A 57671-nucleotide genomic window follows, 5' to 3' on the forward strand; every position below is an offset into this window, starting at 1 on the left:
GCACGACAGGGCCTTGGGTGAGAGACGAGTTGAGGAACTTCTATCTTCACCCAAGGCCCGCCCCTCATTCATCACCAACACCCGGCAGTCAGAGACCGCGTCACGCACTCTGAAACCGGAAGAGCCGGTATAGACAGTTGGCATAATCCAATTCTCCTTCAATCAGTAGAACGGAACGAAACCCAGGACGGTTCATCCTCATGCAATCGCTTCAAGGACTTCTGTACGCCGCCTAAAAATAGCAAACGACAAACGAACGCTACGGACCAAACTTCCACGGCACCGCCCCATCCTGTTATCGCCAACATCAAAGCAATTGGAGCACCGATGGATCCGTATACTGTAAATAGAACCTTGGCCACTGCACGCGGTGAATATAGTACTTTCGCAAGCGAAAAATCGATACCCGACCAAGGCTCAGTGAACATTTGAACCATCAACATAGGTGCAATAAGCATGACGCTCGGATAGGGCACCAGGAAAATCGCAAGAACTAACACGACTAGAGCCAAAGGTGTGGTGAATGTCAAAGAGGCTTTGCGTAAACTGCGGAGACTGTATTTGTTAACACCAGCCGTCAACAGCATGCGTCCCCCGATGTTCCCGAACTGCTTCATTGGAATCACAAATAATCGCATAATACTCACAACCAGGGCAATGATTGCGCCCGCCTCAATGCTGTGGGTTCGTGCTACAAAGGTGAGAAAAGCGAAGAAACCCATGAATACTAGTCCGTCGGCTCCGGCGAGGGCGCGATCGGCAAAGCCATGCCAGCGGTCTTTCACACGTTTTGGTAAGAGTGCACCTAGAACGCTGGTGTCAAGTGTCTGGCGGACGAGCCGCAGGCGATACAGATACACGCAGATAGCTATAGCGCTTTGGACTAAGCCAAGCGACAGCAGGGTCCAGGCGAGCGGCAACTCTAAGCCGATAATTAGTGGTATAGAGACAATCTGAAGCAGCACTGTGGCAATGCTTGCTGTGAATATCTTACGTTCAAGAGCAAATGCCTGGAGCGCGCCCGCTGCTACCTGGGAAAATGGGATCAACAGCATCCACGGAAAAACTCCAGCTAAATAGAAGAGCTGTTCATGACCGTGATGTTCGGCAAATATAAAAAGTGCACCGCATACAACGAAAACACACAAGCCTGCTAATACTGAGATCCGCAGGGCTTGACTATTCTGCGTCCTGAATTCATCGGCAGCGGACAATGGGTCTAGTTGACCTTTTAGTTTTAACTGGACAAAACTTCGAATGCTGACAATCGAGCATCCCGCAGAGGCGGCAACTATAATACCGATTATATTTCCGGCTGATCCTAAAGCGAATACTCCGTTATCCCCGTAGGCATCACGTATAAAAATAATTGCGAATAAATTCGTAATCAAAGGCGCCAACGTTGAAAACGACATCAAGCCGACTTTTTTAATAATATCTGATGGTTTGATCGGGCTGATTGAGCTAGGCATGGTTTGAGCGTCCAGCGAAATCTGAAAGCCGATTCACATTCCAGGGGCAAGTGTCAATCCTCAGCAAATTAGTAGAGAAGCGCTTGCCTGATAAATCATAATCGCATTTAGTTAAAACTGAGGTAAATAACGGAGTCTCATTCCGGACGATTTCTATATTCATGTTCCTAAAAATTCTTCTGATGGACTCAGAGATTTGATTTAGGCGGTAGAAGCTCTTGTCGAGGCTCTCTTTAATGGCCGGTTCTCCCAGCGCTGTGTAGACTGCACACGAAGAAAGTGTCCAAGATGCGGCGGCCTCCAGTCATCGACATGATTGAGATGTGCTTGAGGAATTCGAGAGCCTGAACCTCGGCTATTTCATCTGGTCGTGCGGGGATTTTGCTTAGTGCGGTTTCGACATAGTGCTTTGGTACTGCTTCGGACAAGGCTTGCAATACGTCTCCTCGTTGAATCGTATGGCCTCGCCGGATACTTCGATTTGACGGGGCCATACAATAGGCTATTTGGGTTCGTGGTGGATCACTCGGGATCTACCTCCGCGCAGCAATCCATAGCGACGTGACGGAGTGCGTCGGCGTGCTGGTTTTTGACCACTTCTAGCAGTGTTTCCATCGTTGCGCTCTTTTAATTCGGTCGACGGTTGTTGTCAATGAGCGAGTCACCTCGCTCTTAACTGTTTTTAGTGTCGGACGTCACAGTCGTCAAGCGTTCTTTTGCTTCACAGCCTCGGAAGGCCTGCACCTCGGCGGCACTTGGGTTCGCTTTGCCGCCAGTGGATCATTCCATCCCTTTTCATTAAGCAGCAAGGTAATGCGTGTGCTTTTCTGGTCGAGAAGCATTTGGAAACCGCGTTCGCGTAGCCATTCTCTTGTCGCGGCTGTGCAAGAACAAGGTGGCTAGCTGTGATCTCCAGGGAGATTAGTCTGAAGAATTGACTTTGTGGTGAGGGTTCAACGCGCGTGTCTCGCCGCGGGACGGGACCCAACCGCCGGATGGGCGCCAACTGCCGGCGCCGACCCGCGCGTTCGGCGACCGCTCACGTCTCGTCGCTGACCAAGGGGTCGGACGGCCCGAAGATCCTCTGCGCGACTCGCAGGAAGAAGTTCGTCAGCGGGCCGATCAAGAACGCATACGCAAATGTGCCGATCCACAGCAGTCCGCCCAGCAGGACGCCCGTTACAAGAACCAAAACCTCAATAACCGAGCGCACCATCCACACGGGTTTGCCGGTCACACGGGTCAGGCCGGTCATGAGCCCGTCACGCGGCCCGGGCCCGAAGTTCGGAATGATGTACAGAACCGTGGCAATCGCGTTGAGAACAATGCCGGAGATCATGAACAGGATCCGCACCCACAGCTGTTCCGGATAGCCGATCAGCCACACGAAGAAGTCCAGCCACACGCCGATCAGCACGGCGTTGGCAATTGTTCCCAGCCCGGGCTTCTGCTTGAGCGGAATCCACGCCAGCAGAACGATGAGCGACATGATCACGATGATCGTGCCGATCGACAGCGGCACGTGGTGCGAAATGCCCTGGTGCAGAACATCCCACGGTACGGGCCCCAGATTGGACATCACCATGAGTCCCGAGGACAGCCCGTAGAAGGCAAGCCCCACAAACAGGGCCGTCAGCCTCCATCCGAGGGGTGCTTGAGCTAGGAGGCGAAAATCTGCGGCACCGCCGCGCTGGCCTGAACCGCCTGATCCGCCCTGGCCTCCGCCAGGACTCACCGCCATCTGGTGGACATCGCCAGGCCGACGACCATGATTCCGAAGCCTGCCAGCAGGTTCCAGTTACCCCACACCTTCACGGGGAACTCACCACCGGACAGGTAGAACACGATCAACCACAGCATGCCCAGGATGATGATGCCGAGCATGGTCGGCAGGAACCAGCGCGGGTTTGGGCGCACGCTGGTATCCGAGCTGCCGGACTGGTACTTGGTCTGCTTGCGCGCCGATGCGCGCTTTGCCGGGTTGCCCGACTTCGCGGAATTCTTCGACTTCTTGGCGGGCGCGGACTTGCGGTTCTTCTGCTTAGCGCCCGAGGTGCCCTTGTCTTCCGCTTTCTTGTCGGCCTTCTTCTTGGCCGACTTTTCGTCAGCCTTCTTGCTGCCCGACTTTTCGTCAGAAGCCTTTTTGTCTTCCGAGGTGCCGCTCTTGTCTGCGTCGTCGGTCTTCTTCGCCTTCTTGGAGCCCTTGTCAGCTGCCTTGCCAGAGGCCTTCGCGCTGTCTTCCGATTCTGCGCTGCTCGCGTCGAGTTCAGCCGATTCGACCGCTTCTTCAGCGTCGGCTTCGGCGGGCACCTTCGATGAGGTTGCCTTGAGGTTGTCTTCGCGCTTGCTTGACGAGGCCACAGTTCTCCTTCGGTTGGCCTTGTGCAGGCCAAACAACGGCATATCGGAATTCCTCAGGGTATGTTAGTCGTTTTTGGCTCGCATAGCACAAGAACGCCGGCTTGAACCACTATGATGGCTCGAGGAAACAGCCGGATATCCCCGCTGGGATCGTTGGAAAGCTAAGAGGACACACGTGGATCAACCACTGACGCGCAAAGAACGCATCGCGCGTGAGCGGGCTGAAGCCCAGCGTGCCGAACAAGCCGAATCTGCCGGCGAAACCTACGCCGTGCACCCAGAGGGATCACAGCGGTCCAACCGCGAACCCAGCCGCGAAACAGAGGCCCCGGCAGAATCCACCTCGTACCCTGCGGCAGAAGATGACGGTGCCGCCACCTCGCCCATGCCGGCGGTGGGGGAGCGCCCCTACATCCGCCCGGCAGCTCGCGATGCCCGTCGTGCCTACGGCACCGGACCGCAGCACACCACCGCACCGAACCAGGGCCACAGCGCGCCGACCGGCTACAGCCAGCCTGCTGCTTACAGCGCACCGACCGGCTACAGCGCCCCCACCGGGCACGCTGAACCCGCACCAGCCCCACCGGCAAAACCCGCAAAGCCGGAACCTGAACCCCTCGGCTTTATTCGCGGCACCATCCGCGGCTTCGGCGAACTATGCATCACCGCCGGCCTCATCCTCATCCTGTTCGTGGTGTGGCAACTGTGGTGGACCGACATCGAAGCGAACAAAGACAACCAGCACCTGGCAGGGTCCCTTGCCGAAAAGTGGCGCGAAAATCCGCTCGACAAACTGCCCGAAGACCCTGACACCCCCGTGCCAGCCGCACTGCCGGCTGAGAACGAAGCCTTCGGCATCATGTACATCCCGCGGTTCGGCCCCAACTACTACCGCACCATTGCGGAAGGTGTGTCGCTGGAACCCGTGCTCAACCGCATGGGCATGGGCCATTACCCGTCGACTGCCAAACCCGGTGAAGTCGGCAACTTCGCCATGGCCGGCCACCGCGTGACCTACGGAAAGCCGCTCAACCTCATCGCCGAAATGCAGCCGGGCGACAGGATCTACATTCAGACGAAGGAAGGCGTGTACACCTACACCTTCCGCAACTACGACATCACCCTGCCCGACGCCACGGAAGTGCTCGCCCCCGTCCCGTCGGCCCCCGAATACAAGGGCAAGGACCGGATCATGACGCTCACGGCGTGCAACCCCATGTTCTCCGCGCGCGAACGCTACATTGCCTACGCAACGCTCACCGACTGGTCGCCGGCCGGCACGGACGTTCCCAAGGAACTTGCCGACCTTCCCGCCTTCGAGAAAGCCGGAGGGAAGTAAGCATGTATGAATTCATCTGGCGTCTGCTGCCGGGCAACTGGTTCGTCAAAACCATCATCAGCGCACTGCTGATCGCGGTCATCGTGTTTGTGCTCATGCAGTACGTGTTCCCCGTGATCGCGCCGTACATGCCGTTCAACGACGCCACAATCGAAGGCCGGGCTGCCCACGCAACAGCCCACGCAGCGGCTGACACAGTCATCCCGGGAGCAGACCTGTGATCGCTCGCATCCTCGTGATCGACAACTACGATTCTTTCGTCTACACCCTGGTCAGCTACGTGCAGGAACTCGGCGCGCAGACCGATGTCGTCCGCAATGACGACATCACCGCCGACCAGCTGGACGAACTCCTGCCGAAGTACGACGGTGTTCTCATCTCTCCGGGGCCGGGCACGCCGGCTGAAGCCGGCATCAGCGCCGACATCGCACGATGGGCCGCTCAGCACTCGCTGCCATACTTCGGGGTGTGCCTGGGTCACCAGGTGTTGGGCGAGGTGTTCGGGGCCGTGGTCGACCGTTCACCGGTTCTCATGCACGGCAAAACCTCGCAGGTCGTCCACAACGGAGAATCGGTTTTCGCCGGCTGCCCTTCACCGCTGACAGCCACCCGCTACCATTCACTGGCAATCGTGGACGACAGCCTCCCGCAGGACGTCTTCGAAGTCACCGCGCAGACAGAAGACGGCGTCATCATGGGCATCCGCCATCGCAATGCGCCGCTGCACGGCGTGCAGTTCCACCCCGAAAGTGTTCTCACACAGAGCGGCTACACGATGGTCGCGAACTTCCTTGCCGCCTGCGGTATGCGGCAGGCAATCGCCGCCGCACACGGCCGCGCCCCGGTGGCGTCAGCCGCGGCGCTCAGCAGCTGAGCGCCGCAGCGGAATCACGAATCGTCATCTGCTCCCGGCAGAAGAGGCCATCCCTCGTCATCCGTGTTGTCATCTGCCGGCGTCGGCGTCGGAGTGGGCGTCGGCTTTTCCTTCGCCACCTTGATGGTGATCGTGGCGTGCTGTTCGGTTGACGAACCGCCCTTGACCGATTGCGAGAACACCTTGCCTGCGTCGTGGTCGTTCGTTTCGACCTCTTCGGTGTTGCACTGCAGCTGGTGCTTTTCGCCGGTCAGGATTTCGCAGGCCTCATCAGCGGTCTTGCCGGTGACATCCGGAACATCAACCCGTCCCGAAGACAGCACCAGGTCAACAGCCGAACCCTTCTCGACCTTCGAATCCTTACCGGGCTTGGTCTTGAGCACCGTGCCCTTATCAACGTCAGGCGAGTTCTCCTCGGTGTTCGAACCGCCCTTCAGACCAGCCTCTTCCAGCGTCTGGCGAGCCAAAGACTCGGTCTGTCCCGAAACATCCGGAACTGTCACCTCGGCCGGCCCAACGGAAACGAACACCGTGACATCCGAACCCACCTGGACAACAGAGCCGCCTTCGGGGTCAGTCTTGACGACGTTGCCCTCCTCGACATCGTCGTCGTTGACCTCTTCGGTCAGCCCGTTGAGGTTATTGTCCGCCAGCCACTTCAGCGCCTCTTCTTCAGAAACGTCCTTCAGGTCAGCAAGCTCGATCGTGGGCGGTTCCTGCGGTTTGGACAGCTGGTACACCCACAGGCCCAGCCCGCCCAAAACAAGGACGAGGATCGTCGCAAGAATCCACAGCCAGCTGCGCTTCTTCTTGTCCTTTTCCTCTTCTTCGTCGCGGTTGGGCAGGGTCGAAAAGCCCGAGGTGTTGCTCAGCTCATCATGTGGCCCCATGGTCTGCGGGCCGGTGCCCACGCCGACGGGAGCTACCATCTGCGTTGCGGCGGTCGCCGGGGCCGGGGTGTAGATCTGGGTTGCGTTCGGGTCGCCGCCGTCAATGCTCATGGGACGACCATCGCGGGCAGCCAGGACATCCTCGCGGAACGTGAACGCATCCTGGTAGCGCTCATCACGGCTCTTGCTCAGAGCGTGCAGCACCAGACGGTCCACCGACGGCGGAATGTTCGGGTTGATCTCCGAAGGCGGACGCGGGGTTTCGCCCACGTGCTGGTACGCCACGGCCAGCTGCGAATCACCCGTGAACGGCGGCTGGCCCGTCAGCAGTTCGTACAGCAGGCAGGCCGTCGAATACAGGTCGGAGCGGGCATCGACAACCTCGCCTCGGGCCTGCTCGGGCGACAGGTACTGGGCGGTGCCGACAACAGACGAGGTCTGGGTCAGCGAACCCGTGTCCTCAAGTGCGCGCGCAATCCCGAAGTCCATGACCTTGATGTCGCCTTCAGGAGTGAGCATGACGTTGGCGGGTTTGATGTCGCGGTGGACAATCCCGTTGCGGTGGCTGTAGTCCAGGGGCGCCAGGACACCCGCAATGATGTCCAGCGATTCCTGCACCGTCAGCGGCCCGTGGGTTGAGAGAACCTCACGCAGAGTCTGCCCCTCCACGTACTCCATGACGATGAACGGCACCATGACTTCGCCGCCGCCGGACTCCACCACGGCCTCTTCGCCGGAGTCGTAGACGCTGACGATGCCGGGGTGGTTCAGCCGGGCAGCCGACTGGGCTTCGCGGTTGATGCGCTCGTGGAAGGAATTGTCACGGGCCAGGTCGCTGCGCAGCAGTTTGATTGCCACACGACGGCCGAGCCTGCGGTCAGTTCCCGCATGCACTTCGGCCATACCGCCGCGACCCAGGAGCTCCTTGATCTCATAACGGCCCAGAAGCAGACGTGAATCTGGCATCATTTACCTCCGCTGTTCGAGGCGGAGTCCCCGCCCGTCACTTTTCCGCCACCCTGGCCGGAACCACCCTGTCCCGAATTGCCCTGGTCGGAACCGTTCTGGCCGCCTTGGCCTCCCTGGTCCTTGTTCTGTCCCGGAGCATTGCCGGAGTTTCCGCGGTCCTGACCCGGCGCATCGCCCGAATTTCCGGGGCTGTCATTGGATCCGCCGCCGTTGTCAGACCCGGAACCGCCGGAACCGTCCTGCTGGTTCGAGCCGCCCTGGTCGGATCCACCCTGGTCGGAACCGCCCTGGTTCGAGTCGCTGGGGCGCTTGCGCTCCTGCGGCTGCTGTTCCTGCTGCTCAGGCTGGCTGTCCTGGTTGTCAGCGGGGTCGTTCTGAGTTGGCTCAGAACCGCGCGAAACCACCAGTGTTACTCGCGAACCGGACGGGAAGCTGTAGCCGTTCTCACCGCTCTGCACAGCTGTGACGGTGCCTTCTGGTTCGTCAGAGTATTCCAGGGTCTTTTCGGCCTTGAGGCCAATATCCCGCAGGTCAGCCTTTGCGTCGCGGTAGTCCTTGCCGACATAGTCGCTGGGGTTGATCTCGACCATTTCGGACTGTTCATCCGTGGTCTGATCGCCGAACAGCTGTTCACCGAACAGTGCCCACGCACCCCAGCCCAGCAGACCCAGAAGGGCAATCACAAGAATCGCGATCGCAGCTTTGGCGCCTGCGCCGCCCTTCTTGCGCTCTTCGGGTTCTTCGAGTTCTTCTGACGTCGGCTCTGGTCCCGCCAGGTATCCGCGCTGGATGCCCGCCGGCTGTGCGGCCGCCTGCTCCGAGGTGTGGTTCAGCACGGTAGTCGAAGCTTCGTCAGAGCCGATCACCTGTGTTGCGGCGGTCTGTCCGCCGGCATTCGGAGCCAGCTGGGGGATGGCGGCTTCCGCAGCCGCGATGTCGCCGTCCATCAGGGCACGCGCAGCCGTGGCCACAGATGCGCCGTCAGCCGGACGCTGCCCCGGCTTCTTGGCCAGCAGGCAGTCCACGAGCCTCTGCACGGGTGCCGAAACGGTTTCCGGCAGGGCGGGGTGCTTGCGGTTGACCTGCGCAATGGCGATCTCAACCTGGGTTTCGCCGATGAACGGACGGCGGCCCGCCAGCAGTTCGTACAGGATGATGCCGAGCGAATACAGGTCGGACTGGGGCACCGAGCCCTTGCCGGTGGCCTGTTCCGGAGCCAGGTACTGGGCGGTGCCCATCACCTGACCGGTGCGGGTCAGCGGAGCCTGGTCGGCCACGCGGGCAATGCCGAAGTCGGTGATCTTCACCCGGAAGTCCGGGGTGATGAGCAGGTTGCCCGGTTTGATGTCACGGTGCACCACACCGGCCTTGTGGGCGGCATCGAGCGCCTGGGCGGCCTGCGCGGTGATGTTGAGAGCATCGACTTCGCTCATAGCGCCGTCGCGTTCGATGATTGCCGACAGCGCTTCGCCGGGCACGTACTCCATAACCAAGTAGGGTGCGCCGGTTTCTTCGCCGTAGTCGTACACGCCGGCAATGCCGGGGTCGGACACCGCGCCCATTGAGCGTGCTTCGGCCCGGAACCGAGCGAGGAAGCCCTCGTCGTCCCGGTATTCGTCCTTCATGATCTTCGCTGCGACAGGGCGGCCGAGAACGTTGTCGGTTCCCTTCCACACTTCGCCCATTCCGCCGACGGCGATGCGGGTGGTGAGTTCGTAGCGTCCGCCGAGCACCGTGCCTGCTTCTGGCTTCATCAGCTGATCACCGCCTCCATGATCTTCTTTGCTATCGGTCCCGCAGTGCGCCCGCCGGATGCTGCCGATCCTGCTGCACCGCCGTTCTCTACTACTACTGCCACGGCCACCTGGGGGTCGTCAGCCGGAGCGAACGATGTGTACCAGGCGTGGGGTGCCGCGCCTTTCGCATGCTGTGCCGTACCGGTCTTCGCAGCGACCTTGACACCAGAGATCGCTCCCGCCCCGCCGGTGCCGTCGGTGACGACCTTCTGCATCATCTGGTTGAGGTAGCCTGCCGACTCTTTGCTCATGGGCTTCGAGAAGGTTTTCGGCCGCGGGGTTTCCATCACCTCGAGCGTGCGGGCGTTCTTGACCTGCTTGACGAGGTTGGGCTGCATTTCCTTGCCGTCATTCGCGATTGCCGCGGCAACCATGGCCATCTGCATGGGCGTGGTGCGGACTTCGTACTGTCCAATGGACGACTGTGCCAGCTGCGGCGGGTTGAGATCTTCCGGGAACTGCGAAGCATCGACCTTGATGGGCGATTCGAAGCTTTCGCCGAAGCCGAACTTGGAGGCCGTTTCAGCCATCGCGTCTTCGCCGATGTCCATGCCAAGCTTGGCAAAGGTTGTGTTGCACGACTTCGCCAAAGCATGTTCGAAGCTGGCCTTGCCGCCGCTGCCGCAGGCTGCGCCGCCGGCGTTGCCGATGGTTGCGCTGGTCTGCGGAAGGTCCAAGCGGGTGGGTGAATCCAGCACAGTGTCCGGTGTGTAGTCGCCGTGTTCGAGTGCGGCTGCCGCGGTGACGAGCTTGAAAACAGAGCCGGGTGGGTACTGTTTGCCGCCGATCGCCTTGTTCACGGCAGGCTGACCGTCGGCCTTGAGGAGCTTGTCATAGGCCGACTGGGCTTTCTTCGTGTCGTGCGAAGCCAAGGGGTTCGGATCCCAGCCGGGGGTCGACACCATCGCCAGGACGTGCCCGGTCTTCGGGTCAAGCGCAACAGCGGCACCGTTCTGTCCGCCAAGAGCATCCCACGCAGCTTTCTGCGCCTTGGGGTTGATGGTCAGCTCAATGGCTGCGCCCATGTTCTCCTGACCGGTCAGCCAGTTGGAGATCTGGTCGTAGAAGAAACGGTCGTCCAGGCCCGACAGCAGGCTGCCCTCGGTGCGTTCGATCCCAGTGGAGCCGCCGATAACCGAGTAGTAGCCCGTGATGCCCGCATACATTTCGGCAGGCAGGCCCTCTCCGCCGTACTGTCGCTGGTACTTGTACTGCGTATCAACGGGAACGGACTTGGCGACGGGTTCACCGTCGATGAGGATCGGACCGCGCGGCCGTGAGAGCTGTTCGAGCAGCGTGCGGTTGTTCATCGGGTTGGAGCGCAGACTGTCAGCCGCAAGGAACTGCACCGTGCTGACCGAACCGAACAGCAGGGCAAACATCACAAGCCCCACGATGAATACGTGGTTGAGAGATTTCTTCACTGCTGTTCACCTCCTGCCGGCTTCGGCGCGTAGCCGCTGGTGCTGGGGTTGTAGTCCGAAGTTGCGAAGTCGCCACTGTCAGCCTCGACATCGGCCTCGTCATCCGTGCGCACGGTGGGCGAGGTGTCTGTGACCGCCCGCAGCACGCCCGTCTGGAATTCCTCCTGTGGGCGTCTGGCGTTGTCGCTCATGCGCAGCAGCAACCCCAGAATGATCCAGTTGGCCACAAGAGAAGAACCACCGGCTGCCAAGAACGGGGTGGTCAGACCGGTCAGCGGGATGAGGCGGGTAACACCGCCGACGACGATGAACGTCTGGAAGGCCATGAGGAACGAAAGACCCAGAGCCAGCAGGGTGCCGAACTGGTCGCGCAGGCTGCCGGCGATCTTCACGCCGCGCTGGAACATGATGAGGTACAGCGTGAGGATTGCGAACAGGCCGATCATTCCGATCTCTTCGCCGAAGCTGGCGATGATGAAGTCGGAGTCCGAATAGGGGACGATCTGCGGGCGGCCCTCGCCGAATCCCTTGCCGAAAAGACCTCCGTTGGCCATGCCGAACATGCCCTGCACCAGCTGGTAGGAACCGCCGGGTTTGCGGTTGAACTCTTCCGGTGACAGCGCGTTGAGCCACGCGTCGACGCGCTGTGAGAAGTGCGCAAACAGGAAATACGCGGAGACTGCGGCTGCGGCGAACATGGACAGGCCCAAAAAGATCCACGTTTTGATGCCGGTGGCCACGTAGAGCATTGCAACGAACAGACCGAAGAACAGCAGTGCTGAACCCAGGTCGGTCTGGAAGACCATGACGGCAACCGCAATGATCCAGGCGATGATGAGCGGACCGGTATCCCGCAGCCTCGGCAGGCGCACCCCAAGGACTCGCGGACCGGCCAGGCGCAGCTGGTCGCGGTAGTTGACGAAATAGCCGGCGAAGAAGATCGCCAAGAAGATTTTGGCGATTTCACCCGGCTGGAAGCTGAACGGGCCCAAACCGATCCAGATGCGCGAACCGTTGATGGTCCGGCCCAATCCGGGCAGCAGGGGCAGCAGAAGGAAGAAAACACCGGCGAGAAACGCAATGTAGGGCCAGTTGCGCAGAATGCGGTGATCGCGCAGCACAAAGATGACCGCGGCGCACAGAATGACGCCCAGGCCCATCCAGATGAGCTGCGAATCCGCAGTCCTCGTGGTGCCCTTGGCAACCCCGATCCGGAAGATCATCGCCAGGCCCAGGCCGTTGAGCATGACTGCGATCGGCAGCAGCACGGGGTCGGCGTACTTCGCTCGGAAGCGCAGCACGATGTTCATGCCGATGCCGAAAGCGGCGATCACGCCGGTGTAGCTGTACACGTTGGCGGGGATTTCCCCGGAAGTGCCGATGCCGACAAGCGCATAGGAACCGCCGGCGACAATCACCGCGATGATGACAAGGAACAGCTCAACATTGCGGTACGTGCGCGGACCCTTGGCAGTCTCGACCTGATCGGCTTCCGTGCGGTAGTCGTCCAGGGTTGCGCGACTCACTGTCCGTCACCGCCCGGTGATTCTGAATCGCTGCTGGGGGCGGGGTCGGTTCCGTCGTTGACGCCGCCCTGGATACCGTCACCGCTGCTGTCGCGGCTGGCTTCTTTCCGCAGGTTGTCAACGATGTTGTCAACGTCTTCCTTCGAGCCGGCAGGGATCGTCTGACCCAGGCGGTCCTGCGTGAAGCTCGACAGGCTGCTGACCTCGATGTCGGTCTGTTCCTGCAGGTGAGACAAGCTGATGGGGCCCAGGTCCTGGGAAACACCCTGGTAGACGACAACGCGCCCGTTCTCTTCGGTCACGTAGTACTGGTTCTGAATGTAGCGCCACCCGAACAGGGCCGCACCAGCCAGAAGAGCAATCACGAGCACCGTGACAATCCAGCCGAAATAGCTGCGGCGGGGCACTTCTTCGTAGTCGTCGTCATCGTCGTCGCGTGCCGCGGCAGCCCGCTTGGACGCCTTCTTGTCGGCCTTGCGCTGGGCTTTGCGCTCGGCGCGGGAGGGCTTCGGTTCCTCATCTGCGGCGGAAGCCGCGGAAGCAGCGGCGACGGGAGCGGCAGGTGCGGCTGCGGCGGCAGCCGGCTCCGCCTCGTCATCTTCTCCCGAGGTGGAGGTCGGCTGGGTGGCGGGCTCTGTATCCGCGGAAGTCGGCTGGGTGACCTCTTCGGTGTCATCGGTGCCCGTGTCCTTGCCCATCGCGGCGATGTCGCCGGCGTGCATGATGTCAGTGTCAGCGGCAGGATCGTCGTTGACGACGTTCATCTGGCGGGTGGACTCAGCTGAACTGCCCAGAAGCGCGTAGTGCGGGTTGATGCGCACCGAACCGGCGTTCGAACCGGGATCTTCAGCGCGCGCGGGGTCAGCCTCAACAATGTCGCTGACGATGACGGTCACATTGTCCGCACCGCCGCCGTCCAGGGCGAGGTCCACCAGCTGGTCGCAGGCATCATCGGGGTTTTCAACGGTTTCGAGAATCTGCTTGATGTCGCGAATATCCGCAAAGCCGGTCAGCCCGTCAGAGCACAGAAGCCAACGGTCGCCCAGCTGGGCGTTGCGGATCGACATGTCGAGCTCCGGTGTCGAACCGACATCCCCGAGCACCTTCATGACGACAGAACGCTGGGGGTGGTGCTCCGCCTCGTCCTCCGTGATGCGGCCCTCGTCCACGAGCATCTGCACAAACGTGTGGTCAGACGTCATCTGGGTCAGTTCGCCGTTGCGCAGCAGGTACGCGCGCGAATCGCCGATGTGAGCCAAGCACAGACGGCTGTCCTGGCGCATAAGCGCGGTCACGGTCGTGCCCATACCGGCAAGTTCGGGGCGTTCGGCGACAGCGGCGTTGATCCGCTCGTTCGCTTCGAGAATCGCTGAGCGCAGCTCACCCAGCAGGTCGGGGCTGTGCTGCGGAGTGTCCAGGGCAGCCAGACGGCTGACCGTGATGGCCGAAGCCACGTCACCGCCAGCGTGACCGCCCATACCGTCGGCGATCAGCAGAAAGTTCGGGCCCACATAGCCGGAGTCCTGATTGTTCTGACGCACCAGACCGACATTGGAGCGGACGGCGGCGTTGAACATGATTTCGGGAAGTTCGTTCGTCATGCCTGCAGCTCCATAGTCGTGTTGCCGATTCGCACAGGTGTGAAAGCAGGCAGGGGCACAGCGCCGTGAAGCCTGCGATCGCCGACGAACGTTCCGTTGGTAGAACCGAGGTCCTCGATGTACCACAGGCCCTCATCAGCGACAACGCGCGCGTGAACACCAGAGGCGAAATCATCGTGGAGGACAACGTCATTGCCGCCGGCACGCCCCATGGTCACTGGTTGGCCGCCCAGTGGGATGACTCTGCCCTGCAGCGCGCCGGATGTGAACACCACTTGGGCGTGATGGGCAGTTGTCACCTGGTCGCCGGGCTGAACAGAGCCGCCGGATGCGGTCGGAGCGGCAGCGGGCGTGCTCTGCGGGCGGCCGCGGTTGCCCTTGGAGCGTCCGCCCTTGCGACGGCGGACTTTAGTGCGCGGACCGAAGATGTCCTGACGCAGCACACCGGCGACGAGGAAGACGAAAATCCACAGCAGCGCGAAGAATGCGAGCCGCAGCACCATGACGGTGAGCTCTGTCATCAGCTCCCTGCTTCCGATCGATGGAACACAACCGTGCTGTCGCCGGCCTGCAGAACGGTTCCATCGGTCACATTGACTTTGGAGATGCGTTTGCCGTCCAAGAGGGTGCCGTTGGTTGAGCCAAGGTCAGAGGCCTGTGCGTGCGAACCGTCGACGGTCACCTCGAAATGGCGGCGGGAAACACCCGGGTCGTCGATGACGATGTCGGCACTGGAAGACGAACGGCCGAAGATCGTCGACCCCTGGCCCAGCCGGTAGCTGCGCGAACCAACCGACACCGTGAAGTGTGCGGCCGGCTGTCGACGAGCGGGACGTGCGGGGTCCGGATGGTGTGGAGCGGGGTGCGCTTGTGCTGGGGGTGCCGGGGGTGCGGCGGCTGGGGGAGGCGTCGGGTTGGCTTCGCGGCGGCGGGACTGTTCGTAGGCTTCCGGCACGACGGGGTTGGCGCGGCTTGCCGGGTCGTAGCCGCCGCGATTGGCCGGCTGCGCGGCGGGGGAGCCATCGGGGCGCTCAGTTCCTGCGAGCACGCGGTAGACGCCGGTGTCGAGGTCTGATGCGACGGTCAGTTCCACCGTGACGGGGCCGACGAAGGTGTAGCCCTGCTCAACAGCGTGTTCGCCGACAACCTGACGGAGATCGGTTTTGAGCTCGTCGAAGATGGGGGTCAGTCGCTCGAAGTCGTTCGAGGACAGTTCCACGGTGTAGCTGTTGGCGGTGAGTGTGCGGCCGCGCGATACAACTGCGGCGCGTGCGTCGGCTTCTTTGCGAAGCGCTCCGGCGAGCTCAACAGGTTCGACCTGGGAGCGGAAGGCCTTGGCGAACGCGCCATTGACCACGCGTTCAATTCCGCGCTCAAAACGGTCGAGCATGCCCACGGTGCGCTCCACCCCCTTTCGACGATCAATCAGTCAACTCACCATATTAACGGCCCGGGGCTTGGTGGGCCCTGAGAACCGCGTCTTCCGCCGACAGCGCGCGGCAGCGGCTGATTTGACACTAACGCGAAATCGCGCACGCGTGGGGGATATTGAGGGGATATTGATGGGGTTTGGGTGCTGTTGTTAGGTGGGTGGTTGGGGTTCGGGGTGGTTGGGGTGCGGGGTGGCTGGGTGTGCTCGGCGGTTGTCTGGTTGCCGTTGCGCACACCCGTTAGGAAGGAATCCGCGCTTTAGCCGCAAGGAGGCTCCCTTTAGCAAGAGAAACTCCCATTAGCAGTTGTTGCTAAGGCGCAGATTCCGGCTAAAGGGTGTGCGGAGGTTTTAGGGCGAGGTGCCGGGTTGGCTGTCTGTTTGCCGTTGCGCACACCCGTTAGCAAGGAATCCACGCTTTCGCCGCAGGGAGACTCCCGTTGGCAACAGAAACTCCCGTTAGCAGTTGTTGCTAAGGCGCAGAATCCGGCTAAAGGGTGTGCGGAGGTTCTAGGACGAGGTGCCGGTCTGGCTGGGTGCAATAGGTGTGCCGTCGGGCCTGGGGTGGGGTGCCGCAAGAGTGGTTTTGGCGCCCGTTTTGCTGCTGAGCGCTACATGTGTGTATAGTTTCTTTTTGCTGCTTCGCGCGAGTGGCGGAATTGGTAGACGCGCTGGCTTCAGGTGCCAGTGGTGGCAACATCGTGGGGGTTCAAGTCCCCCCTCGCGCACAGATTCAAAGCTCGGGCATCGGAAACGATGCCCGAGCTTTTTGCTTGCGACTGTGCGCACACCCGTTAGCAATGAATCCACGCTTTAGCCGTAGTCAGACTCCCGTTAGCAAGTGAAACTCCCGTTAGCAGTTGTTGCTAAGGCGCAGAATCCGGCTAAAGGGTGTGTGGAGGTTTTAGATCGAGGTGCCGGGCTGGCAAGAGGCCGAGGTGCCGGGCCGGTAGGCGAGCGAGACGCGGGGCTGGCTGGGTGCACTCGGCGCCTGTGCGCACACCCGCAGCGCCGCCCGTTCAGGCCAGCGACAGGAAGAGCTTCTCGAGTTCCTCCGGCTGGAGTTCGCCGTCAGGATCGGTCAGGCATTCGCGCAGCGCGCTCGAGATCATGAGGAACCCTGCGCGGTCGAGCGCTTTGGACACCGCGGCGAGCTGCTGAATGGAGGTGCGACAGTTGACGTCGTCTTCGACCTGCCTGATAACGGCGGCCAGCTGACCTTCTGCTCGGCGCAGACGGTTGAGGACTTTGCGCTTGGCTTCGGCGGGGGTGGCACCTTCGCTTGGAGCGTCGACTGTCTCGGTGTGCATGTGCAATTCTCCTGCTTTCATCCGCGATCAGGGGTGCGCTGAGGCCGGCAATATATGCCCGATCAGCTATGCAAAGTATACCCCCGGGTGTATATTGGGCGCGGAGTGTTCAGCTCGATCGCGCAGCTGAACAACGCGCATTTACGCATCTAAAAGGAGAAACATATGTGCCGACCAGTCACCTGCCGTGTGTGCAATAAAACGACGTGGGCCGGATGCGGTGAGCACGTGGCCGATGTCAAAAAGCAGGTGCCGGCCTCGCAGTGGTGCGATGGCAAGCACTCCGACGCAGAAAAAGCGCAGGCCGGTTCGGGCGGATTCTTCGCGCGCCTGTTCGGTCGCTGATCCCCGGTCGGTCGGCTGACTCAGCCGACCTCCACCTCGTCTGCTTTTCGGGGGCACGAGGTGGAAGGAGAGGGAATAAGGTTCCCGCGCCTTTCGTTCCCAATGCGGCAAGACAACGCGAGACTCTGCATAAGGAGTGTTCATGTCCGACATCACCGCACCCTTCCTTCCCGAAGCCGGCACAGTGACCATGTTCACCACATCGTGGTGCGGCTACTGTAAGCGTCTTATGCCCCAGCTGAAGCAGCAGGGCATCGAGTTCCGCGAAGTCAACATCGAAGAGATTGAAAACGGTGCCCAGGTTGTCGAGGCAGCCAATGACGGCAACCAGACCGTACCCACTCTTCTCTACGCGGACGGCACCACCCAGACCAACCCGGGAATCGGCGAAGTCAAGAAGAAGCTCGAAAGCCTCGCCTGAGAAGCACCGCTCATACCTCTTTGCCGCAGCGACCAGGACCCCTGGCGCTGCGGCTTTTCCGCGCTCTGAGCGTTCCGCGTCGGTCTCAGCAGAGGGTGACGTCCCAGCGGCCGTGTCAGAGGGCCTTAGTACCCTAGGGGCATGCGCCCGAATGATCGTTCCTCTGGTTCTGCGGACTCCAAACGAGCTTCGTCAGCTGCCGTGCTCGCCCGCCGTTTGGCCATTCCGCTCTTCACGGTCGTCGGCGCCGCTTTCGGGGCCTGGGCGCTCATGTACACCGGCGCCACGAATCCCATGCTCGTCGGGGACTCTGGTCCGCTGGGCCGCATCGGCCTGCCGATCGCCGAATTCTTCTTCCAGGCGGCCAGCGTGGTGGTCATCGGCGCCATCATCCTCATGATGCTCATCCTGCCGCGGTCGAAACCGCAGCGCCGTCGCGGTGCGGGAGCGCGCAGGGCAGAAAAGAAAGCCAAACAGCTCGCGGCGAAAAAAGCTGCGGCCGGCAAGGCATCGGCCACTGGGGAAGCAGCGGCTGCTGCAACATTGACTGCTGAGGCCACAGCAGCGTCCGCTTCTGGTGCAGACGCGTTCAAGACTGACCGCAAAGCGGACCGCGACGTCGAACTCGACCCATCGTGGGCGGCAGCGCTCCTGACAGCGCAGATCGGGTCGATTTTCCTTGTCCTGTCTTCGGTTGCCACCCTGATTCTGCGCTACGTCAACACCGCCGGCACGGCGGCGACAAACGCAACGCAGGCCGAATTCTCCGCCCAGCTGGGCGCCTACATCACTCAAATCGACTCGGGCCGACTGTGGTCGCTGGTCGTGGTCACCGCCATCGTCATGTCGATGATCCTGTTCGCCACCCGCAGCTTCGCCGGCATTGGCTGGACGGCGCTTCTGACGGTGCTCATCCTGCTGCCGCAGGCGCTCATGGGTCACGCAGCAGAAGCCAAAGGTCACATTGAAGCCGTCAACAGTCTGGGCCTGCACCTGGTTGCGGTCATGGCGTGGGTCGGCGGACTCGTGGTCCTCGCGCTGATCTCACCGACCCTTACGGGACGGCAGGACCTGGGCGAAATCATCAAGCGCTACTCGACGATCGCCCTGTTTTCGATCGTCATCATGGCCTACTCCGGCTTCGTCAACGCGACACTGCGCGTCAAAGGCCTCGACGACTGGCTGACCCCCTACGGGCAGCTGGTTATCATCAAGGTCGTCTTCACCGTCATCCTCGGCCTGATCGGGTTCTGGCACCGCGAACGGATCATCGGTCGGCTTGGCTCGAGCATGCGCGCCGCCGCAGAATTCTGGCGTTTGGTCCTTGCCGAGATCGCCATCTTCGGTGCGGTTGTCGCCATCGGCATCGTGCTCGCCAGTTCGCAGCCGCCAGTCCCGCAGGAGCTGCGCTCGCAGCCCACCCCCTCGGAAATCCTTTCCGGCGAACTCCTGCCGCCGGAACCGCTGTGGTACAACTACTTCCTGCAGTGGCGCTTTGACCCGCTGTGGGTGGTCATCGGCGTCGGGGCCTCAGTCCTGTACATCATGGGCTACCGCGAACTGAAGAAGCGCGGCGGACAGTGGCCTCTGTGGCGCACCATTTCGTGGGTGGGCGGCATGGCCATGCTCATCTATGTCACGTGCGGCGGTCCCATGGTATACGGCCGCGTGCTGTTCTCCGGCCACATGATCCAGCACATGCTGATTGTCATGCTCGTGCCCATCCCCATGGTTGTGGGCGCTCCCATCACGCTGCTCATGCGTGCCATCCACCCCCGCCAAGACGGTTCGCGCGGTGTGCGCGAATGGATCCTCATCCTGGTGCACTCCAAGTACATGCGCTTCTGGGCCCACCCGATTGTCGCGTCGATCAACTTCTCCGGTTCGCTCATCGTCTTCTACTACAGCGGCATCATGTGGTACGCGCTGAAGTACCACCTGGGCCATGAACTTATGATCATCCACTTCCTGGCGGCGGGCTATATGTTCGCGCAGGCCATGATCGGCGTGGACCCCGGCGTGAAGCGCTTCCCCCACGCGGTGCGGTTCGTGGTGCTCCTTGTGACCATGACCTTCCACGCCTTCTTCGGCATTTCGATCATGACCACAGAAGTGCTCATTGAACCCGAGTGGTACGGCAACATGGGCCAAACGTGGATCAGCGCCCTTGACGACCAACAGCTGGGCGGCGGAATCGCGTGGGGCATCGGCGAATTCCCCACACTCATCCTGGCGTTCACCGCCGCGGTCCAATGGTCGAAGGCTTCCGATCGCGAAGCCAAACGAAAAGACCGCGCAGAAGCCCGTTCCGGTGACGCCGAACTGCGCGCCTACAACGAATACCTGGCCTCACTGGGCGGCAAACGCTGAATCTCGTCCCCCTGTGCGTCCCGGCACAGGGTGAGTGCGCATTTTTTCATTGCCGAATGGCGGTACGAAGGCCCTTTGCGGCTCAGTGTGCGCTTATAGTGGGTCATCTCACAATTGCGTGAGCGCTGCTGCCCGCGCCGCCGCGGCAGTCGACAGACCCGCGCGTTGAGTCGCACGCACTATGAGGCAAAGGAGCCGAAATGGCAATGGACGTTCAGGAGCGTCGCGGCCTGCAGAAGGTCGTCGCCGCCTCGATGGCCGGAACGGTCGTCGAATGGTATGAATTCTTCCTCTACGGGTCAGCTGCGACCCTGGTGTTCAACCACATCCTCTTCCCGCCGTCAGACAACCCGCTCACCCCGATTCTCGCGGCGTTCGTCACCTACGCGGTCGGCTTCATCGCCCGCCCCGTCGGCGGCATTGTGTTCGGCCACTTCGGCGACAAGCTCGGCCGTAAGAAGCTGCTGCAGCTGTCGATCATCCTTGTGGGTGTTTCCACCTTCCTCATGGGCTGCCTGCCCACATACCAGGCGATCGGCATCATGGCGCCGATCCTGCTGGTGCTCCTGCGCTTTGTGCAGGGCTTCGCAGTCGGCGGCGAATGGGGTGGCGCTGTGCTTCTGGTTGCAGAGCACTCACCGAAAGAATCCCGCGGTTTCTGGGCCTCCTGGCCGCAGGCCGGTGTGCCCCTGGGCAACCTGCTGGCCACCGCCGTCCTGTGGGTCCTGTCCACCACCCTCGATGACGCGCACTTCATGTCCTGGGGCTGGAGGATCGGCTTCTGGCTGTCGGCTGTCATCGTGCTCATCGGCTGGTACATCCGCACGCAGGTCTCTGACGCCCCGATCTTCAACGAAACCAAGGACGCCATTGACGACGGCGCGGCCGAATACGGTGTGTTTTCGGTTCTGAAGAAGTACCCGCGCGGCGTCCTCTGCGCTATGGGTCTGCGCCTGATTGAGAACATCCACTACTACCTGGTGGTGACGTTCACGATCACGTACCTGTCGGTCGAAGTGAACATCAAGTCCAGCGAAATCCTCGGCCTTCTGCTGGGTGCCCACGCCATCCACGCCTGCCTCGTGCCGCTGGTCGGAAAGATCACCGATATCATCGGACGCAAACCGCCCTACCTGGTGGGAATTCTGCTTGCCGCATCCTGGGGCTTCTTCGCCTACAACCTGTACTCGACGGGCGAGCCGTTCAACATCTTCATCGCGATGCTTGCAGGCCTGGTGTTCCACGCCCTCATGTACGCGCCGCAGCCGGCGATCATGTCCGAAATGTTCCCCACCCGCATGCGCAACTCCGGTGTTTCGTTCGGCTACCAGGTCACGGCCATCGTCGCCGGGTCCTTCGCCCCGATCATCGCTGTGTTCCTGCTGGACAAGTTCAATTCGGCCATCCCGATTGCGATCTACGCCGCAATCGCCGCGGTCATTTCGCTCATCGCCCTGGCGTTCACCAAGGAAACGCGCGGCATCGACTTCGCGGACATCGACCGCGCCGACGCCGAACGCTTCGGTGTGAAGCTCTGACCAAACCGCGCATTTGCGCATAGGCGGGCGCCGCTCGTCTTATCCGCGGCACTCAAGCACCGATTCCCTAAAGCAGGAGGACAACACGATGGCAGAAGGTCGACTGAACGGACGAAACGCCCTTGTGACGGGAGGCGCTTCCGGCCTGGGCCAGGCGATCGCGGAAGCGTTCGCCGCTGAGGGTGCGACCGTCACGGTGGCCGACATCAACGGCGATGCTGCGAAGGACATTGCCGAGAAGATCGGCGGGAAGCACTGGCAGGTGGACCTCGCGGATACAGAAGCGCTTGATGAGCTCAGCCTGAACTACGACATTCTGGTCAACAACGCCGGCATCCAGCACATCGAAGCGCTTGAAGACTTCCCGCTGGACAAGTGGCAGCTGATCAACAAGCTCATGCTCGAAGCGCCGTTTGTCCTGACAAAAGCGGTTCTGCCGGGCATGTACGAACGCGGTTTTGGCCGGATCATCAACATGTCGAGTGTGCACGGGCTGCGCGCATCGGCCTACAAGTCCGCCTATGTTGCGGCTAAGCACGGGCTCATGGGGCTCACCAAGACCACCGCGCTGGAAGGCGGGCCGAAGGGCGTAACAGCCAACGCCATCAACCCCGGCTACGTCATGACTCCGCTGGTGGAAAAGCAGATTGCCGACCAGGCCCGCACTCGCGGGATCTCCGAAGACAGTGTGCTCGAGGAGGTCTTCCTGGGCCATTCGGCTGTGCCTCGTCTGCCCGAAGCTGACGAGGTGGCGCAGCTGGCCGTATTCCTGGCCTCTGATGCCGCGGGTGTCATCACGGGATCGGCACACTCGATTGACGGCGGATGGTCGGCGGCATGAGTGCTGGGTCTGGTGGTGCGGGCGAGCGTGGACCTGGTGAGAGCGGAGCTGCTGGGCGCATGCCGGGCAGCCGCACCGGCACTCGAAAAATCCTACGCTGGGTGAGCATTGCGGCACTTACCGCCGTGGTGCTCGCGCTGCTTCTGTTCACGGTCGCCGGTTCGTCGCAGTCGGGAGTGTTCTTCTTCGCGCTCATCTGTGCGGCGGCTGCCGGTGTCCTCACCATCTGGGCGGTTATCGGCTGGGTGTTTGAGTTCCTCGACAGGAAGCGTGCGTCAGGCCAGTGAGCAGGGGTGCTGAGCGCCGCGCGTGCTCAGGCCAGGGGCTGACAGTCCGCCGTCACGCCTGCAGTCATTCACCGTCCGGCACCGTCAGGGCGCGCACAACGGCCTGCACGGCAGTGCGCCGCAGTGCTTCGGGCCTGACAACAGCCCAGTAGTGCACGGGCAGCGAAAAATCGGGGATCACCCTGGTGAGCCCCTCGCCGGCAAAGGTCGGCAGAAGAGCCACACCGACACCTCGGCGGCAGGACTGGACGTGAGCCAATGCCGAGTTCGAATAGAAGTGCCCGGCCGGTTCTGGCAGCACGTTCCACGCGCTTTCCAAGCTGGCCACGCCCAGGGAGTGCTCGGCGTAGTAGATCAGCCGATGCGCCCGCAGATCCTCCGTGGTCTGCGGTGCCTGTGCAGTGGACAAATAGCTTTCAGAAGCGTAGAAGCCCAGCTCATAGGGCCTCAGGTGGTGGACCGTGGCGTTGGAAACATCCGGTTTTTCCACCACGATCTCAACGTCAAAACCTGACCTGTGCTGGCGTGCCCGCTGCGTGGAAGTGGTCATCTCAATGTTGAGGCGCTTGTGTTCAGCCTGCAGCTGAGCCAGAGCATCAACCGCATAGAACATGGCAAAAGCCTCGGGGCAGGCAATGCGCACGTTCCCGTACATCGAGGTGTCCGGCGCATCGGCCTGAATTGAGCCGAGAGCCTTCTCGATCATTTCAGCACCCGGCATCAGCCTGCGGCCGGCCGCACTGAGCTCCCAGCCGTCGGGTGTGGCCGTCAGAAGAGTTTCGCCGATCGCCTTTTCGAGGTTCGCTATGCGCCGCGACACCGTCGTGTGCGTCACCCCCATGCTCGCGGCCGCCGCCGTGTACTTGCCCAGACGAGAAACGGCCAGCAGGGCAAGCAGATCATCCGGAGACACCGGGGGACGGGAGACGTTCATGGTGCCAGTCTACTGAGCCGAATGTGCGCTGACGCACTCCCGCGGTGCGCAAGTGCCGTCCGAAAACAGGGCCGAACAGTGTGATCTGCGCAATGCCCGGCGTTATGCTGAACATGAATTTCAGCCGCTTAGCAGCGCACCGCGAGTGCAGAAGCACAGCCGGTGCAGACAGTCGGGCGGCAGTGTGCACTCACCATTTGCAAGGAGGCATGATGGCAATCATCGGTTGGGTAGGTCTGGGCAACATGGGACGCCCCATGGCAGCAAACCTCGTCAAGGCAGGCCACACAGTTCAGGGATTCGACGTTGTCGAAGCCGCAGTCACCGCTGCAGCAGAAGACGGCATCACCCCGGCGAAGTCAATTGAAGAGGCCGTAAACGGCGCCGAAATCGTGTTCACCATGCTTCCCAAGGGCGAACACGCCCGCTCGGTCTACCTCACCGACGGCGGTGTGCTCGAAGTTGCATCGAAGGACACCATCCTCGTGGACTCGTCCACCATCGACTTCGACACCGCCCGCGCCCTGCACGACGCGGCACGCGAAGCCGGCTACGTCTTCCTCGACGCTCCCGTTTCCGGTGGTGTGACCGGCGCGGCCGCAGGCACCCTGACCTTCATGGTCGGCGCTGAAGACGAAGACTTCGAAGCAGCCAAGAAGTACATCGAGCCCATGGCCGGCAACATCTTCCACGCCGGTGGCGACGCCGCCGGTCAGGCCGCCAAGATCGTCAACAACATGATGCTGGCCATCAGCGCCCAGGGTGTTGCCGAAGGTGCTGTGCTCGCTGATCGCTTCGGTCTTTCGCACGAAACGTTCCTCAACATCGCCAAGGTGTCTTCCGGTGACTCGTGGCCGCTGCGCACCTGGTACCCCGTGCCCGGTGTTGTCGACACCGCGGCAGCCAACAACGGCTTCAAGCCCGGCTTTGCAGTGTCGCTCATGCGCAAGGACCTCGGTCTGGCGCTCGCCGGCGGCGAAACCCAGGGTGTCCCGCTCGATGCCGCACAGCTCGTTGCCGACAAGCTCGACAAGCTCATCGACGAAGGCTGGGAACTGGCCGACACCATGGCTCTGATCCGCAACATCGACCCCGAAGCTGAAGGTCTCCCGAAGAACTTCAGCTGACGGGCCCTCACCAGACCCACTGACGAGGTGGAGGTCGGCACAGTGCCGACCTCCACCTCGTGTTTTGGGGCAGGGGAGTGGGGCGCGGCCCGGCGGGGTAAGCACAGCCCCGGCTACCCTTAGGGAAGCTGTGTTTTTCTAGGCGAGGAGTGCCCGTGACGAATGCTGATGAGCCGATTCTGACCGATGCTGAGCGCGACGAGATCCGCGCCAAGCTGGACGATGTTGCCCAGCGTGCCGAGGCCGCCGCGAAAGCAGCGGGACGAGGCTACGGCGGCGGCAATCCGGAGGCTGCGGCCGAGGACGTCAAAGTGCTCCTGGCAGTCAAAACGCAGCCGGTCCAGAAGATCCGCACGGCCATTGAGCACGGCTACCGGCTGATCGGTGAAAACCGGCAGCAGGAACTCACCGCCAAAGCCGAAGGGCTGGTCGACCTCAACCCGGTCGCGCACCTCATTGGGCCGCTGCAGCGCAACAAGGTCAACCACACGCTTGCCGTCGAATCGTGCACGTGTATTGAGTCCATTGACAACATGCGCCTGGCCCAGCGGATCGACAACCGGCTGGAGCTGCTGGAACGCGACAGCCTCGACATCTTCATCCAGGTCAACACCTCACGCGAAGACAGCAAATTCGGTGTCGCCCCAGAAGAGGCCGAACAGCTGATCGAAGAAGTGCGCGGGCTTGAGCGCCTGCGGATCCGCGGGCTCATGACCATCGGACTGCCCGGATCAACGGTCGACGAAATCCGGCCCTCCTACGCTGACCTGCGCGAACTGTCGCAGCGCCTGCGCGACAGCGGAGTCCTGCCCACCGATGCGGTTGAACTGTCGATGGGCATGTCCGCTGACTTTGAACTCGCGATTGAAGAAGGCGCCACGATTGTGCGCGTCGGCTCGAGCGTTTTCGGCGCTCGCGACTGAATTTTCGGCGGGAGCGGGCGCTATTCGCAGCTGAGACTGCGCTGCGCTGAAGCGGCGCCGCGGCCCGGCACCAAGCGCCGGGCCGCGGCGCTCCTTGCTTACAGCTTGCGGATGGCTGCGGCCATAGCTTCGAGTGCGTCCTGCACAATGGGCCGCGGTGTTCCCATGTTGAAACGGACCCAGCCCTTGCCGGCCTGTCCGGTGGTCGCGCCGTCGTTCATGGCCACACGGGCTTCCTGCAGGAAGAACTGCTGGGGGCTCACGCCTTCGGGCAGGCGGGGGACCAGCGCGTTCGCATCGAAGAACGACAGGTACGTGCCCTGCGGTTTGATGTAGCCGAGCTCCGGAAGCTCTGCCGCTGCGAAGTCGGCAATGAAATCACGGGTCTGCTCGAGGTAGCCAAGTGTGTCGGCCAGCCATTCGCCGCCCTCGCGGTAGGCGGTGATGCCCGCGATGACACCCGGAGTTGCGGCTGTCGCAGAGAACTGCGTTCCGTGTTTCTTCCAGGCGGCAAGGTGTTCGTCGTTCGTGAAGATCAGCTGAGCGCACTTCAGGCCAGGGGTGTTGAACGACTTGGTGTGTGAGGTTGCGGTCAACGTGTGTCGTGCCGCAGCCTCTGAGGTCGAAGCGTAGGGAATGTGCTGGAAGCCGCTGTAGGTCAGCGGTGCGTGGATTTCATCCGAAAACACCAGAGCGCCGTTCTTTTCGACGATCTCGGTGATCTTTTCGAGTTCAGCCCGCGTGTACACGCGGCCGGTGGGGTTGTGCGGGTTGCACAGCACCAGCACGCCGCCGGGACCGCCGTCGGGGCCTGCCGTGGACAGTGCGGCATCGATCGCTTCGAAGTCCATTTCCCAGTGCCGCCCGGCAAGCGGGGCGGGTACCTGCCCGTCAGCAGACGAGGTGGAAAGCAGCTCCGGGGAGGGTTCGTCGACGATCTTCTGCGGCACCTCGACATGGTCGCGGAAGAACGCGCCGGGGACGGTGAGGAACGGCATGTACGCCGGTGTGGGCACCACGATTTTGGCGCCGCGGGGCGCCAGAATGTCGAGGAAGCCTCCCATGCCCAGCAGAACATCGGACGCGGGGAACACGTTTTCAGCGGGGAATTCCCATCCGTAGCGCGAAGCGTAGAACTCGGAAGTGGCTTCGCCCAGGCCCTTCAGCAGTGCGGGCGGGGTGTAGCCGTACAGCTGGTTTTCGTCGATGACTTTGAGAGCTTCGCGGATGGCCGGCGCAATGCCGAAGTCCATTTCCGCAATCCATGCGCCGATCGCCCCGGGGTATTCCGCCCACTTTCGGCTGCCGCGCTCTTCGATCTGCTTGCGAGTGATGCTGTCATACGGGTGCATGAAGCCAGCCTAGCGGCGTTCACCCGCCTCAGCACTTGTTGAGCACTCGTTCCATGGCATCGCGTTCGGGTTTCGTGACCCACAGGGAGTACTTTTCCTTCACCCGGATCTGCAGGCCCACATAGGTGCACCGGTAGGACTTGTTCGGCGGCAGCCACGAGGCGGCGTCCTTATTGCCCTTGGCGGAGTTCGTGGCTCCGTCGACGGCAATGAGGTTGAGCGGATCGTTGGCGAACTCGATCCGCTGTTCTTGGGTCAGTTGCTGCGCGCCGGTGATCCACGCGTTGTGCAGGGCGACAATGTGGTCGATCTGCACTTTCTGGCTGGTGGTCTGGCCGCGTACGAAGTCGATCCGCTTGCCCGTGTAGGCGTCCACCAGAGTGCCGGACATGACTTTGCAGTGACCGTCGCGGGTGATGTTGACGAGGTCCCGGGCCAGAATGTCGTCGCGAGTGCGGCAGCCGTTGAAGTCGGTATCCGTCCAGGCCTTGCCGAACTTTTCGACCCGCCCGTACCCGGTGGCCGGGGCTTTGCCCTTCACGGGCAGCTTCTTCAGTGCGGCCAGTGACTTCTGGGCGCCGGGGTTTGCCGGCCCCACGTCCGAGGTGCCACCCGGCTTCTTCTGCGCCTGCGGCCTTTTCGGGGGTGGAGTGGGTGAGGGGCTTGGCCCTTCCGATGGAGCTTCGGCTGCCGTCGGAGTGGCGTTCGGGACGGATGTTTCACCAGGTGAGGATTCCGGCAACGGGGCACAGCCGTTGAGGACGAGCAGTGTTGCCAGTGCTGCCGGAGCCCACCTGCGTGGTGAGCGCACAGACGGTCAGCCTTCGCGCTGGAAGAATTCTTGACGCTGCGAGCCCAGTCCGTCGCCTTCGAGTTCAACAATGTCACCAGGAGCGAGGAACGGGTGGGTTCCGGCCATGGCCACACCCGCGGGCGTGCCCGTCGACACGATGTCGCCGGGTTCAAGAGTCATGTACTGGGACAGCTTGTACACGATGGTTCCCACGTCGAAGATCATCTTCGAGGTGTTGCCGTCCTGGCGGACTTCGCCGTTGACCAAGGTGCGCAGACCGACATTGTTCGGGTCGATGGAATCAGCGGTCACAACCTTCGGGCCGACCGGTGTGGAGCTGGGCATGTTCTTGCCCAGACCCCACTGGGGTGTGAGGTTCTGGAAGGCACGTTCGGAGACATCGTTGACCAGGGTGAAGCCGGCAATCGCGGCAAGGCCCTCTTCAGCTGAAGCCAGTGCGTGGGCGCGCTTGCCCATGACAAAGCCGAATTCGACTTCCCAGTCGGTTTTCTCAGAGCCCGGCAGAATGCCCACGGGGTCATTGGGGCCGACGATCGTGCCCGGGTGCTTGAGGAAGGTGACCAGATTGGTGGGAATCGGCTGGCCCGCTTCTGCAGCGTGGTCGGTGTAGTTCAGGCCAATGCAGATGACCGCCTGCGGCGAGGCGATCGGAGCCCCGATCCGCTTGCCTTCGGCATCAAACGGCGGCAGCTGGCCCAGTTCAACCAGCGACTGCAGTTTGGGCAGCCCCTCCGCCCAGAAGCGCGGGCCGAAGTCCCCGCCGAATTCGCTGACGGCAGAGCTGGCATCGAAGTACCGTTCACCGTCCGTGACGACCGGGGTTTCCTGACCGGCCTGACCAATCCGCATAAGCTGCATCGGTTCCTCCTGTGTTTTCTTCAATCTAGACCAGGGCACTGACACGCGGGCTCCCGGGGAGCCGAGCTCCGCCTCGTCAATCCGAACCCCACCTCAAACGAGGCGAAGGGCACACCCGGCTGTTCGGCATGCACACAGAAAAACACGGCATAGTAGTGGGGACGCATACAGAAGGACACTCATGCTCGACACTCTTGCCGCCGCCTCAGCGGGGGCGACCGACATCATTGCCGCTCCGGCATTCCTCGATCCACAGCGGATCATCGAATCAGCAGGCCCGTGGATGCTCGCGGTCGTAGCACTCATCGTGTTCATCGAATCCGGTGTGCTGTTCCCGTTCCTGCCCGGTGACTCGCTGCTGTTCGTGGCAGGCCTCATGTCACCGGCAATGGGCGTTCCCCTGTGGCAGCTGATCCCCGTCATCTGGATTGCCGCCATCTGCGGTGACCAAGTGGGGTACTTCCTGGGCTACCGGTTCGGCCGCAGGCTCTTCAAGGACGACGCCCGCGTTCTGTCGACAGCCCACCTGCGCCAGGCGGAAGAGTTCTTCGTCAAGCACGGCGGGAAATCGCTGTTCCTGGCCCGCTTCGTACCGATCGTGCGGACCTTCGTGCCGCTGGCCGCCGGCGTCGCGCACTATAAGTACCGCAAATTCATCTTGTGGAACGTGGCGGGCGGTCTCACGTGGGGCTTTGTGCTCCCACTGGCCGGCTACTACCTAGGCACCTTTGACATCATCCGCGAACACGTGGACCTGTGGGTGCTCGTCATCATCGGCCTATCGCTCATCCCCGTGGCCATCGAAGTCATCCGCGAACGCCGCGCCTACAAGAGGGAACAGGCTGCTCGCGAGGCCGCCGGTCCGGTTGAAGCGCAAGAAGCTGAAAGCGAAGAGCACGGGGCCTGATCTGCGCTTTCCCACTTTCTGAGCGCGGGAAAGGGCCGCCGTTTGCTGTGAATCTGTCGATAGGGTCGTGGCGGAAGCAGGCGTAGAGTAGCAACCCGGAGCGGGCTTAACGCCGTTTCAGAATCTATGCGCCCAGAGCGCGAAGGAGTGAAACGATGACTCAGAAGATCAGTGCAGCAATCGTCGGCTACGGAAACCTCGGCAAGAGCGTTGAAAAGCTCATCGCCAAGCAGCCGGATATGGAGCTCTACGGAATCTTCTCCCGCCGCGACTCACTGGAGACCGACGCAGCCGTCTACCCCGTGGCAGAAGCCGCCGAGCACAAAGACAAAGTCGACCTTCTGTTCCTGTGCCTGGGTTCGGCAACTGACATCCCAGAACAGGCTGCGTCATTTGCCGAAAACTTCACAACCGTCGACACCTACGACAACCACCACCTCATCCCCGCCCACCGCGAAAAGATGGACGCTGCTGCCAAAGCCGGCGGCACCGTCGCCATGATCTCCACCGGTTGGGACCCCGGTATGTTCTCGATCAACCGCACCATCGGCGAAGCTCTGTTCCCCAACGCCCAGCAGAACACCTTCTGGGGTCCAGGACTGTCACAGGGCCACTCCGACGCCGTGCGCCGGGTGGAGGGTGTGAAAGCCGGCGTGCAGTACACGCTGCCGAAGGAAGAGGCCCTGCAGGCGGCCAAGGAAGGCCGGGGTGACGAGATCACCGGCGCGAACGCCCACCGTCGCCGCGTTGTCGCAGTTGCCGACGAAGCAGACCAGGAGCGCATCCGTCAGGAAATCGTGTCGATGCCCGACTACTTCGAGCCCTACGAAACGACCGTTGAGTTCGTCAGCCAGGAAGTCTTCGACCGCGAACACCAGGGCATGCCCCACGGTGGCCACGTCATCACCTCGGGTGATCTTGGCGGTACGCACAGCTCGGTCGAATTCACCCTCGAACTCGAGCGCAACCCCGACTTCACTGCCGCTTCCCAGCTGGCCTACGGCCGTGCCGCGGTGCGCATGGCTCGCGAAGGCCGCACGGGTGCCGTGACGGTTCTCGAAGTTGCGCCGTACCTGCTGTCGACTGCCAGCCTTGACGAACTGGTGGCCCGCGACATCTGATTGTCTGTATGACTCGCATTGTTCTGGCCCGCCACGGGCAGGCCTCAGCGCACGCGGAGGACTACGACGTTCTGTCGCCTCTGGGCCACCATCAGGCCCGGCTGTTGGGCGGCGGGCTTGCCGCTCTGAAGCTGCACGATCCCGTGGTTGCCACCGGCACCCTCAAGCGGCAGATCGACACGGCGTCGATCATCTTCGGTGACGAGCTCGAGGCTCTGCGTGACGAGCGGTTCAACGAATACGACCACCGCCGCGTGATGGCTGAGTACACCCCGGACATGAAGCCGGGGGAGCCTGGCCGGCTGGACCGTGCGATGGCCCTGTGGATGGCCGATGCACAATCGGATTTCCCGCCGTTTCTGCGCCGCGTGATCGCCGCCTACCGCGACTTCTGCAAGCGTCTGCCGGAAGGCCGCGACGGGCTGATCATCAGCTCCGGGGGTGTGTCCGCGGTGATCTCCGCTTGGCTCATGGCGGGCCGGCCGGAGGTCTTCGCAGGACACGCTCTCGAGGCGCCGTCGGCCGGATCTTCCACCGCCGGGATTCTGGACTTCGGTTTGGAAGGGCACGACTTCACCCAGGAAACGGGGCCCGCGGCGTTTCTTGATTTCGGCGCGGGCTTCCCGGCGGATACAGCCGGTGGGCCCGCTGGCAGGCCGAAGTTGTCCGCTGCTGAAACGGCGGATGCCGCGCGTGCTGTTCGCGAAATCGAACAGGTGGTGCTGTTCAACAGCGAGTTCGTCAACGCTTCGATGAGTCAGACCGACGGCCGCCGACTCATCACCTTCAACGAGCACGCTCACCTGGGCCCGCCCGAAGAGGGCCGCATCACCCCGCACTGAACGCAGATCGCTGCCGAGGGCAGATTATCCCGAGACTCCCTTTAGCCGGATTCTGCGCTTTAGCAACAACTGCTAACGGGAGTTTCTGTTGCTAACCGGAGTCTCTGTGCGGCTAAAGCGTGGATTCGTGGCTAACGGGTGTGGAATCCGCCTCAGGCTGGCTTGGCGGCACGTGGGCGAGGGGCGTCTCAGCTGCCGGGTGCAGTGCACCCCACTACGACCGTGTTTGGAACAATGAACGCTATGACTGAACCTTCTTCACCCCGTCTGCGCGCACCCGAACTCGTGGGGCGCCGCTGGATCAACACCGGCGGCAAAGACCTTTCGCTGCAGGATCTGCGCGGCAAGATCGTTCTGCTGGACTTCTGGACGTTCTGCTGCATCAACTGCCTGCACGTTCTGGATGAACTGCGCGAAATCGAAGAAAAGTATCACGACGAACTCGTGGTGATCGGCGTGCACTCGCCGAAGTTCGAATTCGAGCGCACCGTCGAAGCCGTCGACCAGGCGGTTGAGCGCTACCAGGTGGAGCACATTGTGCTCGACGACCCCGACCTCGTGACATGGCAGGCCTACACCGCCCGGGCGTGGCCCACGCTGGCGCTCATCGACCCCGAGGGCTACCTCGTGGCGAAGATGTCCGGCGAAGGCCACTCGAAGGGCATCACCAGCCTTATTGAAGACCTCGTCGAAGAGCACCGCGCCAAGGGCACACTGCGTTCCGGCAACGACCCCTACGTGGCACCGGAGCCGCGCGAAGGCGAACTGTTCTACCCGGGCAAACTCATCCGCCTGGAAACCGCCGGCCACGAAGGCAACATCCTCGTGGGCGACTCCGGCCACCACAGCCTCGTCGAATACGCCCCGGACGGTGTCACGAAGCTGCGCCGCTACGGCGCGAAAGAACGCGGCTTCGTCGACGGTCAAGCGCTCGCCTCTGACGCCTCGACAGGCACCGAAGCCGCGCAGGCGCGCTTCTCCGAGCCCGGCGGCATGGCTGAACTCAGCCCGGAACTGGCTGAGAAGGTCGGCTACCACGTGGTTGTCGCCGACACCGTCAACCACGCACTGCGCGGCCTCAACCTGGACACCGGCGAAGTCACGACAGTTGCCGGCACTGGCGAACAGTACATGGTCGGTGCGGCTGACAACACCGTCGAAGGTCGCAGCACGGAACTGCGCTACGACGGTCCGGCCCGCGGCATCAAGCTCTCCAGCCCGTGGGACGTGCAGTTCGTACCGGCAACCGGCGATGTCATCATCGCCATGGCCGGCAACCACACCATCTGGGCGTTCAACCCGGAAAAGGACACCGTCCGCCTGTTCTCCGGCACAATGAACGAAGGCCTGACCGACGGTGGGCCGGAAGAAGCCTGGTACGCCCAGACCTCCGGCCTTGCGCTCACAGCCGAAGGCCAGGTGCTTCTGGCAGATTCGGAAACCTCGGCACTGCGCAGCCTCAACCCGGCAGACGGCACGGTCGAAACCTATGTGGGCACCGGCCTGTTCGACTTCGGCTTCCAGGACGGACCGTCAGCCGAAGCTCGCCTGCAGCACCCGCTGGGCGTGGCAGAACTGCCAGACGGCTCGATTGCGATTGCAGACACGTACAACGGCGCCATCCGCCGCTACGACCGCACGAGCGACGAAGTTTCGACCCTCGCCCGTGACCTGCGTGAACCCTCCGACATCCTCGTGGTCACCCCGGAAGACGGCGATGCGTACCTGCTGGTTGCCGAATCCGCCAACCACGCGCTGACCGCCGTGACGATCCCTGCCGAAGCTCTTGAGGTCAACGAAGGGCAGAAGCAGACCAAGCGTCCGCCCACGGAAATCGGCACGGGCACCCTTGACGTCGAAGTGCACTTCACCGTCCCGCAGGGCCAGAAGCTCGACGATCGCTGGGGAGACCCCACGTGGCTGCAGATCTCTTCGACCCCGCCGGAGCTCATTGCCGACGGCGCCGGGGGAGCGGAGGGCCAGACCCGCACCATCACCCTGGCCGAAGGCTTCACGGAGGGTGTTCTGCACGTGACGGCCCGCGCGGCATCCTGCGATGGCGAACCGGGCGGCGAAATCCCGCTGCACGCGGCCTGCCACCTGTACCAGCAGGACTGGGGCATTCCGCTGGTCATCCGTGAGGGCGGTCCCGACCGCCTCGACTTGGACCTCCGCGGGGTCTGACCCCACTCCCACGCACGAGGTGCCGCCCCGGTGAGTTTCCGAAACTCGCCTAAGCGGCACCTCGTCATTTCAGGGTTCGATCTGTGCGTTAGCTATATTCTGCTCTGTTGTGCCCGCAGAGGGCTCTCAGAGCTCGCCATAGGTGTGATCACGCGGGCTCTGCGGTTTGGCGAGCCCCTGCCATAATGCGGAATTGCGCCCGTAGTCCGCAAAGAGCTCAGGAAGAAGCGGGTCAGCGACTTTGGTTCGGCACGCCATATCGTCGAGCGAGGCGATCACGTCAAGCACGGACCGAGACTCGAACTGGCCGAATTTTCGCTTCGCCTTGTTGCGCACATTGTTCGGTGTTGGCCCGGCATCAAGGACAGAATGGTGCCACAGGCGGCTGTGGTGCGCACAGCGGTAACGAAGGATATGACGATCCTTGCTCCGGTCGATGTCGCGCAAGCAGGATATGACGGTCGGTTCACGGTCCTCGATCTCGGTGTAGAAGTCCTTGTCGAGGTAGCGGCCGTAGGCTCCATGCTCGTCGGCAATAGCCCGGGCGCACTCAGTTTGGTCAGCCACGATGAGGCCTCGGCTGACTAGAAGGTCGACCTGCTCGTCCCAGGACAGCGGCGGTTTCACGGGATACCCCCAGAATGAAAAGGCCCCTCCCATTTGAGCTTCACCGAGAGGCTTGGGAGGGGGTCGATTAGTCTCATTTTAGCAGAACCACGACTTGGTTTCCATCCACGCACGAGGTGCCGCCCCGGTGAGTATCGAAAACTCACCTAAGCGGCACCTCGTCATTTCAGGGTTCGATCTGCTCGACCCGCACCTTGCCGTCCTCGGTGAGGATGATGCGGGCGGAGATGAGCTCCGTGACTTCTTCGCGGAAATCAGTTTCCGTGCCGGTGCGGGAATCCCGGTAGTTGCCGGAGATGATGAACGTTGCCTCAGCTGGGCGCATGCGCAGACCACCAGCCTGCCGAGCCTTCTGGCTGTCACCGCCATCGCCGCTAGAGGGATCCCCGGAGCTTCCCAGCGAAGTCGACACCGTCATACTGGCATCGCGCACAAGCTCGACGTCCGGAACTGACTTCAGCTCCCACCGAACATCGCCCAGGATCGTGTTGTCTGTTTCGTAGCCGAAAACACAGCCGGTGGGCATGAGCACCTTCTGCTTGGTGCAGTCCTCCAGCTGCCTCCGCAGCTGCGCCTGGGCTTCCTTGCTCAGCGCCGGAGTGGGCTCAGCTTCGACCGTGACACTGTGCTCTTCACCGGGTTCAACCACGTCAACCGTCTTGTAGGCGGACTTCACGTACTTCTGGTTGAAGCCGACACCGTACTGCAGGGGGAAGAGGACCGGAACGGTGTTCGTGCCGTTGGCCATGGGCTGACTGTTGATGTTTGCGGCCTGCGCCTGCGGTCCCTGCACTGACAGCGTGGGCCACTCCTCAACCCGGATCCTCCACTGGCTGAACAGGCCCCACGTGCGCGGAATCCGTTCGAGCTCGAACACGGTGGTGTGCGGTTTCGACCCCAGGACGTAGTCAGCCCGCACCCGGGCCGTGGTGTCTCCGGATTCCTCAACGCCCGTTTTGATCTGTGTGGGCACACCCTGCGCGCCGCCGATCACCTCGTCGGTCATGCCGTCGGTGTTCTGCAGGTCCGGCCCCAGAACGAGTCCGCGTGCAGCAGCCCCATTGCCGTCAGCCAGAGCGTTCAGATAGCGGCTGACGGTGGTCGCCGGCGAATAGCGGGTCAGATTGAAAACCGGCACACTCACAACCGCCAGAAGCAGAAGGACAGCAGAAGCGCTCAACCACTTGCGCATGTCATTCCTTAGCGCTCATGACAGCGGTCGGTGAAGCATCCTCTACGGGATAGGCGCGCATCTGCTCGGTGTCCACTTCGACCCACAGGCGGGTGCCCGGCCGTACGGCAGTGCTCTGCTGGGCAATGTCCGCACCCAGGTCCGGGTGGAGAACACCCCACGGAAGTTCAGAGTTGTCAGCTGCTTCGGCACTGAAGTCGAACAGATCAGCCTGCAGTGCCAGCCCCACCTCGGTATCGGATGGCGAAAGCGTGACCTGCACTTTTGAGTCTTTGTCGTGCAGGCCGACAACGAGGGCTTCGAAAACAGCCTCACCGTCGAAAATCGGTGAGAATTCGTCAAAAGACAGGCGGACCGCACCGGTGGGAATCGTGACGAACACCTTGCCGTCCAATTTAGTTTTGGCGCGCACCTGCGAATGCCCAATTGAAAGCCAACCGCGCCGAGCCAAACCGGAGAACACGTTGACCCCGGCCAGGTCTGCGGCCAGGTTGGAGCGCGGAGTGCGCAGCTGCTGGCCGAAATCACCGGCGTCAGCAACCTGATCAAGTTCAAGAACGACTGTTCGGCCGCCGATGATTCCCGCATCGACGGCCGAGTCGAGCGCAAAAACAGCCCCCAGTTCGAAGTGATCCAGTGCGTCCAGCAGTCTTCCTCGTATACCTGCTCGGGCACGTGCGGGGATCCCGTCAAACGGCCGGTTCAATGCCAGCCAGGGGGTGTTCTGCGTGAGTGCGGCTGCGATAGTGACCGCTAAGCGCAGTCGGGCGCGAGCCGCGGGGTCGAGTTCCTCAGCCCGCCGCCCGTCGACGGTGATGCCGAAGAAACGAGCGGCCAAGCGCACATGCTTAAGCCCCGGCCGGACAGCTGCACGGTTGCCGGTCAGGGCGCGAAGCTGGTGCTTGGCGTAGCGGATGAGGGTGTCTGACGCTGTGGCTTCCCCTGCCAGAGCGCAGACCTCAGTTTTGGCGCAGACGGCCCGAAGGGCAGTCTCGACGTCCTCGCTTTGCCCCATGATGACGAGGCGTTCCGAGGTGCCGATCGGGCCGTCTGTCAGCGGTGTTCCCGAGAACACGACATCGCTGAGGTCAAGTTCAGTCATGTACTCAAGATACCGGTGGTGTCAGATGCCGCTGACCTTGCGTCGGGTGACGACGATCGATGCCGCACCAACCACAACGAGTCCAGCACCGAGTGCAAGACCGGTGAGGTCGCCGCCGGTGCGCGGCAGCTGCGAGCCGGTCGAGCCGGTGCTCTCCTGCGGCTGCGCGTAGTGGTCGTCCGGAGTGGTGTTGGGAAGTTCGCGGCGCTGCTCGGCACCCGAGGTGTCTTCCTGCACCTGTTCGGACGTTGTGGTCTGGTCAGACTGGTCAGCCTGTGCGGCTTCGTCAGTCTTGGCGTCGGCTGTGTCGCTGTCTTCAGCCTTGTCGCCAGCTTCGTCTTCAGTCTTGGCGTCGGCTGTGTCGCCTTCGTCAGTCTTGTCGCCGGCCTCGTCAGCCTGGTCAGCGTCTTCGGCCTTATCGCCTTCGTCAGTCGTGGCGTTGGTGCCGCTCTCAGCCTGGCCGTTGTTTTCCGGCTTCTGCTTTGCGCCGTCTTCTGTCTTCTGGTCGGCGTCGCCTTCAGCCTCCGGATTTTCAGCTTCCGGTGCTTCAGGCTGCGCGTTCATACCCTTAGCCTCAGATTCAGATGCCGGGCTGGGGCCCTCCGCCGTTGTGGACGGTTTGTCTTCCGGAGTGGTCGGCGTCTTCTGTTCCGGCTTGGGCTCAGGCTTCGGCTCCGGTGCAGCCTTGAAGACGGTGAAGCTTGCGGCAGCAACCTGCGCGTTCTTTTCAATCTTGACGTTGGACGTCTTGTCCTTGTCGAGCTTCCGGACTTCATTCCAGTCGAGCTTCTCGTTCGACTCGGCCGCGGTGGACTCAGTCTTCTTGTCAGACGAATCCTTGGCGGCGTCGTCCTTCTTGTCAGCTTCGGTGGTCGGCGACGGGGTTGCCGTTGCGGTCACCGTGGTTTCGCTCGACGGAGTGCTGGACGGAGTGATCGAACCCGCGCCGGCGGTCGGTGCCTCAGACGGCTTGGCGGTTTCCTTGTCGGCATCGTCAGCCTTGTCGCTCACGACTGCCTTGGCGCCTTCAACCGTCACCTTGTAGGTGCCGGTCGCAGCGGTGCCCTTGTCGTAAATCCACACCGAGGCGGTGCCTGCCGAGTCGGTCTTGGCCGGAAGTTCAAACGGCTTGGCAGTTCCGGGCTGCTGCACCTTGAAGATGTATTCAGCGCCAGGCAGACCGTTCTTGAGGGTCAGCGTCACGCCCTTGCCCTGCTTAGCGAACTCTTCCGACTTCTTCTGCGCAGCTTCCTTCTGCTGCTTTGAAGCCTTTTCGCCAACCTCGACCTGGGCGACCTCGTCCTTGCTCAGGGTGAAGTCGGTGTCCTCAATGCGGTTCTTGCTGAACGACAGGGTCGAGGTGGGCAGCTGATCCTCAGTGACCTTCGGCTTATCAGCTTCATCGGACTTGTTGTCAGCGTCGTCCTGCTTTTCGTCGGACTTGTCTTCTGCTGCCTTGTCGTCGGCTTTGTCGCCGGCCTCGTCCTTCTTGTCTTCTGCCTTGTCTTCGGGCTTGGCAGTTTCGGTGGCGGACGGGCTGTCGCTGGGTTCCGGCGATGCGGAAGTCGAGGGGGTCTCCGACGGGGTCGAGGTTTCGCTCGGCTGTGCCGACGGGCTGGCGCTCGCGTCTGCGCTCTTGTCCTCTGCCGGGGTCGATGCGGAGTCAGTGGATTCCGATGTGCCTTCCGGCTTAGCAGAACCTTCTGGCTTTGCCTGCTGTTCGTCTTCTGCCGGCTTTTCGGCAGTGTCTTCGGCTTTGTCGCCGACGTTGAACTTCGCCAGTTCGGTGGCTTCGTTTGTCTTGAGGTCCGTCAGGAACAGACGGTAGCTGCCCTCGGGGACCTTCGAGCCTTTGTCGGTCGAGAAGAAGTAGGAGCCCTTGACTTCACCGGCCTGCGAAACGGCCAGCTTGGTGTCCGGGGTGTAGGAAATTCCGTCGGTGCCGATGACGGTGACAGTTGCCTTGTCTCCGGGGGTGAAGCCTGTTCCGGTGAACTTCAGACCCTGCTTGCTGTCGGCAATCTGCTCGGCGGCAATGGAGTCCTGTGCGAGCGAAACGCTGACTTCGCCTTCTTCAGAGTCAGATGATGACGTAGTGGAGTTCTGGCCGGAAGCTGTATCCGGGGCCTGATCCCCGGGAGCGGCAAAAGCGGGAACGGCTGCAAAGCCTGTAACCGCGGCCACTGCGGGGGCAAGAACAAGACTGGGAAGAGTCTTCACAGTTAGCCTTTCGGTTGTGTTGCAAACACACCCAACAAAGGCGACGACACCTACCCACCCAACGAGGTTGAAAGGGGAAGGCACCATCGGTGCGGGGTGTAGGTCAGTTTCCAACTGTAAACGATTTCTGGCCAGATGTTAAGAAAGCCCTCAGCGTTAGTGGTGTACGAGCGACTGGCCGGGCGTTGTAGCCTGGTGACGTGAGTCTCCTATCTGATGGCGAAATCCGCGCCGAACTTGCCGAAGGCCGTATCCGCTTGGACCCGCTGGATGAAAGCCTCGTCCAGCCGGCATCCGTCGACGTGTGTTTGGACCGCAGCTTCCGGCTTTTCGACAACCACAAGTATTCGGTCATCGACCCTTCCCAGGAACAGCCCGAACTGACCCGCCTGATTGAAACCGACGGCGACGAACCGTTCGTGCTGCACCCCGGCGAATTCGTGCTCGCCTCGACCCTTGAGGTCGTGACCCTGCCCACCGACATCGCGGCCCGTCTGGAAGGCAAGTCGAGTCTGGGCCGCCTGGGTCTGCTCACACACTCCACCGCAGGCTTCATTGACCCAGGGTTTTCGGGCCACGTGACCCTCGAACTGTCGAACGTCGCGACCCTGCCCATAACCCTGTGGCCGGGCATGAAAATCGGCCAGCTGTGCTTCTTCCGCATGGGAGCGCAGGCTGAGCGCCCCTACGGAGCCGACCCGGCAACCGCCAACCGCTACATGGGCCAGCGCGGCCCCACCGCATCGCGGTCCTTTGAAAACTTCTACCGCGCACAGGTGAACCCACAGGATCCGCGCTGATGTCGCAGACCGCTGATGTCGAAACGCTGCGAAACCAGCACCTGCTGCTGGTTGACGACACTGTTCTCGACAGCGACGTCGACGTTCTCCTGTCGAACGTGCTGCCGCGCCTTGCAGCTGATGGCGGCACGCGAAAGCTCAGCCGCTATTCAACACTGACAGGCCCGCTGGAAATCACTGAGAGCGCTGCCGAACAAGCACAGATCCCATCCGTGTTCGCTGCAGCCTACGCGCTCTCGACGCCGAGGGAGCGTGAACCGGAAGCCCCACCGGAATGGTTCGTCCACTCCGAGGGAATCGAAAAGCTGTTTCCCGCCGGCCTGCCTATGCGCGAAGAAGAGCGCGGCGTCGATCTCCTGATTGCGCTCGCCCGCCGCCTCCACGCAGCGGTGCGCATCGCCGATGATGCCGAACCGGGCGGACACGAGCGGATCATCGTGCCCGACCCCGACGCCCACCCCGAAATCACCGTCTATTCCCAGTACTGGATCACCTCGGACCTCCTGCTGCCCCTGATAGAAAAGGCGATCCCGGAAGGTCAGGTGGTCGACACCTCGGCCGATGTTCCCGAGGACCAGGAACTCGACGGCTACTCCCTCGACATCGACCTGGGGGAAGGGCGCGGGCTGATTGAACTGGGCGTCATGGTCGAAACCGCCCTGCCGACAATCGTGGAGCGCTTTGCTGACGGCCCGCAGACTGCCTACTCCATTCGCTGGCACGCGGACGATGACGACGATTCCTCGCGTGCTCACCGGCGCATGCGCAACACCGCCGGAAGCATCATCGGCGACCTTGCCGCAGCTGTCGTCGACGCCACCGGCGGAACCGCGGTAGACCGGGACGGATTCCTTCTGGCTGACCACCAACTGGAGGGGTGACGTTCACGCGTTCCCCCGGGTATGTAAAAATGTCAACTGATTTTCACACCCGGAGGGCGCGATGACGACAATTCTTCTGAGTTTCTTCGTCGCCGCCCTGTTCGCCCAGCTGCTGTTTCGTGTTTTCGAGCGCGGGGCGTTCTTCATTCTTGCGGCAGTGCCCGCCGCCGGCTTCCTCTACACGGTCCTCAACGCCGGGCCGGTGCTCGGAACTTCCGGTTCGCCGCCTGTGCGCCAAGAGCTTTCGTGGCTTCCCGAACTGGGAATGAGCGTCGTCTTCCAACTGGATGCGCTGTCGTGGATCATGTCGCTCATCGTCACGGGTGTCGGCGCGCTCATCTTCATCTACAGTGCGCGCTACTTCGAAGCGGACGACCGGTCGCTCAGCAGGTTCGCCAGTGTCCTCATGGCCTTCGCCGGCATGATGTACGGCCTGGTGATTGCCGATGAGCTGCTGGTCATCTTCATCTTCTGGGAAGGCACAACGGTCTTCAGCTACCTGCTGATCGGCCATTTCAACACCCGCGTGCAGTCCCGCCGCTCCGCACTCCAGGCGCTCATTGTGACCACGTTCGGCGGACTGGCGATGCTCGTGGGCATCGTGTTCTTGGCCGCCAGCTACGGAACCATGAGCCTCACGCGGATCGTGCAGGTCGGCTACCCGGACACCGGCACGTACCCCATGGTCATCGCGGGTGTTCTTCTGCTGCTGGTCGGAGCGATGGCGAAATCCGCCCTTCTGCCGTTCCACTTCTGGCTTCCCGGTGCGATGGCCGCACCCACTCCCGTGAGCGCCTACCTGCACGCCGCGGCAATGGTCAAAGCGGGTATCTACCTGATCCTGCGCCTGGCTCCCGGCTTTTCGGCCATGCCCGGTTGGCAGCCGGTCCTGCTGACGGTCGGCATCAGCACGATGCTCCTGGGTGCCTGGAGGGCGCTCAAGCAGTACGACCTCAAACTCGTTCTTGCCTACGGCACCGTGTCTCAGCTGGGACTCCTTGCTGTCATGGCCAGCTTCGGCACTGCCAGTCTCACCCTGGCCGCCCTGGCAATGCTCGTCTCCCACGCGCTGTTCAAATCGACGCTGTTCCTGGTGGTCGGCATCATCGACCACTGGGCGGGAACCCGTGACCTGCGCAAGCTGTCCGGCTTCGGCCGTGAAGACCCCCTGCTGGCCGCTGTCGGCACGATCGCCGCAGCATCTATGGCCGGTGTGCCCCCGCTGTTGGGCTTTGTGGCAAAAGAAGCGTCCTACGGCACTTTGCTGGATGACGGTTCGACCGGTGCGGCGATCGCGCTCATCGGCATTTTCGTGGGTTCGGTCTTCACTTTCGCCTACGCGACGCGATTCGTGTGGGGTGCGTTCTTCACCAAGTCCGGAGTCGAGGCGGTCGCGCCGGGCAACACCCATCCGATCCTCATCCTGCCCACCGTCGTGCTGGTCGCGGGAATCTTCTCCTTCGGCCTGTTCCCCGGCGCGCTGCAGGTGCTTCTGCAGACCTACACGGCCTTCGTCCCGCCGGCTGCGGGAGAAACAGAGCTCGTCGAACTCAGCCTGTGGCACGGCGTCAACCCAGCACTCGGCCTGTCGGTCGCGACCATCATCCTGGGTGCTCTGATCGCCTGGGTGTCCGGGCGCGATGCTCGCCTGCACAAGTACGTTCCCGAACTCGACTTCAACGAGGGCTACCGTCGTGCAATTCAGGGGCTTGAACGCACTGCCGCTTTCGTCACCGCCCGCACGCAGCGCGGTTCGCTGCCCTTCTACCAGGCCGTCATCCTGCTGGTGACCGTCGGCTCCCTCATCACCGCACTCGCGCTCAACCGCACGTGGCCCGATCAGCTGGTGCTTGCCGACAGCTGGCAGCAGTGGGCAGTTGCCGCCACGCTCATCGCCGCAACCATCGGCGTGCTCATGATGAAGAAGCGCTTCGCCGCGGTCGTTGTCGTGAGCATATCCGGCTACGCCATGGTGGCGTTCTTCGCCTTCCAGGGTGCGCCCGACCTCGCCCTGACCCAAGGCCTTGTCGAAACCATCACGCTCGTCGTGTTCATCCTCGTGCTGCGTCGACTGCCCAGCAATCTGACCAGCGGCAAACGCAAACGACCCTTCAAGCAGGCGGTGCGCATCGGCCTGGCAGTGGCCTTCGGCGCTGTTATGTCGATCGGCACGATCGTGGCCATGGCCGCTCGCTCAGAACGGCCGATCTCGTCTGACTGGGGTGCTCTCGCATGGTTTGGCGGTCACGGCAGGAACATCGTCAACGTGACACTTGTCGACATTCGAGCCTGGGACACTCTGGGCGAGCTCGCCGTGGTGGTCGTGGCCGCCACCGGCATTGCGAGCCTCATCTTCATCAACAACAGGGGCACCTCGCTGCAGCGCATGCAGTCAGGAACAGACAGCGACCTGGGGCGCAAGCGCGGCATCCTGTGGCGCTTCAACCCGGTTTACGACGCCGTGTCCAGCGAGGGTGCGGACGTGTCTCGCTACCCGCAGAACTATCGAAACGCTCCGGAAGCCGCAGACGAGGTCGCCCACCGAGGTGCTTGGCTGCTGGCCGGCAGGACCCTCAATCCGCGCAACCGGTCGATCATCCTCGAGGTCACCGTCCGCCTGCTGTTCCACCCCGTCATGGTGTTCTCCGTCTACCTGCTTTTCGCGGGCCACAACCTGCCCGGCGGCGGGTTCGCCGCGGGGCTCGTGGCCGGACTCGCCTTCATCATGCGCTACCTGGCCGGCGGCCGATGGGAACTCGCCGAAGCCGCACCCATCAACGCCGGCCTCCTGCTGGGCTTGGGCATGACGATGGCGGCACTCACCGCCGTGGGCGGACTGCTGTGGGGAGACGCCGTGCTGTCCAGCGTGTTCGTGGAAATCCCGCTGGGCCCCCTGGGCGACATCGCATTCGGCACGTCGACCCTGTTCGACATCGGCGTCTACCTGATCGTCCTGGGACTCATGCTCGACATCCTCCGCACGCTCGGTGCGCAGGTCGACCGGCACCAGGAAGAAGACGAAGACCGACTGACCCAGGCGCTGTCAGATGTCGACGAAGACTTCGACACATCGCGCATGCACGCCATCATGGGCCGCATCGACCGACTGGACGGTGCCGGCCAGCACAGGGGTGATTCACTGTGACAACACCTCTCGTCATGGCCCTGGCCATGGGCGTCATGTTCGCCGGCGGCGTGTACCTCATGCTGTCGCGCTCACTGACCCGCGTGCTGCTGGGCATCGTGCTCTTCGGCAACGCCGTCAACCTCCTGCTGGTGCTCACCTCCGGAAAACCGGGGCGGGCGCCCCTGACGAGCGAGGAAAACCTGTCCACCGCAGGCATGTCCGACCCTCTGCCGCACGCGCTGACTCTCACCGCCATCGTCATCACCTTCGGCGTGACCGCGTTCATGCTCGCGATGATCTACCGATCCTGGCGACTCATGCGGCGTGAAAACCTCGACGATGACCTCGAAGACATCCGCATCGGCCTGAAGTCGCGCGCAGCAATGGGCGATGAAGGCGACGTTTCAGAAGACCAAGACGACACCGAATTCGGCGGTGACGCCGAATTCCCCGTCACCGGGGCCCGCAAACTGGCAGACCTCGACGGGGATCCAGAATCCCAGCCGACAGAACACGAACAGCCGAGCGGCGCCTCGGCAGACCAGCAGGACAAGGGAGGCGACTCATGACACTCGCAGCCCTTGTTCCGCTGCCGGTGGTGCTGCCGCTGCTGGGAGCGGGCATCAACCTGCTCGCGGGTATGCGCGTGCGCCTGCAGAACCTGGTCACGGTCATCACACTGGTGCTCGTGCTCTGCATCAGCGGTGTGCTCCTGTGGGCCACCGATGCGCAGGGCATCCAGGTGGTCGCCGTCGGCGGGTGGGAACTGCCCTTCGGCATTGCACTCGTGGTCGACCGACTGTCAGCGCTCATGCTGGTGGTCTCGATGCTCGTGACCCTGAGCGTATTCATCTACGCCGTCGGGCAGGAGATGACCGACGACTCCCAACAGTCGCCCGTTTCGGTGTTCAACCCCGCCTACCTCATCCTGTGCGCCGGTGTTGCCGGTTCATTCATCGCGGGTGACCTCTTCAACCTCTACGTGGGCTTCGAAATGCTGCTGGTGGCATCGTTCGTGCTCATCACAATCGGCGTGACCCCAGAGCGAGTGCGCGTCGGCGCCACCTACATCGTCGTGTCACTGCTGAGCTCGCTCATCTTCTTGGGTTCCATTGGGCTGATCTACGCGGCCACCGGAACCGTCAACATGGCAGACCTCGCGGTCAAACTCAGCATGCTGCCCGAGGACGTCCAGCTGTTCCTCCACATTGCGCTGCTGTTGGGCTTCGGCATCAAAGCCGCGGTCTTCCCGCTGTCGTTCTGGCTGCCCGACTCCTACCCAACCGCCCCGGCCCCCGTTACCGCGGTATTCGCGGGCCTGCTGACGAAAGTCGGCATCTACGCCATCATCCGCACCGAAACGCTTCTGTTCTTCGGCCAGTCGCTGCGCACACCGCTGCTCATAGTGGCCGGGCTGACGCTCATAGTCGGCATCCTCGGAGCTGTCGCCCAAACCGACCTCAAGCGAATGCTGTCGTTCACACTCGTATCCCACATCGGATACCTGCTGTTCGGTGTTGCCCTGGGCACCGAACTGGGCCTGGCCGCCGCGCTGTACTACACGGTTCACCACATCGTCGTGCAGACCACGCTGTTCCTGGCGGTCGGACTCATCGAACAGCGCACGGGAACCACTAAGATCAGCGCGCTCGGCGGCCTCATGACCCTCTCACCGGCCCTGTCCTGGATCTTCCTGATACCCGCGCTCAACCTCGGCGGAATTCCGCCGCTGTCAGGGTTCATCGGCAAGATCGCCCTGTTCTTCGCGGGTATTCTCGACGCAGACTGGCTGACCATCACACTCGTGGCCATCGGCGCGCTCACCAGCCTGCTGACCCTCTACGTCATCGGCCGCACGTGGAACCAGGTGTTCTGGCGCTCGCCGGTAGAGGCCCCGGAAAGGCTGCCGGAAACCGAACGGCTGATCAAGCAGATCAAGGCCGTCAAGGGTGCCCGGGCCATCGGTGCGGAAGAACCCGCCCGGCAGAAGCTCCCCGGGGCTATGGCCCGTCCGGCAGTCCTCATGCTCGCGGTGTCGATAGCGCTGACGGTCTTCGCCGGCCCACTGTGGAGGACTGCCGAAAACGCCGCCGTCAACCTCATCGACCCGCGAATCTACGTGTCAGCGGTTTTCGAAGTCGGCCAGAACGGCACACCGGGACCGGACGGAAAGTCCGTTCCGCCGGGCTACGCCGACGACATTTCCGAAGCCTCCGAACAGCAGGCAGGGGCAGATGCCGCGGGAGGTGAGCAGTGACGAACCAGAAGTCCAGCCAGAAGGCGGAGAGCCAGAAGTCCAAGAGCGCAGCCGCACGGACTGCCGATAGGAAAGCCCTGCGGTGGGCGCTTGTGCGACAGCTGCTGCTGACCACCGGACTCGTGATCCTGTGGATCATGCTGTGGGACGGCTGGTCGGTCGTGCACATCGTCACCGGCATCATCGTCGCCGTCATTGTCACGCGTCTGTTCTACCTGCCGCCGATCGAACTGTCCGGTCGCATCAATCCGTGGTACTTCGCGGTGTATCTGGCGTGGTTTGCCTGGCAGCTGGCGCGCGGTGCCCTGCAGGTCGCCGCCGTTGCCCTGCGGCCGCGCAAAACCAATCCCGGCAGCGTTATCGCTGTCGACCTGCACACCAGGTCCGACCTGCTGATCACGATCATTGCGCAGACCGCGGGGCTGATCCCCGGCACCTTTGTCACGGAGGTCGACCGCGCCCGCGGTGTGATTTTCCTCCACGTGCTCGACTGCAACACCGACGAACAGATTGAAAGCGCCCGCGAACTGGCCCTGGAAATCGAGGTGTACGTCATTAAGGCGATGGGTTCGCTCCACGACATCCACGTGCTCAACGAGTCCCGCATCGCCCAGGGGCAGAAGCCCGTTCTGGGCGGGCGCACCGTGAAGGACGTCAAAGCGAAATCGGACGCCAAGACCAGCGGCGAGGGCAAGCCCGGCGTGAAACCAGCCGGCGCTGACACCACCAGAGAGGACGGTGCCTGATGGAGTTCGACCCGCGCGTCGCAGGGGTCGTCTTGCCCGTGGCTTTTGTGCTGTTCTCGGTTGCCGCTGCGGTCGCCATTGTGCGGATTGTCCGTGGACCGGCAATTCTCGACCGCATGATCGCCACTGATGTTCTGCTGTCGACCATGATGTGCTCGTTTGCAGTGTTCATGGCTGTGACTGGCCGAACTGACCTGCAGTTCATCCTGCTGGCGATGGCGTTCTTCGGCTTCGTCGGCTCGGTCGCGGTGTCACGCTATGTGGCACGCTCCGAGAACACGCCGCCGCCGGCACCACCCGCCGACCCCGACCAGACCAACCCGAACCAGCCCGCCTCAGCCGACGGCACCTCGGGATCCGCACCCTCAGCCGGCGGCACCTCGGCCGTAAGCCCGGCAGACACCGACCCAGCGAAGGGGGTCGGCCCATGAGCCTCATTGTTTCGATCATCCTGAGCGTTTTCATCCTGCTGTCCGGTGTTCTGTCCATTGCCGCGGCGGCCGGGCTCATGCGCTTTCCCGACCTGCTGTCGCGCCTGCACTCTGGGTCGAAACCGCAGGTGTTCGGGCTTGTTCTGGTGCTCATCGTCGTGGCGGTCACCCAGCCGAGCTTCGGTCTGATCACCACGTGCCTGCTCATTGCGGTCTTCCAGATGGCGACTGCTCCCGTTGGTGCGCACATGGTCGGTCGAGCCGGCTACCGCACCCGCCACCTGCGTCGCGCGCAGCTGTACCGCGATGAATTGGCCGATGCTGTTTCGCGTGCTGAAGCCCGCGAAGCGACAGCTCTGGCGGAGTCTGCCGAGCCGGGGGCAGGTGACACTGATTCTCACGAGGCGCCGCACGGCTCTGCGGAGGATGCTCGCGGATCGCTGGACGTGGGCGGTGCGGACCCCTCGGGTCCTGAAAGCCAAGCTGCGCACAGCGAGGGCGCCGGCGCAGATTCAGCCGCAGAAGATTCCAATAGCGGGACAGTCAAAGGAGATGTCCGTGAGTGACACAGAAGGCGCAGTACAGGAAAACCAGCTGCTGACGACGGCGCGGACCAGGCCCGTGTTCGGGACTTTCGTCATCGAATTCTTCAGTCCCGGCCTGCCGACCCTGCTGAAGCAGGCGGGGGCCGATTGGGTGCTGTTTGACCTAGAGCACTCCGGTTTCGGTCTGGATTCCGCACGCGCGCCGATCGCAGTGGCCCGACAGGCGGGCATCACAGCCGTGGTGCGAGTTCCGGGGCCGCAGCAGCACCTGGTGTCGACAGCGCTCGATGCGGGGGCTGACGCGATTATGGTTCCGTGGGTTGAATCGGCCGCGGATGCCGAGCGGATTGCCTCGTGGATCAAGTACCCGCCCGTGGGTGTGCGCGGCTCAGCCTTCGGTATCGCGGGCGATCAGTACGTTGGCGGACCGGCAGAAGCTGCACAGCGCGCAGCAGACGCCCGCACGTTCTTCCTACCGCAGATCGAAACTCCTAACGCCGTAGAAGAGGTCGACGCTATCGCCGCGCTGCCCGGTGTCGATGTGCCGTTCGTCGGCCCGCTCGACCTGTCGACCAACCTGGGTGTGCCGGGTGACTTCACCGCCCCGGCGGTGGAACGCGCTCTTGAGCGAGTACTGGAAGCCTGCGCTGCACACAGCAAGGTGCCCGGCATCTTTGCGCCCACCGTCTCACTGGCGCGCCGCTGGTCCGATATGGGCTTTCGCATGGTGTCGCTTGCTGCGGACACAGCGCTGTTGCGGTGGGCCTTCGCTGATGGGCTCGAGGCGATCCGCAAGGGCTGAGCTTCCGAGAGCGGCGTTTTGGGAGCGTGTCAAAATGGGGGCATGGATGCTCTTATGCTCATCAACACGCACGAATCCGCAGTTCCCACTGAACCGCTGATCCAGCTTCTGGGCAAAGCCCGCATGGCTGATGGCGTCATCGCCTACGTGACCGCCCCGGCCGAAGAATCCGCGTTCGCGGAACCGGTGGAAGGTGCCGCCCCGGTCGCAGCAGAACCGACGGCGGACGACCTCATCCTGGCCTCACCCACCCCGGACGCTTTTGAGTCCTATGACGACCTCGCCCTGGGCCTGCAGGACATGGGTATCGAGCGTCTGATTGTGGCAGGTGCCGATTCGGCACCTGACGCAGAAGGCCGAGGTGCCGTCTGGGCTACCGCTGCTGCCGCTCTGGCGCACCAGTTCAGCGTCGTGTTCGTTGAATCGGCTGTTGTTCTGCCCTCAACGGGGGATCGCCCCGCCTGGATGCACGACGCCTTCCAGCTGGGTGCTGTCGAAAAGCCTGCCGAGGACATTTGGCTGAAGATGTAGTTTCTGCCTACGCACAGCAGAGGGGCCGCGGATCAATCCGCGGCCCCTTCAGTTTTCAGTTGAAGTTCAGCCTGCCGGCTGAATCAGACGCATTCGATCAGGCGTCCGGGTTGGGTTCGCCCTTGAGCTCACCCTTCTCCCACTGTTCGACCCAGTCCTTGTTGTCGTCCATCCATTCACGGGCAGCCTTGTCCTGTTCCTCGCCGCCGTAGTTTTCTTCGGAGAACATGACGTTTTCAAGGCTGGACAGGTGCTCGTCGTCCAGAACGAGGTTCTTCAGCAGCTGAGCAACCTTCGGGTTCTGTTCGCCGAAGCCTTCCGAAGAGAACGAGTAGATGACCTCAGCCTTGCCCATGACGCCCTTGGGGTCTTCAAGGTCGCGGACGGGGAAGGCGTCGTATGCCCAGTGCGGACGCCACAGGGTGACGGCGACGTCCTTGTCTGCTTCAGTCGACTTCTTCAGCTGAGCCAGCATTGCCGGGGTCGAGCTGAGCTTGAGGTCCATATCGGACAGCTCGTAGTCTTCGACAGCCTGCTTGGCGGCCTTGGAAAGACCAGCGCCGGGCTCAATTCCGTAGATGGTGTTGCCGTAGTCGCCGCTCATCGACTTGAGGTCCTCGATTGTCTTGGCCTTCGAGTCTTCGTTCACGGCGATGGTGAGCTTGGCGTTGTTGTACCAGCAGCCCTGAGCTTCGAGCTTGTTGCCGAACTTCTCGATGTAGTCGGCGTGGGTCAGCGGCAGCCAGCCGTCGACGAGGAAGTCAACGTCGCCGTTGGCAACTGCGGTGTAGCCCGGGCCAGCGTCGAACGCCTTGATTTCAACGGTGTAGCCGTCGTCCTCAAGCTTGTTCTTCAGCAGGTTCGAAACGGCGAAGGACTCGTCCCAGCCGTTGAAGGCACCGATCGTGATTTCCTTGTTGTCGTCGGCTTCTTCACCGGAAATGTCCTTGGCCTCGGAACCGGGGGTGCATTCAGCCCAGTTCTGGTCGCCGCCAGCGGTGTCTCCGCTGTCGCCGTTGTCGGCGCCGCCGCAGCCTGTCAGGACGAGTGCGGAAGCAGCGAGGGCCGCTCCCATCTTGGCAATTCTCGGAAACTTCATGTTTCTCTCCTTCATTCACATCGTTCCGCTTCGGAAGCGGCGAGCCGTGTGCGGTTTCCACACCGCTCGGCCCTATTTATCGGTCGGTTTGGGTCAAACTGTGGAGTGCTCGCTGTTGCGGCTGCCCAGTGCTGCCGTGACGCGGTCCAGGAAGATGGCCAGAACGACGACTGCAACACCGGCGTCAACGCCCAGGGCCACGTTCAGCTGCGAAATAGCGCCGATGACAGCACCGCCGAGGCCCTCAGCGCCGGCCATACCGGCCAGAACAACCATCGACAGGGCCAGCATGATGACTTGGTTGACGCCGGCCATGATCGTCTTGAGTGCCAGAGGCAGCTGCACCTTGAACAGAATGTGGCTGGGTGTCGCACCGAAAGCCTGGGCGGCTTCGACGACTTCACCGTCGACCTGGCGGATGGCAAGCTCCGTGAATCGCACGCCGGGCGGCAGGGCGAAGATGATCGTCGCGATCGCGCCGGGCACCTGGCCGACGGAGAACATGACGATTGCCGGAACCAGGTAGGCCAGGGCGGGCATCGACTGCATGAAGTCGAGGATCGGCCGGACAATGGTCGACACGATCCGGGACTTCGCAGCCCACACGCCGATCGGCAGCGAAATGATGAGCGCGAAGATCACCGACACCAGCACGAGCGCGAACGTGCTCATGGCGTTCTCCCACTGGCCCAGAGCCAGGATGAGGTAGAAGCCCACAACGGTGACAATGCCCAGCTTCCATGTGGCAGCAGCCCAGGCGATCGCCGCGAAGATCAGAATCATGATGAACGGGTGCGGTGTCTCCAGGAGCCAGTTCAGCCCCGAGTACATGCTCGACAGCACCGTGGTGACCGCTGAAAGCAGCCAGTCGAAATGCTTCTGGAACCAGATGAGGAACGTGTCGACCCATTCGCCCAGCGGCAGGTGAGGTTCAAGCGGGTTCATGCTCACGCTTCCTTTCCAGTTGCGGTGTCAGGGGCATCGTCATCGTTCGGCTCCGGCTGCAGTTCCTGTTCGGGTTCCGGCTGCGGGTCCGGGACCGTCGATACCGTGGGAAGTTCGCCGGTGGCAGTGGACTCGGTGCCCATGGCCTGCAGCAGCTTGACTCGAGGCACAACGCCCAAGAGCTTTCCTGCCTCGTCGATGACGCACAGCGGCACCGGGGCTTCAGCCGACGGCGCGAAGAGGTCCGCGATCTGCGCATCCGGCGGACACGTGAGGATGTTTTTGGTGTAGATGATGTTGTCCAGGGTGCGCTCGCCGCGTTTGGCCGCTGCCACTGCGTCGTCGTCTGTGACGAGCCCCAGCAGCTTGCCGCTGCGGTCGGTGACGAGAACAGCGGACTCCTGGGTGTTCTGCATTTCCCTGATTGCCACGTTCGGTCCCACGGTGTTGTGGACGACGTTCGTGGGCGGGCGCATGACTGACTGCGCGGTGTAGACGCGGGAACGGTCGACGTCCTGAATGAACGACGCGACGTAGTCGTCAGCCGGGTTGGTCAGAATGTCTTCGGCCGTTCCGATCTGGGCGATCCGACCGTTGCGCATAACGGCGATCCGGTCGCCCAGGTACATGGCCTCATTGAGGTCGTGGGTGATGAAGATGATCGTCTTCTTCAGCGTGTGCTGGAGTTCGGCCAGCTGCTGCTGCATTTCGCGACGGATGAGCGGGTCGAGAGCCGAGAACGCTTCGTCCATCAGCAGAATGTCGGTCTCCGCGGCCAGGGCGCGGGCCAGGCCGACGCGCTGCTGCATACCACCGGACAGTTCGGACGGGTACTTGTCCTCCCAGCCCTTCAGACCGACGATCTCAAGCCACTCGTCTGCCTTCTTCAGGCGCTCCGCCTTGTCCATTCCCTGCAGCTCGAGTGAGTAGGCCGCGTTTTCGCGCACCGTGTGGTGCGGCATGAGGGCGAAGTGCTGGAAGACCATCGAAATGTGGTCGCGGCGAACCGCGCGCAGTTCGGTGGCGTTCATCTTCGAGATGTCTTTCCCGGCAATCTCAACGGAGCCGGCGCTTGTGTTCCACAGTCCGTTGAGGGTGCGGATGAGGGTCGATTTACCAGACCCGGAAAGGCCCATGACGACGAAGATCTCACCGCGTTCGACTTCGAAGCTCGCGTCGATGACGGCTGCGGTTCCCAATTCGCGCAGGTCGTCGCGGTCCTCGCCGTTTTCAATGCGGCGAATCACTTCTTTTTCGTTTTGGCCAAAGACTTTGTAGACGTGCGATGCACGGACTAATGCCACTGCGTGGCCACCTTCCGTTTGAGGGTGCACATCCGCGCCGGGTGGCGCGGGAATTGCTGCCGGCGGCCGAAAAAACGGGACAGCGCCGGTATTCCACCTTAAACACAGAGCCTTCTCAGACGGGCTCAAGGGGCGGGTCAGATTCGGCTGGCTTTCTGAGCAAAAGCTGAAACACCCCCTCTGGCCAGGGGTTTTACTGGTTCTCCGTTGTTATTGAAACGTTACGCCAAAATCTGCTCATAGCCGCGGACAGCGGGCATTCTGCCGCTCGATAGAATGCCGGCATGACTGCCGAACAGAAACACCGCATGCGGCGTGCCCGCATGCTCCGCGGTTGTGCCGCGGCGTTCTTTTCGGTGTTCATCGGCCTGGTTTTCCACACGGGAGCAGGCGGTGCGGCCTCTGTCGCAGCGAGCATGTTCGCTTTTCTCGTCGCCGCCTGGCTGGGAATGGTTCTGTCGGTGCTGCGCCTGCGCATCACCTCTGTCATGGCAGTTGCCGCCGCAGGGCAGTGGCTTCTGCACGTCTTCATGACCTTTGCCTCGAGTGCCACGCCTGCGCCGCGTGGCTCAGGGTCCCTGCTGGAAACGTCCGTCCACGCGCTCTGCATGGGGCTTGTGTCCCCCAGCGCGGGAACCGTCACGCCCGCCGCCATGCACCACGCGGACTTTTCCGGTCCGCTCATGCTGGCAGCCCACGCCGCTGCGGTTGTTCTCACGGCCGGCTACGTGCTCTTCGGCGAACGGGCTCTCGAGGCGGTGCTCACCGAAATCGTGGGCCCCGTCGTCTTCGTCTTTCTGTCTGGTGTGCTGCCGCGGGTCCGCCGCGTTCAGCGCCCCGGTGTGTTCCGCACCCGCAGTGCCGGCACCTCGCAAGTCTTCAGCTCGGTGTCGCAGCGCGGCCCGCCCGCTGCTGTCTGACACACACGGGGCTTTCTGGCGAAAGCCCACACCCTGCCGCGCAGGAAAAGACTGCGGGCGGGCACACCCACTATCTTCTGCGGCTGAATGCCGCATCCCCGGGGCTTAAGCCCCCTGTTGTGCACCCGTAAGCGGGTGCGAAAGGACAACCATGAAACTCCGCAAGACCCTTATGGCCGCTCTCGCCGCTGCAACCCTGACACTCGCCGGCTGCGGTGGCGGCGATACTGCAACATCCGCCGCTGACGCACTCAAGATCGACGAACCGTGGGCAAAGGCCGTGCCCCAGGACAAGGGCATGACCGGTGTCTTCGCAACGATTGAGAACGAAGGCAAAGAAACCATCACCATCACCGGTGCTGAATCCGACGTCGCCGGAAAAGTGGAACTGCACGAAACCACCGGCGATGGCAAGGGCGGCATGAGCATGAAGGAAAAGGAAGGCGGCTTTGAACTGGCTGCCGGCGACACGCTCGAGCTCAAGCCCGGCGGCGACCACATCATGCTCATGGACCTCAAGCAGGACATCGAGCCCGGTGAAGAAATCAAGATCACCGTCAAAACATCGGCGGGAGACTTCGACCTGACCGCGCCGGCCCGTGAATTCACCGGCGCTAAGGAAGAGTACGCACCGGATGAGCACGACCACGGTGAGCACATGGACCACGGTGACGACGAAGGCGACGAGGGTCACGACCACAGTGACGATGACCACGAGGACAGCAAGTAACAATGACTGAGATCTCCAGACGCAGACTTCTTGGTGCTTCGGGCATCGGGGCCGGCGCTGGACTCGCAGCGGGCATTGGCGGCACCTATGGCGTCATGGGTGCCGCCGCCCGCGGCGGTGAAGACAGCAAAGGCTTTTCCGGTAAGCAGACCGTTCCGTTCTACGGAGCACACCAGGCCGGGGTGGAAACACCGCCGCAGGCACACGCGGTCTTCCTCGCCGTCGAACTGAAAGACCACGTTGACGCGGCCGCCATGCGCAGGTGGCTGAGGATTCTCAGTGACGACGCCGCCGCACTCACACAGGGCAGGGCACCGCTGGCCGACACGGAACCCGACATGACAGCCCAGCCGGCATCGCTGACGGTGACCTTCGGCTTCGGTCGCAAAGTCGTGGAACTCGCCGGTGCCGACAAGGTGCCGGCGTGGCTGAAACCGCTGCCGGACTACTCAATTGACCGTCTGCGCCCCGAACTGTGCGGCGGCGATCTGCTCATGCAGATCTGCTCAGACGACCCGCTGACCCTGGCCCACGCATCGCGCATGCTCATGAAGGATTCACGAGCGTTCTCAGAAATCGCCTGGGCCAAGGAGTCATTCCGCCGTGCTTACGGCACCGACCCGAAGGGCACCACGGTGCGCAACCCGTTCGGCCAGGTGGACGGAACCGTCAACCCCGAAATCGACACCGATGACTTCGCCGCCCTCGTGTGGGGTGACCCCAACGCGCCCGCAAGGCCTGGCGCCTCGGATCGGAAGGAAGTCGAGTCACCGCGCGGAAAAGCGCCGGCCGACCTCGGCTCGGCACATCCTGACTGGATGGCCGGCGGTACAACCCTCGTCCTGCGCGACATCGCAATGGACCTCGAAAGCTGGGACCTGGCGGACGAACCGGCCCGCGACTTCTCCGTCGGCCGCCGCATGAAGGACGGTTCCCCGCTCACGGGTGAGCACGAACACGACATCCCGGACCTCGAAGCCGTCGGCAGCGATGGCTTCAAGAAGATCTCTCCGGCCAGCCACGTGGCGCGTTCGCGCAACGACAAAAAGCCCGAAGAGCAGATCTTCCGCCGCGTGTACTCCTACCAGTCGCTGACCAAGGGCCCCATCCGGGACGACGTTGAAGGAGTCCGCCAGATCAACGATGCGGGGCTGATGTTCGCCAGCTACCAGGCGGACATCGAACGGCAGTACAAGCCGATCCAGCAGCGCCTGGCAGAGGGTGACCTCCTCAACGAATGGACGTTCCCAATCGGTTCGACCGTGTGGGCGATTCCGCCCGGAGCATCTGAGGGCGGGTACATCGGCGAGACTCTGTTCGGATGATTGCCTAAGCTGAGATCATGCTCAGCCTTCCGTTCATCGCCAGCACCCCGCAGAACATCAAACGGCCCAAGGTCATCGTGCCGTTTGCACCGCGAACCCTTGATGAAGCTCGCGCGGCGGGAGAGTGGGCGGCGCGCGCCCGAAAAGCGGGTGCAGATGCCATGGAATGGCGCGTTGACGCGCTGGCCGACAGTGTTGATCTGCTCGATGCTGATGGGCCGGCTGCTCAGGCGCTTGAGGAGGCCCAGCTGGCCATTCAAGACCAGCGGGAACTTCCCGTGCTGATTACGGTGCGGACCGCAGCCGAAGGCGGACAGGCTGATCTTGACGACGCCGCCTACGCGAAGGTCGTCTCCGGTCTCATCCGCCGCACCCAGCTGACCCCGCCCCTGGGCACGCAGCCGCGCATTGCAGTTGATGTCGAAGTTGATCGCGAACCGGCAGCCCAGCTGTGCAAGCAGGCGGGAGAGCTCGGCGTTCCCGTTGTCGCTTCCCACCACGACTTCGATCGCACCCCGGACACCAGAATCCTGCTGGCAAAGATCCGCGACATGCTCCTCATGGGAGCGGATGCAGCGAAGATCGCCGTCATGCCGAAAGAGCCGAGCGATGTTTCACGGCTCCTGGAGGCCTGCGCGTCTGCTGTTGAAGTGGCCGAGGTGCCGGTCATCGCCATCTCGATGGGCCCCCTGGGGCGCTCCACCCGCGTGTTCGGAGGGGACTTCGGTTCGGCTGCCACTTTCGCCACACTGGGTGACGAACCGACCGCACCCGGTCAGATCCCCGTCGAAAAGCTGCGCTCCGTCTGGACTGAACTGTACTGACCAAACCGGGCCGGCACCTCGGCAGGGGACCTGGCGAACAGGTGGCGACTGAGCCACCCGGCCCCGTTTCGACACACCCGTTAGCCGGAATCTGCGCTTTAGCCGTTTGGAAACTCCCGTTAGCAACAGAAACTCCCGAAAAGCAGTACTGCTAACGGGAGTTTTTGTTGCTAAAGCGTGGCTGGCTGCTGCGGAAGCGCCGAGGTGTCAGGTTGGGCTGGCTGCTGGAGGAGGGGGCGGTGGCCGGGATCTGCGCTTTAGGCACGAATCCACCCGTTAGTCGCAAGGGGACTCCCGTTAGCCGAGATCTGCGCTTTAGCAGTAACTGCTAACGGGAGTTTTTGTTGCTAAAGCGTGGCTGGCTGCTGGGGAAGCGCCGAGGTGTCAGGTTGGGCTGGCTGCTGGAGGAGTGGCCGGTGGCCGAGATCTGCGCTTTAGGCACGAATCCACCCGTTAGTCGCAAGGGGACACCCGGTAGCCGGGATCTGCGCTTTAGCCGTTAGGAAACTCCCGTTAGCAACAGAAACTCCCGAAAAGCAGTACTGCTAACGGGCGTTTTTGTTGCTAAAGCGTGGCTGGCTGCTGGGGAAGCGCCGAAGTGCCAGGTTGGGCTGGCTGCTGGAGGAGTGGCCGGTGGCCGAGATCTGCGCTTTAGGCACGAATCCACCCGTTAGTCGCAAGGGGACACCCGTTAGCCGGGATCTGCGCTTTAGCCGTTAGGAAACTCCCGTTAGCAACAGAAACTCCCGAAAAGCAGTACTGCTAACGGGAGTTTTTGTTGCTAAGCGGTGTGTGGGTGCAGAAAAGGGGCCGAGGTGCCGGGCGCGGGTGTGTGGGTGCAGGCAAGGGGCCGAGGTGCCGGGCAGCTGGCTGGCAGACTGTCGAGGGCCGGGGCGGACAACGTGAAGGGGCGCCGCCGAAAATCGGCGGCGCCCCTTCAGACGTCAGTCAGTCGATCAGACCTCAGCGGGTTCCGGTGCGGATTCCGCTCCGCCCTGACCGCGCTTCACGCCGGCCAGCAGCATCTGCGCGACATCCAGAACTTCGACGCCCTCGGAGGCGTTGCCCTCAGACTGTTCGGCGGTCAGACCGTCAGACAGCATGACGCGGCAGAACGGGCAGCCAACCGCAATCTGTTCGGCGCCGGTGGCGACGGCTTCCTTCGTGCGGTTGACGTTGATGCGCGAACCGATGGTCTCTTCCATCCACATGCGCGCACCGCCGGCACCACAGCAGAAGCTCGTTTCCTTCGAGCGCTCCATTTCGCGGTACTCCACGCCGGGCAGCGAGCCGATGAGCTCACGCGGCGGTTCGTAGATCTGGTTGTGGCGGCCCAGGTAGCAGGGGTCGTGGTACGTGACCGGGGTCTGCACCTGCTCACCTTCGGCCGGAGCGACCGGGGTGAGCT

At 62.5% G+C, this 57671-nt stretch carries 52 protein-coding genes and 1 tRNA gene (1 of these 53 running past the window's edge); 30 read left to right on the plus strand and 23 right to left on the minus strand.

The features are described from left to right. Positions 1–158: 158 nt before the first annotated feature. From Bravens_RS00005 to Bravens_RS10295, 3 genes are all read right to left on the minus strand, one after another. Positions 159–1472 carry a hypothetical protein gene (locus tag Bravens_RS00005; protein WP_157452663.1) on the minus strand — a complete coding sequence of 438 codons (1314 nt, stop codon included), beginning with the start codon at positions 1470–1472 and terminating at the stop codon, positions 159–161. A gap of 1039 nt (positions 1473–2511) precedes the next feature. Beyond that, positions 2512–3213: a membrane protein YczE gene (gene yczE, locus Bravens_RS00010; protein WP_244878079.1), complete on the minus strand. Its 702-nt coding sequence runs from the start codon at positions 3211–3213 to the stop codon at positions 2512–2514. Further along, positions 3204–3833 (minus strand): cell division protein CrgA, encoded by a 630-nt coding sequence (locus Bravens_RS10295; protein WP_244878080.1) that lies wholly within the window; start codon positions 3831–3833, stop codon positions 3204–3206. The genes yczE and Bravens_RS10295 overlap by 10 nt, the downstream gene beginning before the upstream one ends. Before the next feature lie 175 nt (positions 3834–4008). Between Bravens_RS10295 and Bravens_RS00020 the strand changes: the two genes are divergently transcribed. Genes Bravens_RS00020 through Bravens_RS00030 form a run of 3 tightly spaced genes read left to right on the plus strand, consistent with a single transcriptional unit; the run spans position 4009 to position 6046 of the window. Further along, positions 4009–5172, plus strand: a complete 1164-nt coding sequence (locus tag Bravens_RS00020; RefSeq protein WP_062019224.1) for a class E sortase — start codon at positions 4009–4011, stop codon at positions 5170–5172. Positions 5173–5174: 2 nt separating this feature from the next. Continuing rightward, positions 5175–5393: a hypothetical protein gene (locus tag Bravens_RS00025; protein ID WP_062019226.1), complete on the plus strand. Its 219-nt coding sequence runs from the start codon at positions 5175–5177 to the stop codon at positions 5391–5393. Then, entirely contained in the window at positions 5390–6046 is a 657-nt protein-coding gene (locus Bravens_RS00030; protein ID WP_062019228.1) for an anthranilate synthase component II, read from the plus strand. The genes Bravens_RS00025 and Bravens_RS00030 overlap by 4 nt, the downstream gene beginning before the upstream one ends. A gap of 14 nt (positions 6047–6060) precedes the next feature. Here the strand turns inward: Bravens_RS00030 and pknB are convergent, their stop codons facing one another. Genes pknB through Bravens_RS00065 form a run of 7 tightly spaced genes read right to left on the minus strand, consistent with a single transcriptional unit; the run spans position 6061 to position 15642 of the window. Beyond that, positions 6061–7902, minus strand: coding sequence for a Stk1 family PASTA domain-containing Ser/Thr kinase (gene pknB, locus Bravens_RS00035; protein WP_244878081.1), 1842 nt, complete (start codon positions 7900–7902; stop codon positions 6061–6063). Beyond that, positions 7902–9659, minus strand: coding sequence for a protein kinase domain-containing protein (locus tag Bravens_RS00040; protein WP_019174065.1), 1758 nt, complete (start codon positions 9657–9659; stop codon positions 7902–7904). The genes pknB and Bravens_RS00040 overlap by 1 nt, the downstream gene beginning before the upstream one ends. Then, on the minus strand, positions 9659–11125 hold the full coding sequence (locus Bravens_RS00045) for a peptidoglycan D,D-transpeptidase FtsI family protein (protein WP_062019232.1): 1467 nt from the start codon (positions 11123–11125) through the stop codon (positions 9659–9661). Before Bravens_RS00045 ends, Bravens_RS00040 begins: the two co-directional genes overlap by 1 nt. Further along, on the minus strand, positions 11122–12651 hold the full coding sequence (locus Bravens_RS00050; protein WP_062019234.1) for an FtsW/RodA/SpoVE family cell cycle protein: 1530 nt from the start codon (positions 12649–12651) through the stop codon (positions 11122–11124). The genes Bravens_RS00045 and Bravens_RS00050 overlap by 4 nt, the downstream gene beginning before the upstream one ends. Beyond that, entirely contained in the window at positions 12648–14252 is a 1605-nt protein-coding gene (locus Bravens_RS10625) for a PP2C family protein-serine/threonine phosphatase (protein WP_062019236.1), read from the minus strand. Before Bravens_RS10625 ends, Bravens_RS00050 begins: the two co-directional genes overlap by 4 nt. Beyond that, positions 14249–14773, minus strand: coding sequence for an FHA domain-containing protein FhaB/FipA (locus Bravens_RS00060; protein ID WP_019174062.1), 525 nt, complete (start codon positions 14771–14773; stop codon positions 14249–14251). The genes Bravens_RS10625 and Bravens_RS00060 overlap by 4 nt, the downstream gene beginning before the upstream one ends. Continuing rightward, positions 14773–15642: a DUF3662 and FHA domain-containing protein gene (locus Bravens_RS00065; RefSeq protein ID WP_244878084.1), complete on the minus strand. Its 870-nt coding sequence runs from the start codon at positions 15640–15642 to the stop codon at positions 14773–14775. Before Bravens_RS00065 ends, Bravens_RS00060 begins: the two co-directional genes overlap by 1 nt. Positions 15643–16325: 683 nt before the next feature. Between Bravens_RS00065 and Bravens_RS00070 the strand changes: the two genes are divergently transcribed. Further along, positions 16326–16409: transfer RNA gene (locus tag Bravens_RS00070), tRNA-Leu, on the plus strand. A 291-nt stretch (positions 16410–16700) separates the two neighbouring features. Here Bravens_RS00070 and Bravens_RS00075 read toward each other — a convergent pair. Further along, positions 16701–16991, minus strand: coding sequence for a metal-sensitive transcriptional regulator (locus Bravens_RS00075; protein ID WP_062019240.1), 291 nt, complete (start codon positions 16989–16991; stop codon positions 16701–16703). A 165-nt stretch (positions 16992–17156) separates the two neighbouring features. Here Bravens_RS00075 and Bravens_RS00080 point away from each other — a divergent pair, with 165 nt between their 5' ends. The 6 genes from Bravens_RS00080 to Bravens_RS00105 all read left to right on the plus strand — a co-directional run bounded on the left by Bravens_RS00080 (position 17157) and on the right by Bravens_RS00105 (position 22793). After that, positions 17157–17336: a hypothetical protein gene (locus tag Bravens_RS00080; RefSeq protein WP_062019242.1), complete on the plus strand. Its 180-nt coding sequence runs from the start codon at positions 17157–17159 to the stop codon at positions 17334–17336. A 142-nt stretch (positions 17337–17478) separates the two neighbouring features. Next, positions 17479–17757, plus strand: coding sequence for a mycoredoxin (locus tag Bravens_RS00085; RefSeq protein WP_019174058.1), 279 nt, complete (start codon positions 17479–17481; stop codon positions 17755–17757). Positions 17758–17898: 141 nt separating this feature from the next. Further along, positions 17899–20127 carry a bifunctional copper resistance protein CopD/cytochrome c oxidase assembly protein gene (locus Bravens_RS00090; protein ID WP_244878082.1) on the plus strand — a complete coding sequence of 743 codons (2229 nt, stop codon included), beginning with the start codon at positions 17899–17901 and terminating at the stop codon, positions 20125–20127. A 200-nt stretch (positions 20128–20327) separates the two neighbouring features. Further along, positions 20328–21665, plus strand: a complete 1338-nt coding sequence (locus tag Bravens_RS00095) for an MFS transporter (protein ID WP_062019245.1) — start codon at positions 20328–20330, stop codon at positions 21663–21665. Positions 21666–21753: 88 nt separating this feature from the next. Next, the gene (locus Bravens_RS00100) at positions 21754–22506 is read left to right on the plus strand and encodes a 3-hydroxybutyrate dehydrogenase (RefSeq protein ID WP_062019247.1); all 753 of its coding nucleotides are present in this window, start codon (positions 21754–21756) and stop codon (positions 22504–22506) included. Positions 22507–22607: 101 nt separating this feature from the next. Further along, a complete protein-coding gene (locus Bravens_RS00105; RefSeq protein WP_157452664.1) occupies positions 22608–22793 on the plus strand; it encodes a hypothetical protein in 186 nt (61 codons plus the stop codon). Between the two features lie 64 nt (positions 22794–22857). On the opposite strand, the gene Bravens_RS00110 is transcribed toward Bravens_RS00105, so the two are convergent. Then, the gene (locus tag Bravens_RS00110) at positions 22858–23727 is read right to left on the minus strand and encodes a LysR family transcriptional regulator (RefSeq protein WP_244878083.1); all 870 of its coding nucleotides are present in this window, start codon (positions 23725–23727) and stop codon (positions 22858–22860) included. Between the two features lie 212 nt (positions 23728–23939). Here Bravens_RS00110 and mmsB point away from each other — a divergent pair, with 212 nt between their 5' ends. Beyond that, complete coding sequence (gene mmsB / locus Bravens_RS00115) at positions 23940–24854, plus strand: 3-hydroxyisobutyrate dehydrogenase (RefSeq protein ID WP_062019312.1); 915 nt, start codon at positions 23940–23942, stop codon at positions 24852–24854. Positions 24855–25009: 155 nt separating this feature from the next. Continuing rightward, entirely contained in the window at positions 25010–25777 is a 768-nt protein-coding gene (locus Bravens_RS00120; protein ID WP_062019251.1) for a YggS family pyridoxal phosphate-dependent enzyme, read from the plus strand. A gap of 98 nt (positions 25778–25875) precedes the next feature. Here the strand turns inward: Bravens_RS00120 and Bravens_RS00125 are convergent, their stop codons facing one another. From Bravens_RS00125 to Bravens_RS00135, 3 genes are read right to left on the minus strand one after another with little or no spacing between them, the layout of a single operon-like run. Then, positions 25876–27129, minus strand: coding sequence for a MalY/PatB family protein (locus tag Bravens_RS00125; RefSeq protein WP_062019253.1), 1254 nt, complete (start codon positions 27127–27129; stop codon positions 25876–25878). 28 nt (positions 27130–27157) lie between these two features. Further along, a complete protein-coding gene (locus Bravens_RS00130; RefSeq protein WP_062019255.1) occupies positions 27158–27940 on the minus strand; it encodes an HNH endonuclease family protein in 783 nt (260 codons plus the stop codon). Between the two features lie 6 nt (positions 27941–27946). Continuing rightward, on the minus strand, positions 27947–28801 hold the full coding sequence (locus tag Bravens_RS00135) for a fumarylacetoacetate hydrolase family protein (protein WP_062019257.1): 855 nt from the start codon (positions 28799–28801) through the stop codon (positions 27947–27949). 181 nt (positions 28802–28982) lie between these two features. On the opposite strand from Bravens_RS00135, the gene Bravens_RS00140 reads away from it, so the two are divergent. The 4 genes from Bravens_RS00140 to Bravens_RS00155 all read left to right on the plus strand — a co-directional run bounded on the left by Bravens_RS00140 (position 28983) and on the right by Bravens_RS00155 (position 33855). Beyond that, positions 28983–29708 (plus strand): DedA family protein, encoded by a 726-nt coding sequence (locus Bravens_RS00140; protein ID WP_062019259.1) that lies wholly within the window; start codon positions 28983–28985, stop codon positions 29706–29708. A 155-nt stretch (positions 29709–29863) separates the two neighbouring features. Beyond that, positions 29864–30829: a diaminopimelate dehydrogenase gene (locus Bravens_RS00145; protein WP_062019261.1), complete on the plus strand. Its 966-nt coding sequence runs from the start codon at positions 29864–29866 to the stop codon at positions 30827–30829. Between the two features lie 8 nt (positions 30830–30837). Further along, complete coding sequence (locus tag Bravens_RS00150; protein ID WP_062019263.1) at positions 30838–31671, plus strand: histidine phosphatase family protein; 834 nt, start codon at positions 30838–30840, stop codon at positions 31669–31671. 243 nt (positions 31672–31914) lie between these two features. Then, complete coding sequence (locus Bravens_RS00155) at positions 31915–33855, plus strand: NHL domain-containing thioredoxin family protein (RefSeq protein WP_062019265.1); 1941 nt, start codon at positions 31915–31917, stop codon at positions 33853–33855. Between the two features lie 126 nt (positions 33856–33981). Here the strand turns inward: Bravens_RS00155 and Bravens_RS00160 are convergent, their stop codons facing one another. The 4 genes from Bravens_RS00160 to Bravens_RS00175 all read right to left on the minus strand — a co-directional run bounded on the left by Bravens_RS00160 (position 33982) and on the right by Bravens_RS00175 (position 38996). Continuing rightward, positions 33982–34482 (minus strand): hypothetical protein, encoded by a 501-nt coding sequence (locus Bravens_RS00160; RefSeq protein ID WP_082790941.1) that lies wholly within the window; start codon positions 34480–34482, stop codon positions 33982–33984. A gap of 166 nt (positions 34483–34648) precedes the next feature. Continuing rightward, the gene (locus tag Bravens_RS00165) at positions 34649–35674 is read right to left on the minus strand and encodes a hypothetical protein (RefSeq protein ID WP_062019269.1); all 1026 of its coding nucleotides are present in this window, start codon (positions 35672–35674) and stop codon (positions 34649–34651) included. A 1-nt stretch (position 35675) separates the two neighbouring features. Further along, positions 35676–36776: a hypothetical protein gene (locus tag Bravens_RS00170; RefSeq protein ID WP_062019271.1), complete on the minus strand. Its 1101-nt coding sequence runs from the start codon at positions 36774–36776 to the stop codon at positions 35676–35678. Between the two features lie 21 nt (positions 36777–36797). Next, on the minus strand, positions 36798–38996 hold the full coding sequence (locus Bravens_RS00175; protein ID WP_062019273.1) for an LPXTG cell wall anchor domain-containing protein: 2199 nt from the start codon (positions 38994–38996) through the stop codon (positions 36798–36800). Positions 38997–39196: 200 nt separating this feature from the next. On the opposite strand from Bravens_RS00175, the gene dcd reads away from it, so the two are divergent. The 10 genes from dcd (at position 39197) to Bravens_RS00225 (ending at position 49116) form a co-directional block, all read left to right on the plus strand. Then, the gene (gene dcd / locus Bravens_RS00180; RefSeq protein ID WP_019174031.1) at positions 39197–39796 is read left to right on the plus strand and encodes a dCTP deaminase; all 600 of its coding nucleotides are present in this window, start codon (positions 39197–39199) and stop codon (positions 39794–39796) included. Continuing rightward, on the plus strand, positions 39796–40677 hold the full coding sequence (locus Bravens_RS00185; RefSeq protein ID WP_062019275.1) for a hypothetical protein: 882 nt from the start codon (positions 39796–39798) through the stop codon (positions 40675–40677). The genes dcd and Bravens_RS00185 overlap by 1 nt, the downstream gene beginning before the upstream one ends. A 61-nt stretch (positions 40678–40738) precedes the next feature. After that, positions 40739–43822, plus strand: coding sequence for a Na+/H+ antiporter subunit A (locus Bravens_RS00190; RefSeq protein ID WP_062019277.1), 3084 nt, complete (start codon positions 40739–40741; stop codon positions 43820–43822). Further along, positions 43819–44373 carry a Na(+)/H(+) antiporter subunit C gene (locus Bravens_RS00195; RefSeq protein WP_062019280.1) on the plus strand — a complete coding sequence of 185 codons (555 nt, stop codon included), beginning with the start codon at positions 43819–43821 and terminating at the stop codon, positions 44371–44373. The genes Bravens_RS00190 and Bravens_RS00195 overlap by 4 nt, the downstream gene beginning before the upstream one ends. After that, entirely contained in the window at positions 44370–46061 is a 1692-nt protein-coding gene (locus Bravens_RS00200; protein WP_062019282.1) for a Na+/H+ antiporter subunit D, read from the plus strand. Before Bravens_RS00195 ends, Bravens_RS00200 begins: the two co-directional genes overlap by 4 nt. Beyond that, positions 46058–46807 carry a Na+/H+ antiporter subunit E gene (locus tag Bravens_RS00205; RefSeq protein ID WP_062019283.1) on the plus strand — a complete coding sequence of 250 codons (750 nt, stop codon included), beginning with the start codon at positions 46058–46060 and terminating at the stop codon, positions 46805–46807. Before Bravens_RS00200 ends, Bravens_RS00205 begins: the two co-directional genes overlap by 4 nt. After that, positions 46807–47238 (plus strand): MrpF/PhaF family protein, encoded by a 432-nt coding sequence (locus Bravens_RS00210; protein WP_082790937.1) that lies wholly within the window; start codon positions 46807–46809, stop codon positions 47236–47238. The genes Bravens_RS00205 and Bravens_RS00210 overlap by 1 nt, the downstream gene beginning before the upstream one ends. Beyond that, entirely contained in the window at positions 47235–47804 is a 570-nt protein-coding gene (mnhG, locus tag Bravens_RS10300; protein ID WP_082790938.1) for a monovalent cation/H(+) antiporter subunit G, read from the plus strand. Before Bravens_RS00210 ends, mnhG begins: the two co-directional genes overlap by 4 nt. Beyond that, positions 47797–48585 carry an HpcH/HpaI aldolase family protein gene (locus Bravens_RS00220; protein WP_167346376.1) on the plus strand — a complete coding sequence of 263 codons (789 nt, stop codon included), beginning with the start codon at positions 47797–47799 and terminating at the stop codon, positions 48583–48585. Before mnhG ends, Bravens_RS00220 begins: the two co-directional genes overlap by 8 nt. A 42-nt stretch (positions 48586–48627) precedes the next feature. Then, entirely contained in the window at positions 48628–49116 is a 489-nt protein-coding gene (locus Bravens_RS00225; protein WP_141738023.1) for a hypothetical protein, read from the plus strand. A 97-nt stretch (positions 49117–49213) separates the two neighbouring features. On the opposite strand, the gene Bravens_RS00230 is transcribed toward Bravens_RS00225, so the two are convergent. From Bravens_RS00230 to Bravens_RS00240, 3 genes are all read right to left on the minus strand, one after another. After that, the gene (locus Bravens_RS00230; protein WP_062019289.1) at positions 49214–50215 is read right to left on the minus strand and encodes a glycine betaine ABC transporter substrate-binding protein; all 1002 of its coding nucleotides are present in this window, start codon (positions 50213–50215) and stop codon (positions 49214–49216) included. Positions 50216–50308: 93 nt separating this feature from the next. After that, positions 50309–51160, minus strand: a complete 852-nt coding sequence (locus Bravens_RS00235) for an ABC transporter permease (RefSeq protein ID WP_062019291.1) — start codon at positions 51158–51160, stop codon at positions 50309–50311. 2 nt (positions 51161–51162) lie between these two features. After that, on the minus strand, positions 51163–52464 hold the full coding sequence (locus Bravens_RS00240; protein WP_082790940.1) for a quaternary amine ABC transporter ATP-binding protein: 1302 nt from the start codon (positions 52462–52464) through the stop codon (positions 51163–51165). Between the two features lie 284 nt (positions 52465–52748). Between Bravens_RS00240 and Bravens_RS00245 the strand changes: the two genes are divergently transcribed. From Bravens_RS00245 to aroD, 4 genes are all read left to right on the plus strand, one after another. Further along, a complete protein-coding gene (locus Bravens_RS00245; protein ID WP_062019293.1) occupies positions 52749–53384 on the plus strand; it encodes a hypothetical protein in 636 nt (211 codons plus the stop codon). A 151-nt stretch (positions 53385–53535) separates the two neighbouring features. Then, positions 53536–54114: a copper chaperone PCu(A)C gene (locus tag Bravens_RS00250; protein WP_062019295.1), complete on the plus strand. Its 579-nt coding sequence runs from the start codon at positions 53536–53538 to the stop codon at positions 54112–54114. Between the two features lie 2 nt (positions 54115–54116). Continuing rightward, positions 54117–55439: a Dyp-type peroxidase gene (locus Bravens_RS00255; protein WP_062019297.1), complete on the plus strand. Its 1323-nt coding sequence runs from the start codon at positions 54117–54119 to the stop codon at positions 55437–55439. A 17-nt stretch (positions 55440–55456) separates the two neighbouring features. Continuing rightward, complete coding sequence (gene aroD, locus Bravens_RS00260) at positions 55457–56263, plus strand: type I 3-dehydroquinate dehydratase (protein ID WP_062019299.1); 807 nt, start codon at positions 55457–55459, stop codon at positions 56261–56263. A 956-nt stretch (positions 56264–57219) separates the two neighbouring features. Here the strand turns inward: aroD and Bravens_RS00265 are convergent. Next, positions 57220–57671, minus strand: the 3' end of a protein-coding gene (locus Bravens_RS00265; protein WP_167346377.1) for a (Fe-S)-binding protein. It continues 1912 nt past the right edge of the window; 452 of the gene's 2364 nt are visible here — the last part of the coding sequence; the start codon falls outside the window, past its right edge; its stop codon occupies positions 57220–57222.

The organism is Brevibacterium ravenspurgense, assembly GCF_001584615.1.
GTDB classification, from domain to species: domain Bacteria; phylum Actinomycetota; class Actinomycetes; order Actinomycetales; family Brevibacteriaceae; genus Brevibacterium; species Brevibacterium ravenspurgense.

Bases quoted from the DNA above. Each gene is read 5' to 3' on its own strand.
- Bravens_RS00005 (WP_157452663.1), bottom strand. From the start codon at position 1,472: ATGCCTAGCTCAATCAGCCCGATCAAACCATCAGATATTATTAAAAAA.
- yczE (WP_244878079.1), bottom strand. From the start codon at position 3,213: ATGGCGGTGAGTCCTGGCGGAGGCCAGGGCGGATCAGGCGGTTCAGGC.
- Bravens_RS00025 (WP_062019226.1), top strand. From the start codon at position 5,175: ATGTATGAATTCATCTGGCGTCTGCTGCCGGGCAACTGGTTCGTCAAA.
- pknB (WP_244878081.1), bottom strand. From the start codon at position 7,902: ATGCCAGATTCACGTCTGCTTCTGGGCCGTTATGAGATCAAGGAGCTC.
- Bravens_RS00040 (WP_019174065.1), bottom strand. From the start codon at position 9,659: ATGAAGCCAGAAGCAGGCACGGTGCTCGGCGGACGCTACGAACTCACC.
- Bravens_RS10625 (WP_062019236.1), bottom strand. From the start codon at position 14,252: ATGACGAACGAACTTCCCGAAATCATGTTCAACGCCGCCGTCCGCTCC.
- Bravens_RS00060 (WP_019174062.1), bottom strand. From the start codon at position 14,773: ATGACAGAGCTCACCGTCATGGTGCTGCGGCTCGCATTCTTCGCGCTG.
- Bravens_RS00065 (WP_244878084.1), bottom strand. From the start codon at position 15,642: ATGCTCGACCGTTTTGAGCGCGGAATTGAACGCGTGGTCAATGGCGCG.
- Bravens_RS00075 (WP_062019240.1), bottom strand. From the start codon at position 16,991: ATGCACACCGAGACAGTCGACGCTCCAAGCGAAGGTGCCACCCCCGCC.
- Bravens_RS00080 (WP_062019242.1), top strand. From the start codon at position 17,157: ATGTGCCGACCAGTCACCTGCCGTGTGTGCAATAAAACGACGTGGGCC.
- Bravens_RS00085 (WP_019174058.1), top strand. From the start codon at position 17,479: ATGTCCGACATCACCGCACCCTTCCTTCCCGAAGCCGGCACAGTGACC.
- Bravens_RS00090 (WP_244878082.1), top strand. From the start codon at position 17,899: ATGCGCCCGAATGATCGTTCCTCTGGTTCTGCGGACTCCAAACGAGCT.
- Bravens_RS00095 (WP_062019245.1), top strand. From the start codon at position 20,328: ATGGCAATGGACGTTCAGGAGCGTCGCGGCCTGCAGAAGGTCGTCGCC.
- Bravens_RS00100 (WP_062019247.1), top strand. From the start codon at position 21,754: ATGGCAGAAGGTCGACTGAACGGACGAAACGCCCTTGTGACGGGAGGC.
- Bravens_RS00110 (WP_244878083.1), bottom strand. From the start codon at position 23,727: ATGAACGTCTCCCGTCCCCCGGTGTCTCCGGATGATCTGCTTGCCCTG.
- mmsB (WP_062019312.1), top strand. From the start codon at position 23,940: ATGGCAATCATCGGTTGGGTAGGTCTGGGCAACATGGGACGCCCCATG.
- Bravens_RS00125 (WP_062019253.1), bottom strand. From the start codon at position 27,129: ATGCACCCGTATGACAGCATCACTCGCAAGCAGATCGAAGAGCGCGGC.
- Bravens_RS00135 (WP_062019257.1), bottom strand. From the start codon at position 28,801: ATGCAGCTTATGCGGATTGGTCAGGCCGGTCAGGAAACCCCGGTCGTC.
- Bravens_RS00140 (WP_062019259.1), top strand. From the start codon at position 28,983: ATGCTCGACACTCTTGCCGCCGCCTCAGCGGGGGCGACCGACATCATT.
- Bravens_RS00145 (WP_062019261.1), top strand. From the start codon at position 29,864: ATGACTCAGAAGATCAGTGCAGCAATCGTCGGCTACGGAAACCTCGGC.
- Bravens_RS00150 (WP_062019263.1), top strand. From the start codon at position 30,838: ATGACTCGCATTGTTCTGGCCCGCCACGGGCAGGCCTCAGCGCACGCG.
- Bravens_RS00155 (WP_062019265.1), top strand. From the start codon at position 31,915: ATGACTGAACCTTCTTCACCCCGTCTGCGCGCACCCGAACTCGTGGGG.
- Bravens_RS00165 (WP_062019269.1), bottom strand. From the start codon at position 35,674: ATGCGCAAGTGGTTGAGCGCTTCTGCTGTCCTTCTGCTTCTGGCGGTT.
- Bravens_RS00170 (WP_062019271.1), bottom strand. From the start codon at position 36,776: ATGACTGAACTTGACCTCAGCGATGTCGTGTTCTCGGGAACACCGCTG.
- Bravens_RS00185 (WP_062019275.1), top strand. From the start codon at position 39,796: ATGTCGCAGACCGCTGATGTCGAAACGCTGCGAAACCAGCACCTGCTG.
- Bravens_RS00190 (WP_062019277.1), top strand. From the start codon at position 40,739: ATGACGACAATTCTTCTGAGTTTCTTCGTCGCCGCCCTGTTCGCCCAG.
- Bravens_RS00200 (WP_062019282.1), top strand. From the start codon at position 44,370: ATGACACTCGCAGCCCTTGTTCCGCTGCCGGTGGTGCTGCCGCTGCTG.
- Bravens_RS00210 (WP_082790937.1), top strand. From the start codon at position 46,807: ATGGAGTTCGACCCGCGCGTCGCAGGGGTCGTCTTGCCCGTGGCTTTT.
- mnhG (WP_082790938.1), top strand. From the start codon at position 47,235: ATGAGCCTCATTGTTTCGATCATCCTGAGCGTTTTCATCCTGCTGTCC.
- Bravens_RS00225 (WP_141738023.1), top strand. From the start codon at position 48,628: ATGGATGCTCTTATGCTCATCAACACGCACGAATCCGCAGTTCCCACT.
- Bravens_RS00230 (WP_062019289.1), bottom strand. From the start codon at position 50,215: ATGAAGTTTCCGAGAATTGCCAAGATGGGAGCGGCCCTCGCTGCTTCC.
- Bravens_RS00235 (WP_062019291.1), bottom strand. From the start codon at position 51,160: ATGAACCCGCTTGAACCTCACCTGCCGCTGGGCGAATGGGTCGACACG.
- Bravens_RS00245 (WP_062019293.1), top strand. From the start codon at position 52,749: ATGACTGCCGAACAGAAACACCGCATGCGGCGTGCCCGCATGCTCCGC.
- Bravens_RS00250 (WP_062019295.1), top strand. From the start codon at position 53,536: ATGAAACTCCGCAAGACCCTTATGGCCGCTCTCGCCGCTGCAACCCTG.
- Bravens_RS00255 (WP_062019297.1), top strand. From the start codon at position 54,117: ATGACTGAGATCTCCAGACGCAGACTTCTTGGTGCTTCGGGCATCGGG.
- aroD (WP_062019299.1), top strand. From the start codon at position 55,457: ATGCTCAGCCTTCCGTTCATCGCCAGCACCCCGCAGAACATCAAACGG.